This is a genomic window from Rhodococcus sp. Z13_19A (assembly GCF_058133575.1).
In genome coordinates this window covers 1,013,288-1,070,621 of sequence record NZ_JBYUNN010000001.1, presented here as the reverse complement: position 1 = coordinate 1,070,621, position 57,334 = coordinate 1,013,288, and the positions used below count along the sequence as shown (strand labels likewise).

Below are 57,334 nucleotides of genomic sequence, written 5' to 3'. Positions count from 1 at the left end.
GTGAACGACTCGGTCACCAGGGTCTCCCCCAGCGCGTCCATGCTCTCGTAGTGACGGTAGAACGCGGTGGGCACGATCCCGGCGGCCTTGGTCACCTGGCGCAGGCTGACGCTGCTGAACCCCTGCTCCTCGGTGAGCTCCAGAGCCGCGTCCAGCAGGGCCCGGTGAGTGCGCTGCTTGCGGGTCTCGCGAGACTCACGGGGCTCGTCGCCGTGCGGCCCCTCACCGTGATCGACCTCACTGAGCGCACGACTGTTCACTGAGGCCTCCTTCCGCGTAGCGTGTGCTCCGAGCGCACACCTGTACTCCCAGAGTGTGCACCGCCTCCGTGCGGCCCTGCGCAGTGCCCCGAAGGAGCAGCGAATGTCCACACAAGCACCAGCAAACCAGATGCCGACGCCAGCGAACCCGCGCCCGGGGCTCCTGGCCAAGGTAGGGGTCCCGCTGCTCGAGCGGCTCGCGACGCCGCACAGCCCGGACCGCTACCTGGAGATGATCAACCCCACGTGGTCGCTGCGCGAGGTGCGTGGCGTGGTCACCTCGGTGCACCGCTCCGCCCCGGAGAGCATCACCCTGCAGGTGCAGCCCAACAGCAACTGGCGCGGCTTCCAGGCCGGTCAGCACGTGGTGTTCACGCTGATCATCGCCGGGGTGCGGCGCAGCCGCTGCTACTCGGTGACCAGCTCCGAGCACCACCGCGACGGGCTGCTGGAGTTCACCGTGCGCAAGGGCCCCGACGGCCTGGTCTCCGGGTTCCTGCACAGCGACCTGGCCCCGGGCACGGTCGTGCACATCACCCAGGCCCAGGGTGACTTCGTGCTGCCGTCACCCCGGCCGGCGCAGGTGCTGCTGGTCAGCGGCGGCAGCGGGATCACCCCGGTGATGTCGATGCTGCGCACCCTGTGTGACGAGGGGTACACGGGGCGCGTGACGTTCCTGCACTACACCCGGCGGGCCGAGGACGTGCCCTACGACGACGAGCTCACCCGGCTCGCCGCCGAGCACGACAACGTCCGGCTGCTGCGGGTGTGCACCCAGGAGGACAACGACCGCGACGGCATCACCGGGCGGTTCTCCGCCGACCAGCTCGAGCAGCACGTGCCCGGGTGGCGCCAGGCCACCTCCTACGTGTGCGGCTCGGCCCGGCTGGTGGAGGACGTGCGAGCGCTGTGGGCCGAGCACGACCTGGAGCACCAGCTCAAGGCCGAGCAGTTCGACCCGCCGGCGGCCATCGTGCCCACCGACGGCGAGATCACCGGCACCGTCTCGTTCAGCAAGAGCGGCAAGTCCGCCGACAACACCGGGCGCCCCCTGCTTGAGCAGGCCGAGGCGCTCGGGCTCACCCCGGAGTACGGCTGCCGCATGGGCATCTGCTTCTCCTGCACCCGGCGCAAGACCGCCGGAAACGTCCAGCACCTGCACACCGGCGAAGTGACCACCGAGTCCGAAGCCGACATCCAGCTCTGCGTCACCGTGCCCGTCGGCGGCGACGTCACTGTCGATCTCTAGGGAGTACTCATGACTGCCACCACTGATCGCACCATCGGCCGGAACACCACCCAGACCGGCCCCGCCAAGCAGACCTCGACCGACAAAAGCGCGACGGTGCCGGCGGAGCAGAACGGCTCCAGCACCACCCCGTCGGGCAAGAAGTCGGTGTTCGCCGACGGCCTGCCCGAGCACCACCCGATCCTGCCCAAGTCCACCACCTCGCTGCCGCTGCGCCACCCCGGTCACCCCGACCAGGAGGCCGGCCGGCCGGACCTGACGCTGGAGCAGATCGACGCCTTCGGCGCGGAGATGGACGCGCTGCGCAAGCGCATCGTGGAGGACCTGGGCGAGGCCGACGCCAACTACCTGCGCAACGTGGTGGACAAGCAGCGCAAGCTCGAGCTGCTGGGCCGTGGCCTGCTGGCGGTGGGCATCTTCCCGCCCGCGTTCGTCGCCGGCGTGGGCGCGCTCGCGCTGTCGAAGATCATCGACAACATGGAGATCGGCCACAACGTCATGCACGGCCAGTACGACTGGATGCGCGACGAGGCCCTGAACTCCCTGGTCTTCGAGTGGGACACGGTGTGCCCCTCGGAGAACTGGAAGCACTCGCACAACTACATGCACCACACGTACACCAACATCGTGGGCAAGGACCGCGACGTGGGCTACGGCATCCTGCGCATGAGCGAGGCGCAGAAGTGGAACCTCTACTACCTGGGCAACCCGCTGTACGCGGTGGCGCTGGCCACGTTCTTCCAGTGGGGCGTGATGCTGCACGACATGGAGGTGGAGAAGCTCGTCACCGGCGAGAAGCGGTGGGCGGACACCTCCGAGGTCCGCAAGAAGATCGTCCGCAAGTCGATGAAGCAGGTGGGCAAGGACTACGTGCTCTTCCCGCTGCTGTCCGGCCCGTTCGCGCCGATCACCCTGGCGGGCAACGCCTCGGCCAACCTGATCCGCAACCTGTGGACCTTCTCCATCATCTTCTGCGGGCACTTCCCCGACGGCGTGGCCACCTTCACCGAGGAGGAGGCGGAGCAGGAGAGCCGCGGGCAGTGGTACCTGCGCCAGCTGCTGGGCTCGGCCAACATCACCGGCAGCCCGCTGTTCCACGTGCTCACCGGAAACCTGTCCCACCAGATCGAGCACCACCTGTTCCCGGACATCCCGGCCCGGCGCTACGCCGAGATGTCGGCCACGGTCAAGGACGCCTGCGAGCGCTACGGCCTGCCGTACAACACCGGTGGGCTCTCCGCCCAGCTCGGCTCGGTGGCCAAGAAGATCATCAAGCTGGCGCTGCCCTGGACCGGGCGCGGTGACGACAAGACCCCCACCGCGGCCGCCACCCCCCAGGCCGCCTGAGCAGGCACCGCTCTTCAGGACCACAAGGGCCCGGAACGCCCCGGCAGAGCCGGAGAAACGGCGTTCCGGGCCCTTGTGGTCCTCTCGGGGGGTCGCCCTAGCCGCCGGTGATGGCGTCCAGCGGCCGGGTGCGTGCCGCCCGGGACGCCGGCCACAGCGCAGCCAGCACGCCCACCACCGCCGAGCCGACCAGCATGATCACCACCTGGGTCCACGGCACCGCCACCTCGCCGAGGCCGGAGTCGCGCAGGGTCCGCACGAACGCCCAGCCGAAGCCCAGCCCCAGGGCCACCCCGACCAGGGCGCCGAAGATGGCGATGAGCATGGACTCGAGGTAGACGTTGCGCCGCACCTGGGCCCGTTGCATGCCCACCGCCCGCAGCATCCCGATCTCCCGGCGCCGCTCCACCACCGACAGCGCCAGGGTGTTGATGATGCCCAGCACCGCGATCACGATGGCCAGCGCCAGCAGTCCGTAGAGCACCGCCAGCAGGGTGTCGATCTGGCTGGCCAGCGAACCCTTGAACTGCTCGCGGTCCTGCACCTGCACCACCAGCAGCGGGTCGGTGGCCTGCTCCAGCCCGGTGCGCAGCGTGGCCAGGTCGGCGCCAGGTGCAGCCTTCACCAGCACCACCGCGTGCACCTGCTCCTGCGCGGGGGTGACGTCGCGGTACACCTGCTCGGAGACCACCCAGTCGCCGAGCAGCTGGTTGTCCGCGTACACCCCGGTGACCGTGGTGGGCACCGTCCGCCCGTCCGGGCTGGTGAGCGCCACGGTGTCCCCCATCCGCCACCCCTTGCTCTGGGCAGCGGTCTCGGAGACGGCCATGTCGGTCCCGGTCACCGCCACGTCGCCCTGCTGGGCGTCGACGACCATCACCTGCCCGGGGTCACCGTCCACTGCGGCACCGAGCTCGTCGGCCCCGTTGATCTGCACCCGGACGTTCTGCACGGCGACCACCTGGCCCACGCCCGGCACCGGCCGCACCGTGTCGCTGGCCGCGTAGGGCACCCCGATCATGTCCGGGCCGCTCAGGATGTAGTCCGCGGTGACGTCGTTGTCCACCACGCTGTTCAGGCTGGCCTTGGCCGACGCCCCGAACATCCCGATCGCCGAGACCAGCATCAGCCCCAGGGTGAGCGCGAAGGCGGTGGCGGCGGTGCGCCGCGGGTTGCGCACGGCGTTGGTGCGGGCCAGCCGACCCACCGGGCCGCGCAGCGGAGCACCGAGCGCGCCGATCACCGGCTGGGAGAACGCCGGCGCACCGAGCAGCACGGCCACGATCAGCAGCAGCGCGCCCAGCCCCACGAGGCTGGCGGCCCCACCACCGGTGCTGGCCGCGCCGGCCCCCACCGCCGCCACCCCGAGCACCCCGACGACCGCGGCGACGATGGTGCGCCCGCGCAGCGAGGTGCCGGTGGAGGCGAACTCCTCTCGCATCGCCTGCACCGGCGGGATGCGCGAGGCCCGCCGAGCCGGGGCGTAGGCGCTGATCACGGTGACCACCACGCCCACCACCAGCGCCACCACCACGGTGCGCGGGGCCAGCTGCAGAGAACCTTCGGGCAGCCCGAGGTTGAAGCTGTTGAGCAGGCTGCGCAGCCCGTAGGCCAGGCCCACGCCCGCGGCCAGGCCGACCACGCTGCCGACCAGGCCGACCACCACCGCCTCCAGGATCACCGAGCGGCTGAGCTGGCGGCGACTGGCGCCGATGGCCCGCAGCAGCGCCAGCTCGCGCAGCCGCTGGGCCACGATCATGGAGAAGGTGTTGTAGATGATGAAGGTGCCCACCAGCAGGGCGATGGCGCCGAACGCCAGCAGGAAGTAGTTGACGAAGCTCAGCGCCTGGTTCACCTCCGCCTGGGTGTCCGCGCGCACCTGGTCACCGGTCTGCACCTTCAGCCCGGGCAGCGCCTGGGCCACCCGGTCGCGCACCTCCTCCTGGGAGAGCCCGGCACCGGCGACGTCCACCCAGGTGACGTGGTTGCCGTCGGTGAACAGCTGACGCGCCTGGGTGCTGGTGAACAGCGCTCCCACGTAGCCACCGGTGTCCGCCTCGGTGTCGTAGATGCCGGAGATGACGACGTCCACGGTGCCCTGTGCGGGGACGAGCACCTTGGTGCGGTCGCCAGGGGCCAGCCCCGCGTTGTCGGCCGCACCCTGGTTGAGCGCGATCTCCCCAGCAGCAGCCGGTGGGCGGCCGGACAGGAACGGCAGCGGGTCCCCGATGCGCTGGTCGTCAGCGACGTAGGCCTCGCCCATGCTGGGAGCCCCGCCGCCCTGCACCGGGTCGCCCGCGGAGTCCAGCAGCACCACCGGGGTGGACACCGCCACCTGCACGGTGCGCACGCCGGGCACGGCGCGGATCGCCTCGACGTCGGACAGCGGCACCCCGCTGGAGCGGGCCTCCTCGCTCTGCACCCGCACGTCCACGCCCTGGGCGGTGTCCTCGAAGATGCCGTTGAAGGTGCTCTGCAGGGTGTCGGTGAAGATGAAGGAGCCGGCGACGAACGCGGTGCCGAGCACCACCGACAGCACGGTGAGCAGCAGGCGCACCTTGTGCGCGACGAGGTTGCGGAGGGAGACGCGGCGCATGGCGGTGGAGGAGGACATGGCTCAGGCCGCCTCGAAGCGCTTCATCCGGTCGAGCACCCGCTCGGCCGTCGGGTCGGTCATCTCGTCCACGACCTGTCCGTCGGCCAGGAAGACCACCCGGTCGGCCCAGCTGGCGGCCCGGGGGTCGTGGGTGACGATGACGACCGTCTGCCCCAGGGTGTCCACCGAGGTGCGCAAGATGTTCATCACCTCGCCGGAGGAGCGGGAGTCGAGGTTGCCGGTGGGCTCGTCGGCGAAGATGATCTCCGGCTGGCTGGCCAGCGCCCTGGCGCACGCCACCCGCTGCTGCTGACCACCGGAGAGCTCGGAGGGTCGATGACCCAGCCGGTCGCGCAGACCCAGGGTGTCGATCACCTGGTCGAGCCAGGCCCCGTCGGGCTTGCGCCCGGCGATGTCCATCGGCAGCGTGATGTTCTCCAGCGCAGTCAGCGTGGGCACCAGGTTGAAGCTCTGGAACACGAAGCCGATGCGGTCCCGCCGCAGCTGGGTCATCTGCTTGTCCGACAGGGTGCTCAGCTGGGTCTGGCCGATGACCACCTCACCGGAGGTGGCCGAGTCCAGGCCGGCCAGGCAGTGCATCAAGGTGGACTTGCCGGAGCCGGACGGACCCATGATGGCGGTGAACTCGCCCTGGGTGAACTCGGTACAGACCGCGCGCAGCGCCTCCACCCGGGTGTCGCCGCTGCCGTAGGTCTTGGACAGCTCGACCGCTCGGGCGACGATCGAGCCACGGACCTGGTGGGGGGTGGAGGTGTCAACTTCAGTCATGGGGACGATCCTTGGTCACGGTGGCCGCCCGGCGCATCCCCCTGCAGGATGATTGGCCGACCCGCCAACAGGGTGACAACCCGGTGTCCGTGCTCAGGGTGCCGCCCCGGGCGCGTCAGGGTCACCCCCTCCGGTCAGCTGCCGGTGACGACCCGCGCGGCCCCGCCGGGGACGGAGACCACCTCGCCCCCGTGCAGCTGGCGGCCGCGGCGCAGCTCCACCTCGCCGTCCACCTGCACCAGGCCGTCGGCGATGAGCGCCTTGGCCTCCGCCCCGGAGTCCAGCAGGTTGGCGAGCTTCAGGAACTGCCCGAGACGGATGGTGTCGTCACGGATGGGGACGTCGACGGGTTGTGGCACCCCCTGATCATGCACCGGGGTGGCAGGATCGCCCACCACCGGCAAGGCTGGGACCGTGGCCGACACCAGCACCCGCCCCCACCCCGACGACGCCAGCTCCGGTGCCGCAGAACCCATCCTGTTCGTGCTCTACGGCGCGACCGGGGACCTGGCCAGGCGCATGGTGCTGCCGGCGTTCTTCCAGCTGGCCGCCGAGGGCCTGCTCCCGCCGGAGTGGCGGCTGGTCGGCAGCGGTCGGGGCGAGCGCAGCCACGACGAGTTCCGCGCGCACGTGCACGACGTGCTCGCCGAGTTCGGCACCCATCCCGACGACGGACCGTGGGAGGAGTTCAGCGCGCGGCTGCTGTTCGCCGGCGGCGGCTTCAGCGGCGACGACGCCGGTCAGCTGCTGGAGGTGCTGGACCTCGCAGCCAAGGACGTGGGCGCGGCGGATCCCCAGCGAGTGCTGTACCTGGCGGTCCCGCCCACCGCCTTCGCCGGCATCACCGAGGGCATCGGGGCGCACGGGCTGGCCGAGGGATCCCGGGTGGTCTACGAGAAGCCCTTCGGCACCTCCGAGCAGAGCTTCCGCGAGCTCAACGAGATGGTGCACTCGGTGCTGCAGGAGCAGCAGGTGTACCGGATCGACCACTTCCTGGGCAAGGAGGCCACCCAGAACCTGCACGTGCTGCGCTTCGCCAACGGCTTGTTCGCGGGGGCCTGGAACCACCGGCACATCGCCCAGGTGCAGATCGACGTGCCCGAGGAGCTGGGCATCGCCGAGCGCGCGGAGTTCTACGACTCCACCGGTGCGGTGCTGGACATGCTGGTCACCCACCTGTTCCAGGTGGCCGCGGAGGTGGCGATGGAGCCGCCCACGAGCCTGGCCGCCGAGGACCTGCAGAGCGCCCGCGAGGCGGTCATCGACGCCTTCCGCCCGCTGGACCCGGAGGAGGTGGTGCTCGGCCAGTTCGCCGGCTACACCGACACCGAGGGGGTGGCCGCCGACTCCACCACCGACACCTTCGTGGCCGCCCGGATGTGGGTGGACACCGAGCGCTGGCAGGGCGTGCCGTTCCTGCTGCGCACCGGCAAGCAGCTGGCGCTCACCGAGCAGCGGGTCAGCCTGGTGCTGCGCCCGCCCACCTCGGGTCCGTTCAGCGGCGAGCTGCCCACCGACTGCGAGGTGGTGTCGTTCTCCCTGCGCGGCAGCGGCGAGCTGGACCTGTCCATGGTGGTCAAGGCGCCGGGTCCACAGTTCAGCCTCGGGGTGGGCACCTCCACCCTGTCGCTGGGCGAGGTGGCCGGCGGGGAGCCGCTGTCGGCGTACGCGCGGCTGATCCACGACATCCTGCAGGGCGACCGGTCGCTGTTCACCCGTCCCGACGGCCTGGCGCACGTCTGGGAGGTGGCGGAGCCGCTGCTGGCCAACCGCCCCGCGCTGCAGCCCTACGAGCCGGGCAGCATGGGGCCGGCCGCAGCCGACCGGCTCGCCGACCCCGGCCGCTGGCTGATCACGGGCTGAGCGGGGTCGCACCGCGGCCGGGCTACTGTGAACTAGAGCACCCCGCAGGCAGGGAGGCAGACCCGTGAGTGCACCGTTGCCCAGCCCAGCGCCGGACCCGCGGTGACCCGCCGCAGCCAGCCCTGGCCAGAGGGCACTCCCTGCTGGTTCGAGCTGATGGTGCCCGACCTGGACGCGGCCCGGCAGTTCTACGCAGGCATCTTCGGCTGGGACTTCCGCGCCCCGGAGCCGCTGGCCCACCCCACCACCGACACCGCTGGGCCCGACACGTCAGCCCCGCCCTACCTGCTGGCCACCCTGGACGGGGTCCCGGTGGCTGGGCTGGGCGAGCTGCCCAGCGCGCCGGAGAGCCCGGTGCCGGCCTGGACGACGTACCTGGCCGTGGAGAACGTGGACACCACCGCGGCGCGGGTCACCAGCTCCGGCGGCGTGGTGACCACTGCACCCACCGACGTGCCGGGGGGACGGCGGGCGCTGGCCGTCGACCCTGGTGGAGCGCGGTTCGGGCTGTGGCAGGCGGGCAGCCTCATCGGCGCAGAGCTGGTGGGCGAGCCGGGCACGGTGTGCTGGAACGAGGTGATGACCCGCGACTACGCCGAGGTCACCGGCTTCTACCGGCGGGTCTTCGGCTACACCACCCGCGACCTCAGCGACGACGAGTGGGTGTACTGCTCGATCGAGAGCAACGGACGCACCATCAGCGGGGTGGCGCAGCTCGGCGAGGACGTCCCGCTGGAGATCCCGCCGCACTGGATGACCTACTTCTCCGCCGCAGACACCGATGCCACCGTGGCCGGCGCAGCCGAGCTCGGCGCCCGCGTGCTCAACGACCCGGTGGACACCGCTGCCGGCCGGCTGGCCGTGGTGCAGGGTCCTGCCGGGGACGTGTTCTCCGTGGTGACCCTGGTGGGCGAGCCCGACGTCTGAGCCGTTTCGACTCGGGTGCAACGCCTTCGGCACGCGCCCCTGACCTGCGGCGGAGCACCGTCGGCGCTCGTGCGGCGAGGCAACAGATTCCTGCCTAGCGTGACGTGGAGCACATCCCATGGTCGCTCCCCGGGCGACCCACCCGAGGAGGCGCCGATGAGCACAATCCGTTCCGAGCCCACCCCAGCCGTGGCGGCGGAGCCAGGCGTCGCCGACCCCGCCCCGCTGGGCCTGGCCGCCTTCGCCATGACGACGTTCGTGGTCTCGGTGTTCAACGCCGACCTGCTCCCGGCCGACCTCGACGCCGTGGTGCTCCCGCTGGCGCTGTTCTACGGCGGGATCGCCCAGCTGCTGGCTGGGATGTGGGAGTTCCGCAACCGCAACGTCTTCGGCGCGACGGCGTTCACCTCCTACGGGGCGTTCTGGCTGTCCTACGCCGCCTTCGTGCAGTTCTTCCACGACGAGCTGCCCCCGGACACCGCGCACAAGGCCATCGGGGTGTTCCTGCTGGGCTGGGCGATCTTCACCTGCTACATGCTCGTCGCCTCGCTGCGGGTGAGCGCCGCGGTGGCCCTGGTGTTCCTGCTGCTGGCCGCCACCTTCATCCTGCTGTGCACCGGCGAGTACATGGACAGCACGTCGGTGCTGAAGTGGGGCGGCTACGTCGGGCTGGCGACGGCAGCGGCCGCGGCGTACGCCTCCTTCGCCGGGGTCGCCAACGCCACCTGGGGGCGGGTGATCCTGCCGGTGGTGCCGCTGGCCCCGCGGCCGCGCTCGGTGGACGCCCGGTAGCCCGGCTAGAGCACCTCGGCCATCTCCGCCAGCGTCTGCGCGCTGGTGTGCGCCGGCTTCCACTGCAGCTCGTGCTTGGCGCGGCTGGTGTCCATCACCACCGAGGTGCGCAGGATGTGCACCCACTCGGCCATGGCGGGCACCAGCGGCAGCCGGGCCACCACCTCGGCGGTGACCGTGGCCAGCGCCGGCGGCACCGACACCGCGTGCGCCCCCAGCGCGTGCGCCACGTCGGTGAGGGTGATCTCGCCGTCCCCGGCCAGGTTGTAGGCGCCGGGAGCTCCCACGCCCAGCACGGCGGCGACGATGGCCGACGCCACGTCGTCGTGGTGCACCAGCTGCACGGGCACCCCGGGGTCCGGGATCACCGGTGCCACCCCGGGGGCGGCGTCCAGCAGCCGCAGCACGGCGCCGGGCAGCCGGTCGCTCACCTTCTTCCAGGGCATGCTGCGGGCCAGCGCCGTCGCCCGTGGTCCCGCGACGATGCACGGGCGCAGCACGTACACCTGCAGGTCGGACCCGGCGGTGGTCTCGGCCAGCAGCTGCTCGCAGGCGGCCTTCTGCTCGGAGTAGTAGTGCTCCGCCGATCCGCGCACCGGCACGTCCTCGGTGAGCGGCACCGGGTTGTCGCTGTGGTAGCCGTAGGCGGCGACCGAGGAGGTGTAGACCAGCCGCCGCGGCCGGGCGGCGGTGACGGTGGCCTCGAAGACGTTGCGGGTGCCGGCCAGGTTGATCCGCTGGCTCTCCTCGCGCGAGCCCATGATCAGGTACGCCAGGTGCACCACCACGTCGGCCTCGGCCACCAGGTCCCGCACGGCCACGGCGTCGAGGATGTCGCCCTGGCGGTACCGGGTCTTGGTCCAGCCCCGCTCGGCCGGGTCGAAGGGGCGCCGCGCCATCCCCAGCACCGTGCCCACCGCCGGATCCCGCTCCAGCGCCTCCACGGCGGCGGCGCCGATCTCACCGGTGGGCCCGGTGACGGCCACGGTGATCGGCTCGCTGCTGGTCATGAGGTCGCCTTGCCCACGTCTGTCTCCCTGCTGGTCAACGGATCCGTACCGCGCTCGGGGCTGGTGCCCCCGCTGCTGGACCCTGCCACCTGCTCGTCGCCGGTGCCGGCCGGCAGGGCGCGCAGGGCCCGCTGCAGCCCGGCCAGCCCGTAGTGTGACCCCGGTCTCTTCTCGACACACGGCAGGGCGCCCGCCCCGGTGCAGGGCGGGGCGGGCGCCTGGTGGTCGGTCTCTCGGGATCAGCCCGCGGGCTTCACGTCCGGGATCCCGCTGGCCGGCGGGGTGGCCGGCTTGCCGGTGTACTCAGTGATCGGGGCGTCCCCGACGTCGGTCTGCAGCAGCGGGGTCACGGGGACACCGTCGGCCTTGGCGTCGAGCTGCACCACACGCATGCCCCCGATTCCGGCGTGCCGGTCGCTGGAGTAGCGGTAGGGCACCAGGTTGGGCCCCTGGAAGTCCTTGCCCTGCGTCTCGATCGCCTTGACGATGCCCTCCCGGGTGGGGCTGGCGCCGGCAGCCTGCAGCGCCTGCACGAAGGTGAACGCCTCAGACATGCCGTAGATCTTGTAGTTGGTCAGCTCGGTGCCGTCCCCGTGCTCCTTCCAGACCTTCTGCCACAGCTGCACCCAGGGGTCGTCGGCGCTGTCCACACCGGGGATGTACTCGGTGGTGAACACCCCGGCCAGCGGGCTCGGGCCGGTGACCTTGCCCTCGGAGAACCGGTTCAGCAGCGAGCCGACGAGCTTCGGGTCCGACCCCACGTTGGAGTAGAGCCACTTCGGCTTGTAGTTGAGCTTCATCGCGGTCAGCTGGGACACCGCGGTGTAGGAGGGCACGTTGAAGCCGACCACCACGTCCGCCCCGGCCTTCTGCAGGTTGGCCAGCTGCGGGCCGACGTCGGTGTTGCCCGGCACGTACTTGACCTCGGCCACCACCTGGTTGCCGACGAACTGCTTGACACCCTTGGCGCCGTCCGCCCCGAGGTCGTCGTCCTGCAGGAACAGCCCGACCTTGGCGCCCGGCATGTTCTTCTGGATGTACTGGCCGAGGACCTTGCCCTCGCTCTCGTAGTCGGTCTGCCAGCCGAAGGTCATCGGGTCCTCCTGCGGCTGGTCCCACATCAGCGACCCCGAGGAGACCAGCAGGTCGGGCACCTTCTCCGAGTTCAGGAAGTCCACCACCGCGCTGTGCGTCGGGGTGCCCAGCCCACCGACGATGGCGAAGACCTGGTCCTTGAGCACCAGCTGGTTGACCACCTCGCTGGTCTTGGCCGGGTTGTAGCCGTCGTCGAGGTACTTGAACTCGATCTGGCGGCCGTTCACCCCACCCGCCTTGTTCACGAAGTCGTAGTACGCCTTGGCGCCGACCGGGATCTCGCTGTAGCCGGGGGCGGCAACCCCGGTGAGGGGGTAGTGCCCCCCGATCACCACCTTGTCCGCGGTGACGCCCACGTCGGAGGCGTCGCCGCCCTCACCGCTGCCCCCGCCGCCGCAGGCGGACAGGACCAGCGCGGTCGCACTGAGCAGGCCGGCCAGGGCCAGGCCTCGTCTCTTTCGGATGGTCATGCCTTCTCCTTCAGCTGGACCGGGCCCGGTGGGGTGGACCTCGGTTGGGTGGGTTTCTGGGTGGACCTGGTCGACCGGAAGCGCCGGTAGGCCGTGGAGAGGGTGCCGAACAGCCCGGTGGGCGCCAGCAGGATCACCAGCACCAGAACGACGCCGTAGATCAGCGGGGCCAGCTGGGCGGCCTGGGTGCTGTCGAGGCCGCGGGCGGTGGCGAAGTCGGTGACCGTGCCGGGCAGGAACACCAGCACCGCCGATCCCAGCACTGCCCCGCTCATGGAGCCGAGACCGCCGATGACGATGGCGGTGAGCAGACCCAGCGACAGCACCAGCGTGAACGCGCTGGGCGCGGCCAGCCGCACCACCAGCGCCATCACCGCCCCCGCGAGCCCGGCGCACGCCGCGCTGACCACGAACGCCTGCACCCGGGTGCGGCCGAGGTTGATCCCGGCCAGCTCGGCGGCGACGTCGTTGTCGCGCACCGCCCGCCAGTGCCGACCCACGTGGCTGCGGGTGAGGTTGAGCAGCAGGAACAGGGTGATGGCGAAGGCCACCCAGCCGAGGTAGGCGACGTACTTGGTGCCGGTGACCGGGTTGCCGCTGAGCGTGTCGACGAGGTCCTTGAACCACGCCGGGGCCGGCGGGGTGGGCACGGTGAGCCCAGCCTCGCCGCCGAGGGTGTCGCTGAAGTACAGCGCCAGCCCGGGCAGTGCCACAGCGAGCGCCAGGGTGGCCCCGGCGAGGTAGGGCCCGCGCAGCCGGGCCGCGGCCAGGCCCACCACCAGGCCCACCAGCGAGGTGACCAGGATGGCCGTCAGGGCGATCAGCGGGAAGGCCAGCGGCTCGTCGGCCCGCAGCATCAGCGCGGCGGTGTAGGCCCCCACGGCCAGCAGCGCGCCGTGCCCCAGCGAGATCTGCCCGTTCAGCCCGGTCAGCAGGGTCAGCCCCACCGTGGCGATGCAGTAGTAGGACATGGTGGCCAGCTGGGAGTTGCGGAAGGAGCTGGTGGACTCCAGCACCGCCACCGCCACCACCAGCACCACCAGGGCCACGAGCAGCTGGCGCACGAGGTTCGACCGCACCAGGTTGGCGGACACAAGGCTCTGTCGCATCATCACTCCTTGTCAGACCCTGCGGGCGACGGCGCTGGAGAACAGCCCGCTCGGTCTCAGCAGGAGCACCACGATCAGCAGGGCCAGCGCGGAAAGGTTGACCAGCTCGGGAGCCAGGTAGCCGCTGACGCCGGAGAGCACGACCCCCAGCAGGAGCCCTCCGACGACAGCGCCCACCGGGCTGTCCAGGCCACCGATCACGGCGGCGACGAAGCCGAGCACGATGATCGGCTCCATGTAGCCCGGCGAGACCAGGCTGCCGGTGGCGATCAGCATCCCGGCCACCGCGCCGACCAGCCCGGCCAGCGCCCAGCCGAAGGTGAGCAGCCGGGACACCCGCACGCCGAGCAGCCGGGACACCTCGTTGTCGAACGCCGCGGCGCGCATGGTCAGGCCCAGGTTGGTGCGCTGGAAGAGCACGACGATGCCCACCAGGACCACCAGGACCACCCCGTAGACCAGCAGGCCGGTGGGGGTGAGCGCCAGGTTGAAGCTGCCCACCTGGAACCCGGTCAGCCCCACCGGGGAGGGGAAGGACCTGAACGAGGAGCCGAAGAGGATGGCCGCCAGCGCCTGGATGGCCACGAACAGGCCGAGGGTGACGATCACCGCGTTCAGCTCGGCCTTGCCCTCCACCGGGCGCATCACCACCCGCTCGATCAGCCCGCCGAGCACGAAGCCGGCCGCCAGGGCCACGGCGAAGGCCAGCCAGTAGGAGTAGCCGGCGCTGACCACCTCGAGGGCGAGGTAGGTGGTGAACATCGCCATGGAGCCCTGCGCGAAGTTCACGATGCGGGTGGACCGGAAGATGAGGACCAGGGCGAGGGCGAAGGCGGCGATGATCATCCCCAGGCTCAGCCCGTTGAGGAAGACGTTCACGAAGTGCTGCAAGGCGGGCTCCAGGTCGTCGGAGGCAGTCAGCGGCCGGGCGGTCGGTGGCCGGTGGTCAGAAGCCCAGGTAGGAGTGGCGCAGGGCGCTGTCGTCGAGCAGGGCGGCAGCGGAGTCGGTGGCCACCACCCGGCCCAGGTTGAGCACCACGCCGGTGTCGGCGATGGACAGCGCGCTGCGGGCGTTCTGCTCGACCAGCAGCACCGTCAGCCCGGTGGAGTCCACGAGCCGGCGGAGCAGGCCGAAGATCTGCGCGACGATGCGTGGCGCCAGGCCGAGCGAGGGCTCGTCCAGCAGCAGCAACCGCGGCCGCGACAGCAGTGCCCGCGCGATGACCAGCATCTGGCGCTCACCGCCGGAGAGCACGTGCGCCTGGGCGGTGTGGCGCTCCCCGAGGACGGGGAACAGGTTGTAGGCGTCGGCGAGGGTGGTCACCGCCAGGTCGCTGCCGCCGGCCAGGTCGCTGCTGTCGGTGCCGGGAGCCGTCTTGGCGGCACCCAGCATCCCCAGCCGGAGGTTCTCCGCCACCGTGAGCTCGGCGATCACGCCGCGCCCCTCGGGGACGTGCGCCATGCCGCGGCGCACCATCTGCTCCACGGGCGCCGAGGTGATGTCGCTGCCCTCCAGCAGCACCCGGCCGCTGTCCGGGCGGACGAGCCCGCTGATGGTGCGCAGCAGCGAGGTCTTGCCGGCGCCGTTGGCGCCGAGCACCGCGGTGATGCGGCCGGCCTCCAGCTCGAAGCCGACCTTGTCGAGCGCGGTCACCGGGCCGTACCGGGTGACGAGGTCCTGGACCTGCAGCACGTCAGCCCCTTCCGATGGTGAGCTGGTCGGTGGGGTCGACCTCAGCGCCGAGGTAGGCGGCGACGACCGCGGGGTCGTCCCGCACCTGGTCGGGGTTCCCGGCCGCGATGACCTGGCCGAAGTCCAGGACGGTGAGGGTGTCGCAGATGCGCATCACCAAGTCCATGTGGTGCTCCACGAGCATCACGGCCATGTCGCTGGTGAGTGCGGCGATCGTCTCGCCCAGCTCGTGCATCTCCTCCTCCGACAGCCCCGCGGCGGGCTCGTCCAGCAGCAGCAACCGGGGCTCGGCGACGATCGCCCTGGCCAGCGCCACCCGCTTCTGGTCCGGGTAGGGCAGCGTCGAGGGGTAGCGGTGCGCCAGGCCGGTGGCCCCCAACCGCTCCAGCGCCGACCACGCGCGGGCCCGCAGCTCGCGCTCGTCGCGGTCAGACCGCGGCAGGCCCAGTGCGGCGGAGACGAAGCCGGCGCGTCGGCGCGCGGCCAGCCCGGTCGTCACGTTGTCCAGCACGGTGAGGCCGGCGAAGAGGCCGACACCCTGCAGCGTCCGCGCGATGCCGAGGCCGGCCAGCTGGTGGGTGCGGAGCCTGACCAGCTCGCGCCCGTCCCACTCCAGTCGCCCCTGGTCCGGGGCGACGAAGCCGCAGCAGACGTTGAACAGGGTGGTCTTGCCGGCGCCGTTGGGCCCGATCACCCCGTGCACCTGGCCAGGTTCCACCCGGAAGGAGACGTCGTTGAGGGCCACCAGACCGCCGAAGCTGACCGAGACGCCGGAGGCCGCGAAGACTGCCCCCGCAGCCTGGCCGGCCGGCTGCCTGTCCCCGCTCGGAGCGGCTGTGCTGATCTCCGACACTGCGTGCCTCCTGGACCCCCGCTGCAACAAACCGTTATGTTTGTTGCTCTGGCAAGTTGCGTGGATCACACCATGAGACCTTCATCACGTCAAGGACCGGAGACTGATGCCCAAGAACCCTGCACCGCGCCTGCCCAACCCCAGCGTGGGTCGCGTCCTCACGCCCCAGGCACAGACCCTGCGGGTGGCCGGCCGCACGCTCCTGGCGGGTGAGCGCCTGGACATGGCCGCGCTGGCGCAGGACGTCGGCGTCAACCGCACGACGCTGTACCGGTGGTTCGGCTCCCGGGACCAGCTGGTGGCCGACGCGCTGTGGTCGCTGGCTGATCGCACCTTCGACCACCTGGAGCGCGACCTTCCGGACGACGGCCAGGCGGTGGCACCGCGCCTGGTGGCCGAGTACGCCCTGGTCGTCATCGAGCACCCCGGCATCCGGGCCTTCCTCGGCCACGACAGCGCCTACGCGTTCACCCTGCTCACCGGGCGGCGCTTCGGCTACCACTCCCGGCTGGTGGCGCGGATCCTCGGCCTGCTCCGCAAGGACCACGCGGCGGGCCTGCTCACCGTGGGCGGCGACGTGGCGCTGGAGGACCTCGCCTACACCTCCGCACGCATCATCGAGGTGTACGCCCACGCCTTCGAGCTGACCGGTGAGGCCGCCGACGGCGACCGGGCGCGCAGGGTGCTGCGCGCCCTCCTGCGCTGATCAGCGCGCTGCGGGGCGGTGCGCCGGACCGTTGACGGATTCGGTGTCCGGGCAGCAGCATCTACCTATCCGCCAGCCGAGGAGGCCACCGATGTCCGACGAGGAAGCCAGCCGCGAACCACTGGAGAAGGCCGAGCGCGCCATCGGGGAGGCGCACGAGGAGCGCAGCCGGGTGGGCAACCTCATCGAGGACCGTGAGGCCGAGAAGGCGGAGGTGGAGCAGGCCCGGCGCGAGGAGGCGGCTGCAGCGGAGCCGGCAGCAGAGGAGCCACAGGAGCCCACGGAGCCCGCCGAGCCCGAAGACGAGTCCGAGGAGCCCACGGAGCCCGCCGAGCCCGAAGACGAGTCCGAGGAGCCCACGGAGCCCGAAGACGAGTCCGAGGAGCCCACGGAGCCACAGGAGCCCGCGGCGCCCGATGACGAGTCCGAGGAGCCCCAGGAGCCCGAAGAGCCCGAAGAGCCCGAAGAGCCCGCCGATCATCGCCAGCAGGAGGCGGACGACACCACGGACACCACGGGCGCCGGCGACGACAAGGGCGCCAGCGACGGCGACGGCAAGGCTGGCGACGACCACGCGGCCACGGCCCCGCGCGAGGAGCCGAGCACGTAGCTCTGGGCTCCCTGTGGGCCGGAGAACGAGAGAAGCCCCGACCAGTGGTCGGGGCTTCTCTCACTACATCGGTGAGGTGTTAGTGAGATCGGCGTTTGCCGAGGTAGAAGTGGCCAAGGCTGGCAACCGGGTGTCGGCCAAACACACGGGATCCCGCGATCTCACACACGAAGTGCCGCCGCCGAGGTCAGCTGACCTTCGGACCGTCACCCGTATGCGGGTTATCGTGCCGGTGTGACCTCGAGGCCGCTCCTGTCCGCTGATCTGACCATGGTGAAGATCAACGGCGGCCGCGCGTGCTCGGACCTGGTGGACTGGGACGAGGATTCCCACGACCCTGAGGTAGGCGAGTACGTGCTCGTCGGCGACGGCGGGTGCGAGCCGATGGAAGCTGTGATCACCGAGCTCCGAGGCGACGGAACGATCCTGCTTGCGGTCACGGCCTTCCAACGGCAGTGAGTGAGACGCCGGCTGACGAAGGCGCCTGCCTTCATCTGGTCCTCAGGACTCGGGTTCGGCGCTGGCGCCGTCATCGGTGAAGGCAAGCTGGGCACCTGGGGCCGGGGTCGTGGAGTAACTGGGGGCCCGATCCTTGGCCTTGGTCGGCCAGGTGACACCGGCCGCCGTCAGGTCTTCCATGCTCAGCAGGGGGCCAGCCAGGACACGGGTGAGCAGATCAGCCTGAACCGCCTCCAGCTCGACGAGGCGGGTGAGCACCGTGAGCAGGTCGACGAGCTCGGTGGTCCACGCCGGCTCCCAAGTGTCGACGTGCATCGAGTCCAGGGGCGAGGTCTTCTTGCCGCCCGGGACGGCCTTGCGGTAGTTGACCCAGGACTTGATGACGTTGCGATCACCGACGGCGTAGTCCCACACCGCGGGGCTGACGGGTCCGAATTCGCCGCTGCCCAGGACGAGCATCTGCCGTGTGGCGTCGTAGGTGACTTCGGTCGGCATGCCGGTGATCGCCGTGCGGCTCAGGGGCTGCCTGGGGTCGCCCGTCGGGTAACGCACCGACCCGTGCGAGCGCCCCGGTCCCGTAAAGGCCTCGCCGTAGGTGTGCAGCCACACCACTTGCCGGCCCAGCTCCACGGCCTCTGCGAAGAGGTCCGAGTCGGCCGACAAGGGAACGCGGATACCGGGGGTGGTGAGCTCATCAGCGAACCGGCGGGTGAACCCCGAGTGGGCAACAACGGCCGCGACGTAGGCAAGCACGTCAACCGCCGGCTGATTACCCGGTAGGGCCGCAGTCAAGCCGGTGGCGAGGTTTGTGGAACCCGACGGGTGCAAGAGCGGCACAGCCCGCCCGCCCCGGCCGTTGAAGTAATGCATGTCTGGGATGTACGAGCTGAACACCATGCCCGGTCCGTCGCTGATGGGCTGCGCATGCTGCTCAACGGCATACACCTGCCCGGGCGCCCGGGCAGACCACAGTGGCGGGCTCTCGGCGTGCATGAGGCGTGCGTCCGGCACTACCCACTGGCGGTCGAACGCGCGGTAGCCAACGCGGACAGGCGCGGGCGCAGGCCCCTTCTCAGAGCTGAACGGACCCTCGTAGACGTGCACGTCGCGCCCCGGCAGGACCCGCTTGAGCCGTTCGAGATAGGCATCCCGACTCTCCTTGAAGAGCGCCTTCTTCGCCTCGGCGTTCGTCTCGGTGGTCAGCCGCCTCCACCGTTCGGCGAGTACAACGCGAGAGGGGGAGTAAACCCAAGTGCGGTTGGGCTTCACCCCGGGCGCTGTCCACGGCATGAGGTCGTTGAGGGCGGGGTAGTCGTCCCAAGCGGTGTCGGCGGCCGGGGTAAACGGCGCCGTCCACGCCGTGCGGACCGAACGCCAGCCTTCGCCCTCCAGTGTCATCGCGCTCAGGGCCGTAAACTTCTCGGCCTGCTTGCCGTGAACTGCGCGATACCGGATGTCGGCTGGCTTGTCGGTGGTGCCGTCGGGCTTGCGGACGAAGATGCCGATGGCCAGTGGCTGACGCACCCCGGGGAAGACCCGGGTGCGGACGTCAGGGGTCTGACCTTCAGGGGTGAGGTCGATGATCCAGCCTGCCGAGGCGTGTCGGCGCAGGTATTTCCGCATGCCCTTGAACCCGGGCCCTCGCAGGTAGCCGGCGGTGGTGATGAAGCAGACGACACCGGCATCCCCGTCGTCTGCGTCCTGCGGAGTCGACTCCCATACCTTCCAGGTGGCCCAACGCCAGAAGTAGACGTAGAGGTTCTTCAGGACGTACTCGGTGCGGCCGTTGTCCTTGAGCTCGAAGTCCTCGAGGATCGGGTGGGTCGTTCCTTTGTGGAGGTTGGCCAGGGTCCCTGACTCGACCCAGCCGCCCATCCCCTCCGCGCGTTCCCGGTAGGGCGGGTTGCCGATCACGACGGTGACGTTCGCGCTGGCCTTGACCTTGTTAGCCCTGGTGCGCGATGCGGCGATGAGCTGGAGGCCGGAGCCGAGCTCGCTGGCAGCGGCGAAGGGGTCATCGAGGGTGTCGGTCACGTAAGTCTTCATCCCGCCGGGCGGGGTGGTCGCTTTGTGAGAAGCCAGCAGGTCGGCGGCACGGAGCTCGGCGACCGCGTAGGGGCCCATCTGCAGCTCGAAGCCCACCAGCCGCTCCGCGACCTCGGTAACTGCACCTGGAACGGCACCAGGCCCGTCGATGGCCTCGGTCTGCTCCGCGACGCGCTCAAGGATGGTGTGCAGGTAGGTGCCGGTGCCCATGGCAGGGTCGACCGTCAGGACGGCTGGGTCCCGGAAGCCAGCGGCACGGCCGAGCTGGGTGGTGAGCACTTCCTCGGCTAGGCGCACCATCTCCTCCACGACGTCGCGGGGTGTGTAGTAGGACCCGGACTGCTTGCGGAGCTCGTTGTCGTAGGCCTCGAGGAAGCTCTCGTACAGGTGCAGGTAGGTGTCGCGCTTGCCCTTGCGCACCCGTGGCCAGTCGACGGCCCCGACCACCCGGACGAGGAGGTCCAGGGTGACTCGGAAGTCGGCGGTAACGTCGTCTGTCAGCAGCTGCAACGCCTTGCCCATCAGGGAATGGTCGTGCCCGAGCTCGGATCCCACCTCGTGCAGCTTGGTGGTGCCGAGATCGATGTCCGCCGTGCGCGCCAGCAACAGGGCGAAGGTGACGGCCTGGGCGTAACCGTCGGCGAAGGCGGCATCTGCCTTGACCTTGTCGGCCATCGCCGGAGCTGGGAACAGCAGGCGACGCCAGTCACGGGCGAGACCGAGAAACGGCTGCGACGCCTCGTCGGAGCCGCTCTTCACCGCCCGACGCTCGCTCGCGAGTTGGTCCAGCACCTCTCCGCGGAGCAGGCGGGTCAGCGGCGCCACCGCTCGGACGAGGGCGCCCACCGAGGTAATCGGCGCTGGCTTCCACCGCAAGAAGTTAGTCAGCAGCTCCTCGAAGCCGAGCGGCGCTGCCAACGCTGCTCCAGCGGTGTCGAGGGTGCCGCCGCCGAGGGTGACCGGTCCAAGGAGTAGCTCGCCGTCGCGGTAGAGCCGCCACTCCGTGCCGTTGGTGTAGACGAGGTTGGGCAGGTCTCGCTGCCGCTCCCACTGGACCTTGTCGTGTCCGGTGAACCCGGCGGGGTCCACCCCGCGGCCGGGGGCCTTCACCTCGATGTAGCCGGTGATGGCGCCCTGCACCGTGACCCCGTAGTCCGGGCGGACCCGTCGCTCGGTGTCGCTCACCTCGTCGTGGAACACCGCCGGCACGCCGAGCGCGTCACCGGCGGCGCCGAGCAGTGCCTCTAGCGGTGAGCGGATCGCGGCTTCCCGGGCACCCGGCCCCGCCAGCTTCGCCTTGCACGCAACACCAAAGGCGTTGACCGCCTTGCTAACCCACCCGCTCGTCGTCCCCACACCACGACTGTATCCGCGGTCGACCCACCACGGGCAGCCCAACACGGACATCCGCGGACGCTCGCGAACGTGACCTCGAGAAGTTCCCGGCGTCGTCCCATGCGGGCTACGCCGATCTGCCCCGGCTGTCAGCGCGCCGGAACTCGCACCGTGGCGGACCCCGGGCCGAGAGGGCCCCGGGACGCCCCACCCGACGGAGGGCTCGTGCCCACGCACACCACCCCCCCGACGAGGTGTGACTCCCCGCCCTGAGCGCGGTGCATCCAGAGCGGCACAGGTCGGTGGTGCCGCACCCCGTGCGATCAGATCCTTGTCCCCCTTGTGGGCTACACCGCCGCGCCGAGAGGTGGTGCGTGGGTCGCAGTACGCGGCTCCGGCGGATGCCGGGGCACAGGCCCCGGGACGCCCACAGGCCTGGAGGCCTCATGTCCACCCAACCGAGCTCCACCCCGAAGGTCTCGCGTTACGAGACGCTCCTGCTGGAGCGCATCACCGCAGGTGAAACCATGATCGAGTACCTCTGCCACCCCGAGGCGCGCCACCTGGCTTCGGCCGTCTTCCGCCGTATCGAGCGGATGGAGCTGACCTTGGAGCGCTTCCGCCGGTACCCGGTGGACTTCTTCCAGCGGGTGATGCCGGCCGAGGACGCCCGCTGGCACACCCCGCCGGGCACACCCGCCCAGCACCTGACGTCACCGTGCAGCCTGTGCGTGGCACTAGACCAGGCCAGCGGCCTGAACAACACCACGCTCACCGGTCTGCCGGTGGCGGCATGAGTGCCGTCGCGGTCCCCATCAAGGACAGCTTCGCCAGCCTCAGCGGGAACACACTCCTCATCCGGACCTGGCAGACCTCCGACACCGACATCGTGGGCGCGGCTCGTGCCGCGTGCGCCCGTGGTGAGGACCTGGACGGGTGGGTTTCGGCGGTCATCCGCTCCGGTGCGGCAGCGACCACCGTCGCCTCCGCCGGAGCTGACCTCAGCCGCCTCGAGCGGGCAGTGGACAACCTGGGGGAAGCAGTCACCATGCAGGTCACGTCCGCGCTGGGGCAGCTGGAACTCGCCGTAGCCCACGCAGTCGACCCCCACGACGGCCAGATCGCCGCCGCCAGCCAGGCGGCTGTGAGCCGGCTCGCCGAGGGAGTCAGCAGGTTGTTGACCGGGCCTGAGGCGACCGTGCCGGCCCGGGTGCAGCTCGCGGTCAGGGAGGTCACCGACCAGAGCCTCGGAGAGATCCAGAGGGCCCTGGCCGCTCAGGCCTCCAGCGTCCAAACCGCGGTCACCAGCGACCGTGAACGTCTCCACCGGTCCCTGCTGGATACGGTTCATCAGCAGCATCACGAGCTGGTGGAGGCCGTGGGCGAGGTCAGGAACAGCCTCGCACTGCGGGATACGCTCGCCGATGCGGAGAAGAGAAGTTCCCGGAAGGGCTTCACCTTCGAACGGGCCTGCGCGCACCTGCTGGGCGGGATCGCTGCCCAGGCCGGAGACGGGGGCGCGGAGGCGGTGGGCGGCAAGACCGGCACCACCGGAAGGAAAGGTGACGTGCTCGTCGAGCTGACCAGTCTCGGCGCACCCGCCCCGCGGCTGATTGTCGAAGCCAAGGACCGGGCGGGCAACCCCCTCAGCGTCGCCGAGTGGCGCCAGGAGCTGGCCGCTGGCCGCCAGAACCGCGGCGCCGCAGTCGCGCTCGGCATCACCCGACCCGAGCTGATGCCTACCGCAGGGCAACGCATCGTGGTGCTCGACGAGCGCACGATGGTCCTGGGCTGGGACCCCGATGAGGGGGACGAGCTCGCCGTCGCCTGTTACCTCCTCCTGCGCCTCACCGCGGCGGCAAGTACGGCTACCACCACCGCCATCCCAGTGGCAGAGGTCAAGCGGCAGGTCGGTGACGTCCTTCAGTCCCTCACCCGACTGGACACGATCCTGCAGCAGACAGGTACCGCCGAACGGGCACTCGGGCGCATCTCCGATGCTGCAGCGGCCCTGCGTGCAGACCTCGAGCAGCGCGTCTCCTCAGTGCAAGCACTGCTCACGTAGTTCACAGCGAGGCCCCGGCAACCAGCCGGGGCCTCGCCGCGTGTTGCTGTACCCCAGGGGCAATCCAACCGAGACGGATCCGGCACCGACGCCCACAACGGGCCTAGTAGTCCTCGAGTTCCTCTTCAATCCGCTCAGCAGCGGTCGCGATACTCCACACCCGGCGTTCGATCTCATCAGGGTCAATGAGTCCGAACAGCCGCCGCGAGTGGCTGTACGTCCCGAGCAACAGGCGGGCTCCGGGCAACCTCTTCAGCGACGTGTTGCCTGAGCCGCCGGCCGAAGCGTAGTAGTTGCCGAGGTCGGCCTCGTCAAGATGTTCGAGGGCGTTGCGCAGGTCTTTCAGCACAGCGTCCTCCTCTGGTGCAGGAGTTCCCTGCTCTTTGGCGAGTCGTGCTGTCCACCGCTCTACTTGGTGCGCAGCCCACACGAGATGGTTCTGGGCAGCCCACAGTCGCTGCCAGCTGGCGGTCAGCTCATGCTCGGTGACGGCCCACTCCCGGCCCCTGTCGAGCGCGCGGCAGTCCCCTTCATAGGTCTCCCTCAGCTTCCGGACCTCCGGGACCAGGCGACGGACCTCCTCGACCCAAACATCGACTAGGACCCCTGCTGTCTCCGCGGCTGTGATCACACTGTGTGTCTACCTCAGAGGTGTGGTGCACTAGTAAGCAGTTCGAGCCGTGTCGCCGCACATCGCAGCTCGCCACACCGCTACAGGCGATGCTTGCGCCCTGCGCGCTACCCCGGACTGTGCGGGCCATGCCCTCATCACGGACGTCGACCCCCACCGTGGGTTACCTCCTCGACACCTACACCCCCACGAGCCTCAACGAGGCGCAGTGGACGGCCATCGCCGACGAGCTCAAGGCCCTGGTGCGTGCCACCGACCCCGGGTCCTACTGGCGGGCGAAGAGCCTGCTCTCCACTACGACCCGGTTCGTCTCCCTGATCTCGCCGCATGGCGCCGTCATCTCGCTCTCCGAAGCGCTCACGCACCAGCAGCTTGCCCGTCACACGGCGCTCAGCCGGGCCGCTGGCAGCTCGGAGAAGACGCTGGCGAACGAGCGCGGCAGGCTCGTCCGGATCCTGGACGCCCACCTCGGCATTCCCCGGTCAGCGCCCTCCACTCCGAAGACGATGGTTGCCCCGCTACCCCCTGAGCTGTACAGCGCGGTGAAAGCCGCGCTGCAGGGTGACAGCGGCTCGGTGCTGACCCGTGCGGAGGTGCGGGCAGGCGCAGCGAAGGTCCGACCGCAACTACCTGGCGTCCACCCGGCCCGGCTGCAAACCGCTTGGGTGCTGGACGTCCTGAACCAGCCAGGCGCGGTCCGCAATCTCGCCCGGGCCCACCGTCTCACCCGGGACGACCTGGCGCTCGCGCTGCCGCACCTGGGAGCTGTCGACGACCACCACCTCGCTGTCCTACGAGACGGCCAGCCCGTATGACGCAGATCACCACTGGGGTGACTGCGTACGCCGAGCTACCCGGCACCAGTAAGGGGGCACCACACCTTCAACCCTGACCGGAGAGACCCATGGCCCCCACGATCAGCAAGGCCGAGATGCGCCGACGCCGCAAGGCCCTGCTCGACCAGCGCACCGACCCCGCCCCGTTGCCGCCCGACCTGGCCGCGAGACTGGAGGACTACCGTCCACGAGCCACTGAAGCCGAGTGGGCAGCCATCGAGCCGGTCTTCCGCGAGGTCATGCTCCGCAGCAAGGTCACCAGCCCCCGCACCTTCAAGGACACCCTCTCCCACCTGGCGCTGTACATGCTCGACGCGCACCGGTGCCACCGCCCCATCACCGTCGCAGCCCTGATGACCTACACCGGCATCGACACCTACGCCGCCAACCTGTCTTGCCCCAGCACCCAGAGCCGCGCCAGCATTCGCTCCGCACTCCGGTCGCTGGCACGCCGGGTCAACCCCGGGCCCGATGCGCCGCCCAAGCCACCGCCCATCGCCTACCGGGCGGTGCGCCCGCCCTACAGCGCCGACGAGGTCGCCACCATCGTCCGAGTGGCGACGACGCAACCCACCGAAACCTCAGGTCGCCAGCTCTCCGCCCTGGTCGGACTGGGGCTCGGCGCAGGCCTCGACTCCGAAGACTTCCGCGTCCTGCGGCGTCGCGATGTCGACGATCGTGGGGAGGCCGGCGGAATCCTGGTGACTATCACCTCCCGCACGCCGCGGCGGGTAATGGTGCGCCGGTGCTACGAGGACCTGGTCCGCAGCGGAGTCGCAGGCCTCCGTGAGACCGACCTCATCACGGGACGGACGGAGGGCCGCAGGAACGTCGGCAACAAGGTGGTCGAGCGAGCCACCATCCTCGGGGGCGCACCCCAGATCGAGCTCAGCCGCCTCCGCAGCACCTGGCTGACCTGGCTGTTGACCTGCCCTGTCCCGCTCTCGGTGATCATGGCCGCATCCGGACTGCGGTCAGCCCGCACCCTGACCGATCTGCTCGGCTACCTCGCCACCTCTGAAACCAGCACGACCGTGATCACGCGTGACGGCGAGGTCGGCTGATGAGCCTGACCCGCGGAGACCTTGAGCGAGCGCTACACGTCGTCGACTCCTCCGGCGCCGCGACATTGCTGGCGCAGGCGCTGAGGAAGGACCAGAGGGGACCCAAGGGGCAGCTGGCGCTGCACTGTCGGCTGTTTTTCGTCGGCGCCATCCTCAACGGTGGCCGGAAGGGCGACTTCGTCATCTCCCACATCCACAAACTGCTCACCACGGGCCTACCCCTGAACGATCAATACGCCCTCGGGATCGCCACAAAACTTCCCAACGAAGAGGTCAAGATGATCAGCGTCAGCGCCTTCTACAACCTCACACGCAAGATCGACCGCCACCTCGGCTACGGCACTGGTGAGCACCCCGACCTCAGCGCCGACGAGCGAGCACGGCGGCGCGACACGGTGGAATCCATCGCCACCGCCCTGCTCACCGCTACCCGGCTGCCCTTCACCTCCAGCAGCTTCGCGATCGACGGCACAGGAGTCTGGTCCTGGAGCATCGGCGGACCGAAAGCAAGCCCCAATGACGGCGGCCCGGTGGACGATGAGCAGGACCATGCCTACGCCAACCAGCTCGAGAAGGCAGCGCCGACCGCTAACCCCCTCACCCGGAGAGGGCCACAACGGTGCAGGGACGCCACGTGGGGATACAAGACCGCCCGCGTCGGAGGAAGGGAAATCTTCTTCGGCTACCAAATGCACGCGGTCGTCTCCGTCCCCAAGCTCGGCCACGACCGACGACACGTACCCACCGTCATCGCGGACTTCGACATCACCCCGGCCGACGAGGACATCGTCGACGTCAGCCTCGGCATCCTCAGGCGCATGCAGGCACGGGACATCGCCGTGGACGAGCTCCTCGCCGACCGCCACTACAGCTACAAGACCCCCGATCGCTGGGCTCTCCAGCTCGAAGCACTAGGCATCGCACCGGTCCTGGACCTGCACGAGAACGACCAGGGTTGGCGCGAGTACCAGGGCGCCAAGCTCGCCGCAGGAGTGCCGCACTGCCCGACCACCGCCGCTGACCTCGGGCGGCTGCCGAGTCCTTCCCCCACCCAGCCGATAAAGGTGCGCCGACAACACCACGCCGACATCGAGCGCAGGCAGCTGCTCGCCTTCACCCGCAACGGTAGGACCGCGCCCCGCAAGACCGCCTCCGGGGAGACCCTGCCCGGCAAACCGCGGTACATGTGCCCGGCCCGCGCTGGCTCAGTCGGCTGCCCCCTCGTGGCCGGAAGCGAGGCTGTGGCAACCATCACGGGCCTGCCGGTCATCCAGAACCCGCCCACCAACCCTGGCAAGTGCTGCACCCAGACCACCATCACCATGCAGAACGACGCCCAGCGCAAGCTGTGGCAGGAGCACTACTGGGGAGGCGCCACCTGGCGAGCGAGCTACGCCCGGCGCACCTACGTCGAGGGTGTCTTCGGCAACATCAAGAACTCCTCCACCGAGAACCTAGAGCGGGGACACTTCCACATCACCGGGCTCACCATGGTCCGTCTGGCGCTCACCGCTGTCGCGGTCAGCTACAACATCCGCCAGCTCCGCGACTGGCACACGCAGTACCAGACCGGCCCCGCCGAGCACCCGCTGCTCCAGCCCGAGGCAGACAACCATGGCTGGAAGTGGCTCAGCGCCACCGAAGCCGAGGAGGTCGCTCAGCGGCACGCTGCGGGGGATGACGTCCTCGTCGAAGCGGCTGCGTAACAACCTGAAAACCACGAGAAGCCCCGGCCTGAGGCCGGGGCTTCTCGTGCTGTCAACCTACTAACTGTTCGTGATCAACTCACTAACAGCTCTCGGTGGGCGAGGGGGGACTTGAACCCCCACGTCCCGGAGGACACTGGCACCTGAAGCCAGCGCGTCTGCCATTCCGCCACTCGCCCGAGCGACGCGGGGAAGATTAGCACGCTGCCGGGGGGCCGTTTGACGGCCTCCCCATCAGCGATGCCGATACGATCGGCTGACAAGGCACGATCTGGACAACTCAGGAGGAGGGCCGCAGTGGGCATCGTCCAACGCTTCGAGCGCAAGCTCGAGGACGCTGTCGGAGACGCCTTTGCCCGGGTGTTCGGGGGCGGGGTGGTTCCGCAGGAGCTGGAGCAGGCTGTGCGCAGGGAAGCCTCCGACGGCGCCCGCCAGCTTCCCGGTGGCCACTGGCTCGCCCCCAACAGCTATGTCGTGGCACTCAGCACCTCCGACCACACCCGCCTCGCCGGGGACCAGCGCAAGGCTGCGGACATGCTCGCCGGGTTCGCCCGTGACGAGATCGACCAGCACGCCTGGCAGACCTACGGCGGCGTCGCGGTGCGCCTGGAGCCCTCCGACTCCCTGCACACCGGGCAGTTCCGCATCACCTCGAGCGTCGACCCCGACGCGGTGCACGCCATGCCCTACCGCCCGCCCGCACCGAGTTCATCCGAGCACGTGCCGCACCCCCAGCGTGGGTCTGGTGACCTCGCCCACCTCTCAGGAGCAGCCCCCATGAGCCAGGACAACGGCTTCGACCGCCACCCCGAGGGGCAGGGACCAGACTCCGCGCCGCGGGCACCCTGGCAGCCCGTCAGTGCCGCCGAGGACGCGGGACCCGGTGCCGAGCCGGGCGAGCGCTCCGGTGGCTACCCAGCACCCGCCGCACCGGACGCCCCCGCGGCCAGCGGGCCCCAGGGCCCCGCGCCCGCCGCACCGCAGGGCGGGTACCCCTACGGCCCGCCGGCCGGCTACCCCCAGGGCGGCTACGCGGCGGGCGGGCACGGCCAGCCTCCGGGCTACCCGCAGCCGGCCGAGTCCTTCGGGTACCAGGGTCCACCGCAGCAGGGTGGCTACCCGGGCGGGTACTCGCAGCAGGCGGAGCGCCAGCGGCCGCAGGACCAGCCGGGCAACGGTCAGGCTCCGGATCCGCGCGCAGGTTATGCACAGCCCCCCGCACCGGGCTACGGGCAGCCGCCCGCATACCCGCAGCAGCCGGGCTACGCCGACCCCGGGTACGGCCAGCAGCCCGGCTACCAGGGTGGATACCCGCAGCAGGGTGCTTCCTACCCGTCGCAGGGGCACCCCAGCCAGGACTCCGCACCGGCCTACAGCGGCGCCGGATACGCCCCCGCGGGCTACTCGCAGCCGAGCTATCCACAGCAAGGGCCGAGTTATCCACAGCCGGAGAACAACCCGGGCTCAGAGCAGGCCTACCCGCAGTCGGGCGGCTTCGAGACCCAGGTGGGCTACTACGACGAGCGCTACGGCGGCCCGCAGGCCAGCGCGAGCCAGGGCCTGACTGCGTCGCTGCACCTGGACGACGGCAGCGGCCGTACCCACACGCTCAAGAACGGCAGCAACGTGGTCGGCCGCGGGCAGGACGCCGACTTCCGCGTGGCGGACACCGGGGTCTCCCGGCGACACCTGGAGATCACCTGGGACGGCAGCGTGGCCATGCTCACCGATCTCGGCTCCACCAACGGCACCGCCGTCAACGGCTCACCCGTGCAGAACTGGCAGCTCGCCGACGGCGACGTGATCCGCGCCGGCAGCTCGAACGTCGTGGTGCACATCCAGAATTAGCTAGAGTCCTCAGCCAGAGCTTGGGGCGCCGTCACGGGCACCTCCCCACCCGGTACCCGGTACGGCGGTGCCACACTGCAACAGCCACCGGACAACCACGAGGGAGGTGCTCGCAACCGTGCAGGGACTGATCCTCCAGCTCACCCGCGGCGGCTTCCTGATCCTGCTGTGGCTGTTCGTGTTCGCGGCACTGCGGGTGCTGCGCACCGACCTCTACGCCGCGTCCGGGCTGCGGGTGGCGCTGCCCAGCCAGACCAGCACACGCCCGCGGCAGTCCCGGCGCAACCCGAAGGTCGCCCGCCAGCTGGTGGTCACCCACGGCGCGCTGGCCGGCACCCGCATCACCCTGGGCACCCAGCCGGTGCTGCTGGGCCGGGCCGACGACTCCACGCTGGTGCTCACCGACGACTACGCCTCCACCCGTCACGCCAAGCTCTCCCCGCGCGGGACGGACTGGTACGTCGAGGACCTCGGCTCCACCAACGGCACCTACCTCGACCGGGACAAGGTGACCTCACCGGTACGGGTGCCGCTGGGCACCTCGGTGCGCATCGGCAAGACCGTGATCGAGCTGCGCCCATGACCCTGGTTCTGCGATACGCGGCTCGCAGCGACAGGGGATTGGTCCGGTCAAACAACCAGGACTCCGTCTACGCCGGTCCCCGGCTGCTGGCGGTGGCCGACGGGATGGGCGGTCACGCCGCTGGTGAGGTGGCGTCCAAGATCGTCATCGCCGCGCTGGCCCCGTTGGACGACGAGGACCCCCGCCAGGACCTGCTGCTGCAGCTGGAGAACGCCACCCACGCCGGCAACGACGCCATCACCGACCTGGTGGCCAACGAGCCCGAGCTGGACGGCATGGGCACCACCCTCACCGCGATGCTGTTCTCCGGCAAGCGGCTGGGCATGGTGCACGTCGGCGACTCCCGCGCCTACCTGCTCCGCGACGACGTGCTCACCCAGATCACCCACGACGACAGCTTCGTGCAGTCACTGGTGGACGAGGGCCGGCTCACCGCCGACGAGGCGGCCAACCACCCGCAGCGCTCCCTGCTGCTGCAGGCGCTCACCGGCAGCGACGTCGAGCCCAGCCTCACCATCCGCGAGGCGCGCGCCCACGACCGCTACCTGCTCTGCTCCGACGGCCTCACCGGCCCGGTCAGCGACGAGACGCTCAAGGACACGCTCCAGATTCCCGATCCCGAGGACTGCGCCGACCGGCTGATCGACCTGGCCCTGCGCAGCGGCGGACCGGACAACATCACCGTGATCGTCGCCGACGTGGTGGACGTCGAGTACGGCGAGGACCGCCCGATCGTGGCCGGGGCGGTCTCCGGGATCGACGAGGTGCAGGACACCCCCAACACCGCCGCCGGCCGTGCGGCCGCGGTCAACCCGGCACGGGTGGGACCCCAGCAGGTCGGGCCGCCCCCGGAGCCGGCCGGCAAGCCCCGCAAGCGGCTGTGGCGCCGGCTGGTCGCCCTGCTGGTGCTGCTGGTGCTGCTGGTGATCGCCACCCTGGTGGGCCGCGCCCTCATCCAGTCCAACTACTACGTGGGCGTGCGCGACGACAAGGTCGCGGTGTTCCGCGGCGTCAGCGGCAGCATCCTCGGGGTCAACCTGCAGGGTGTCGCCGAGCAGGCCTGCCTGGACACCAGCGGTGAGCTGCGCCTGTCCGATCCTGCCGCCGGCGACGGCTGCACCGCGCTGCGCCTGACCGACCTGCGGCCCTCGGCCCGCTCCCAGGTGAGCGCGGGGCTGCCCGACGGCACCCTGGACCAGGCCCGCCAACAGATCAACCAGCTGGTGCGCACCGAGCTGCTGCCGCTGTGCGGCGAGGAGGCTGCAGCATCGCCGGTGCCCGCGGCCCCGTCCGGGCAGCCGTCCTCCACTCCGCAATCCACTGCGCCGGCCCCCACCACCCCGAGCCTGAGCCCGCTGGACCCCGGGGCGACCGCAGGCAACGAGCCGCGGGGCACCGACCTGCCCGTGCCCAGCCCCGTCGCGGGCCAGGACTGCCGGGGCGCGGGCTGATGCCCAGCAACGGCCCGGCCAGCCCGCCCGCCGGTCTCTCCGTCAGCCCCGAGGCGCGCCCGCGCCGCGGGGCCGAGCTGCTGATGCTCGCCTTCGCCGCCGTCATCACCACCTCCGCCCTGGTCCTGGTCGAGGCCAACCAGGACCAGACGCTCTCCAGCGACCTGCTCGTGGTCGGCGGCGCCTACCTGGGGATCTTCGCCCTGGCGCACCTGGCCGTGCGGCGCTGGGCGACCTACGCCGACCCGCTGATCCTGCCGTGCGTGGCGCTGCTCAACGGCCTGGGCCTGGTGATGATCCACCGCATCGACCTGGCGGGAGCCGCCACGGCGTCGCAGGCCGGGCGAGTGGTTCCCGGCGCAGACGCTCCCGGTCAGCTGCTGTGGACCACGCTGGGCCTGGCCTTGTTCCTGGCCCTGCTGTGGTTCGTCCGCGACCACCGCAGCCTGGCCCGCTACGGCTACACCTTCGGCCTGCTCGGCCTGGTGCTGCTGATCACCCCGGCGGTGCTGCCGGCCCGCTTCAGCGAGGTCAACGGCGGCAAGAGCTGGATCCTGCTGTTCGGCTTCTCCATCCAGCCCGGCGAGTTCGCCAAGATCCTGCTGCTGATCTTCACGGCGGCGTTCCTGGTGGCCAAGCGCGACCTGTTCGACACCGCCGGCAAGCACGTGCTGGGGATGGACCTGCCCCGAGCCCGCGACCTGGCACCGATGCTGCTGGCGTGGGGCGTGTCCATCGCGGTGGTGGTGTTCAACAAGGACCTTGGGTTCGCGCTGCTCATCTTCGGCACGCTGCTGGTGATGCTGTACATGGCCACCGAGCGGGTGAGCTGGCTGCTCATCGGTGGCGGGCTGTTCCTGGCCGGCTGCTTCGTGGCCTACCACCTGTTCTCCCACGTCCAGGTGCGGGTGCAGACCTGGCTGGACCCCTACGAGACCTACGACACCGGCGGCTACCAGATCTCCCAGTCGCTGTTCGGCCTGGGCACCGGCGGGGTGGGGGGCACCGGGCTGGGCGCTGGGCGCCCGGAGACCGTGCCGTTCGCCAAGACCGACTTCATCGTCGCCGCCATCGGCGAGGAGCTGGGCCTCATCGGTGTCGGCGCGGTGCTCATGGTCTTCACGGTGCTGGTCATCCGAGGCATGCGCACGGCCATCGCCGTCCGCGACACCTTCGGCAAGCTGCTGGCCGGCGGGCTGGCGTTCACCCTCGCCTGGCAGGTCTTCGTCGTCGTCGGTGGCGTCACCAAGCTCATCCCGCTCACCGGCCTGACCACGCCGTTCGTGTCCTACGGGGGATCGTCCCTGCTCGCCAACTACATCCTGGTGGCCATCCTGCTCCGCATCTCTGACGCTGCCCGCCGCCCGGCGCAGCCCCGTCGCCCGCGCACGACTCCGTCCACTCCCATCGCGGACGCCCCGACGCAAATGGTGAAGCGCCCGTGAACAAACCACTTCGCCGGGTGGCGTTCGCCGTGATGGTGCTGATCGTGGCGCTGCTGTGCAACATCACCTACATCCAGGTGTTCCAGGCCGACAGCCTGCGCGCCGACCCGCGCAACCAGCGGGTGCTGCTGGACGAGTACTCCCGCCAGCGCGGGCAGATCTCCACCGGTGGCCAGGTGCTCGCGTCGTCGGAGGCCACCTCCGACCGGTTCAAGTTCCTGCGCCAGTACCCGACCAACCCGCGGGTGTACGCCCCGATCACCGGCTACTACTCCATCCAGTACGCCACCACCGGCATCGAGCGGGCCGAGGACTCGGTGCTCAACGGCTCCGACGACCGCCTGTTCGGTCGGCGGCTGTTCGACCTGATCTCCGGGCGCGACCCGCGCGGGGGCAACGTCAACCTGACCATCGACCCCCGGGTGCAGCAGACCGCCTACGACCAGCTCACCTCTCGCGGCTACACCGGCTCGGTGGTGGCCATCCGGCCCAAGACCGGGGAGATCCTGGCCATGGTCAGCACCCCCAGCTACGACCCGAACGCGCTGGCCAGCCACGACGCGAACGTCCGGCAGCAGGCGTGGGCGGCGCTGCAGGACGACCCCGCCTCCCCGCTGACCAACCGGGCCACCTCGGAGACCTACCCGCCCGGCTCCACCTTCAAGGTGGTGACCACGGCGGCCGCCCTCGGCGAGGGGAAGATCACCCCGAACAGCCAGGTGACCGCCGCCCCGCGGGTCACCCTGCCGGGCACCACCACCACGCTGGAGAACTACAACGGCACCACCTGCGGCACGGGCGCCACGGTCACCTTCGCCGAGGCCTTCGCCCGCTCCTGTAACACCGCCTTCGCCGAGCTCGGCGTGGCGGAGGGTGACGCGGCCCTGCGGGCGCAGGCCCGGGCGCTGGGCATCGGCACCCCCGCCCAGGACATCCCGCTGCCGGTGGCCACCTCCGAGCTGGGGCCGATCGACGACGACGCCGCCCTCGCGCAGAGCGCCATCGGCCAGCGCGACGTGCGGGTGACCCCGCTGGAGAACGCCGTCATCGCCGCCACCGTGGCCAACGGCGGTGTGCGCATGCAGCCCTACCTGGTGCAGAGCCTGCAGGGGCCGGACCTGTCCCCCCTCGGTGACGCCACCTCCCCCAAGGCGCTGGACCGGGCCATGTCCCCCCAGACCGCAGCCACCCTCACCCAGCTGATGGTCGGCGCCGAGGCCCGCGCGGGCAGCGGCGGCGAGATCAACGGGGTGCAGATCGCGTCCAAGACGGGAACCGCCGAGCACGGCGCCGATCCCAAGAACACCCCACCGCACACCTGGTACATCGCGTTCGCCCCCGCCAAGGACCCGCAGGTCGCTGTGGCGGTGCTGGTGGAGAACGGCGGCAACCGTGGGCTGGCCGCCCTCGGGTCGTCGGTGGCCGCCCCAGTCGGCCGAGCCGTGATCGCCGCAGCCTTGCAAGGAGTTCCCCGATGAGCCTGAGTGCAGGCGCCGTCCTCGCCGACCGCTACCGACTGTCCGGCCTGATCGCCGTCGGCGGGATGGGCGAGGTGTGGGAGGCCATCGACACCCGGCTCAACCGCCGCGTCGCCGTGAAGGTGCTCAAGCCGGAGTTCTCCTCCGACTCCGAGTTCGTCGACCGCTTCCGAGTGGAGGCGCGCACCGCCGCGGCGCTGAACCACCCGGGCATCGCCGGGGTGTACGACTACGGCGAGACAGCCACCCTCGACGACGGCCAGCGCCACACCGCCTACCTGGTGATGGAGCTGGTCGACGGGGAGCCGCTCTCGGCCGTGCTGGCCCGCGAGGGTGCCCTGGACCTCGAGCAGGCGCTGGACATGCTGGAGCAGACGGCCCGCGCCCTGGCTGCGGCGCACAACCGTGGCATCGTGCACCGCGACGTCAAGCCCGGCAACATCCTCATCACGCCCACCGGCCAGGTGAAGATCACCGACTTCGGCATCGCCAAGGCCACCGACGCCGCCCCGGTCACCCGCACCGGCATGGTGGTGGGCACCGCGCAGTACATCGCCCCCGAGCAGGCGCTCGGGAAGGAGGCCACCCCGGCCAGCGACATCTACGCCCTGGGCGTGGTGGGCCACGAGGCGGTCTCCGGCAGCCGCCCGTTCACCGGCGACAACCCGCTGTCGGTGGCGATGATGCACGTCCGCGACCAGCCGCCCGCACTGCCGCCGCACGTGCCGGCCACCATCCGGGTGCTGCTGGAGTCGGCGATGGCCAAGGACCCCCAGCAGCGCTACGCCACCGGGGGGCAGTTCGCCGACGCCATCGCCGCGGTGCGGGCCGGGCGCTCCCCTGCGCGACCGGCCGGGGCCGCGACCCCACCGCTGCCGGCTCCGCCCCCGCGCACCCAGCGGATGGCTGCCTCTCCCGTGCCACCGGCGGCTCCGACCGGGGCGACGCAGGCCACCGACTACTCCCCGGTCGCCCAGCAGCAGCGCGCCAGCGCCAACAAGGGGCTGCTGGCCATCCTCGCCGTGCTGGTGGTCGCCCTGCTCGGCGTGGGGGGCTGGGCGCTGCTCAGCTCTGCTGGCGGTGACGACGACGGCCCGCCCAGCGTGCCGGTGCCCACCACCACCCAGGCGCCCGCACCGAGCGCGACCACCCAGGTCCCCACCACCACGCGGGCGCCCAGCACCACCCGCGCGACCACCACGACCGAGGCTCCCAGCACCACCGAGGAGCCCACCACGACCACCCCGCCGCCGGCGCCCACCACCACCACGGCTGCGCCGCCGACCACGACGCAGCGCACGACCACGGCGACTGTGCCCCCCACCACCACCAGCGCGCCCGCCCCGACGGTGCCCAGCGCCACCGGCGGACGGGGCACCACCGGCGGTACCGCGCCCACCAGCAACGGGTCCACTGGAAGCGCCGGCGCCACCGGCACACCCACCCCCACGGCCACTTCCGGTGGCGCACCAGGAGCAACGACGGGATGAGCACCCCACGCAGGCTCTCCGACCGCTACGAGCTGGGGGAGACGCTCGGCTTCGGCGGCATGTCCGAGGTGCACCGCGGGGTGGACCTGCGGCTGCACCGCGACGTCGCGGTGAAGGTGCTGCGTGCCGACCTGGCCCGCGAGCCCTCCTTCTACCTGCGCTTCCGCCGAGAGGCCCAGAACGCCGCAGCGCTGAACCACCCGGCCATCGTGGCGGTGTACGACACCGGTGAGGCGCACACCGACGAGGGCCCGCTGCCCTACATCGTGATGGAGTACGTCGACGGGGAGACCCTGCGCGACCTGCTGCGCGCGGAGGGACCGCTGTCTCCCCGTCGGGCCATGGAGATCATGGCTGACGTCTGTGCGGCGCTGGACTTCTCCCACCGCCACGGGATCATTCACCGCGACGTCAAGCCCGCCAACGTGATGATCGACCGGGCCGGCGCGGTGAAGGTGATGGACTTCGGCATCGCCCGCGCCATCGCCGACGGCGCCTCCACGATGACCCAGACCGCCGCCGTGATCGGCACCGCGCAGTACCTCTCGCCCGAGCAGGCCCGCGGCGACCACGTGGACGCCCGCTCCGACGTCTACGCCGCAGGCTGCGTGCTCTACGAGCTGATCACCGGCGAACCGCCCTTCACCGGTGACTCCCCGGTGGCCGTGGCCGTGCAGCACGTCCGCGAGGACCCGCGCCCGCCGTCCACCGTGCACGCCAACGTGCCGGCCACCCTGGACTCCATCGTCCTCAAGGCGATGAGCAAGAACCCGGCCAACCGCTACCAGAGCGCCGGGGAGATGCGTGGCGACCTGGTGCGGGTGCTCGGCGGCAACCGGCCGACGGCCCCCTCGGTGATGACCGACGCCGAGCGCGACACCATCCTCGGGCCCACCGGTGCGCTGAGCGCGGCCTCGCGCCGGGCCCGCGCCGAGGAGGACCTGCGGCTGGACGACAACGGCGCACACCACGACCAGCGTCGGCGCAAGGGGCTGCTGGCCGCCCTCGCCGTGGCGCTGGTGGCCGTGCTCGCGCTGGTCGGGGTGTTCGCCTTCGCCTACCAGAGCGGGCCGGTGAAGACCACCGTGCCGGACGTGCGCAACCAGCCGCTGGCCGTGGCCGAGACCATGCTCAGCAGCGCCGGGTTCAGCGCCAAGCGCGAGTTCATCACCTCCGCCACGGTGGAGAAGAACTCGGTGGTGGACAGCGCGCCCCCGGTGGGCAGCTCGCAGGAGAAGGGCTCGGTGATCATCCTGCGGGTGTCCTCCGGTCCGCCGCAGGCCACGGTGCCGCAGGTCAACGGGTTGTCGCTGCCGGAGGCCACCGCGGCGCTCACCAACGCCGGCTTCACCGTCGCACCCAACCCGGGCCGGGCTGTCTCCAGCGCCCAGCTGCTGGACAAGGTGGTGGACAGCAACCCCCGGTCGGGCACGCAGACCAACGCCAACGGCACCGTCGCCCTGGTGCTGGGCAGCGGACCGCAGCTGGTGCCCGTCCCGCAGGTGGTGGGCCTGGACGTGGGGTCGGCGCAGGGCAACCTCAAGCAGCTGCAGTTCGCCAGCCGGGTGGAGAACGTCGACTCCTCCGCCCCCCAGGGCAAGGTCGTCGCCCAGCAGCCCGCGGCCGGTGGCTCGGTGGCCCAGGGATCGACGGTGACGCTGAGCGTCTCCCGGGGCAACCGGGTGGCCATGCCGGACCTGGTGGGCATCACCACCGCCGCTGCGCAGGCCTCCCTGGAGGCGGCGGGCTGGAAGGGCGGTTCTGCGGGGCTGTCCTCCACCGCGGTGGCGGTGACCGACCAGTCTCAGCAGGGCCTGGTGCAGGGGCAGAGCATCACTGCCGGCACCGACATCGACACGACCACGCCGATCGCCATCACGGTGGGCCGCTTCCAGGCCCCCACCACCACGCCCCCAGCGCCGACCACGCCGCCCGAGGTGGCACCCATCAGGTGCCCGGTGCCTGGCATCGCCCTGCCGCTCGGCTGTGTGCCCTGAGCGGTTCCCTGAGGCGTGCCCTGAGCGGTTCCCTGGGGGCCTAGACCGCCGCGGGGCTGAGCTCGGAGAGGTCCCCGAGGCTGTCGCGCATGTCCTGCTCGAGCTGGGCCACCAGTGACTCCTCCACCGGGAACCCGCACCGGCGCAGCCAGTTGGCCAGCAGCCGGTGCCCACCCTGGGTGAGCACCGACTCGGGGTGGAACTGCACGCCCTCGATGGGCAGCTCGCGGTGGCGCAGCGCCATGATGATGCCGTTGGCGGTGCGCGCGGTCACCTCCAGCTCGGCCGGCACGGTGTCCGGGCGCACGGTCAGCGAGTGGTACCGGGTGGCGACGAACGGCGTCGGCAACCCCGCCAAGATTCCCGCACCCTGGTGCTCCACGATGCTGGTCTTGCCGTGCAGCAGCTCCGGGGCCCGCTCCACGGTGGCACCGAAGCTGGCGCCGATGGCCTGGTGGCCCAGGCACACCCCGAACAGCGGGGTGCGGGAGGCGGCGCAGCTGTGCACCAGCTCCATGCTCCGGCCCGCCCGCTCCGGTGTGCCCGGCCCCGGGCTCAGCAGCACGCCGTCGAAGTCCGCGATGTCGTCGAGCACCGGGTCGTCGTTGCGCACCACCGTGGCGTGCACGCCGAGCTGCCCCAGGTACTGCACCAGGTTGAACACAAAGCTGTCGTAGTTGTCGACAACCAAAATTCGCATGCACTGAGGGTACTCAGCGACTGCCCGCGGCGGTTCCTACCGGGGGACGACGACGGCCGAGGTCAGCGCGACGGAGCCCTCGTAGGCGGGCAGGGACAGCGTGTCGCGGGCCTGCACCTTGTACCCCAGGCCGAAGCGGGCGACGTACTGCTTGTAGATCACCACGCCCCGCTCGGCGGCCAGGGCGTCCTGCAGGCGGTCTGCGTCGCCGATGGCGGAGACGGTGTAGGGCGGGCTGTAGGTGCGCCCGTGCAGCAGCAGGGTGTTGCCGACGCAGCGGGGCGCCGAGGTGCTCACCACCCGCTGGTCCTGGACCATCACCGCCTCGGCCCCGCCGGCCCACAGCGCGTTGAGCACGCTCTGCAGGTCCTGCTGGTGCACCACCAGGTCGTCGGGCTGGGCGTCGGCGGCGTAGGAGCCGGTGGCGGTGCGGGACGCGTCGGTGAGGGTGACGGTGAGACCGGGCCCGGTGACGGCGCTGAGCCCGGCGCCGGGCTGCAGCGCGGCGACGTCGGCGAGCGCGGCGGCCACCGCGTCGTCGGAGGCGGCGGCGCGCTGCTGCAGCTGCTCCGCCTGCAGCCGCAGCCGGGTACGGGTGACCTCTGCGGCGGCCACGTCCTGCTGGGCGCCGCGGACCAGGTCGGACAGCCGGGTGGCACCGGTGCCACGCAGCTCACCGCCCTGGGCGGCCTCCCGCGTGGTGGACAGCAGCAGCCCGGCGAGCAGGCACACCAGCGGCACGGCCACCCGCCAGAGCCGGGGGCGTTGCCGAGCGTCCACAACCACCCCATGACTTGGTAGATCGCCGCTCGCCGCGGCCCCGTTGGCCGCCCGCTACGTTAGCGTGGAAAGCCGAGACGCCAGACCCGCCACCAAGCCGAGGACACCATGCCAAAGTCGAAGGTCCGCAAGAAGTCAGCCCCCATCGGCGCCAGCTCCCCCCGGCGCACGCCGGTGAAGGTCAACGCCGGACCGTCCAACCCGATCTACGTCACGGTGATGCTGGGCCTGATGCTGCTCGGCCTGATCTGGCTGGTGGTCAACTACCTGGCCGTGGACAAGATCAGCTGGATGAGCGAGCTGGGGTCGTGGAACTTCGCGATCGGCTTCGGCCTCATGGTCGTTGGCCTGTTGATGACCATGCGCTGGCGCTGACCTCCGCGCACAGGGGCGGTTGCGCCCCGCTGAGCGCCCAGTCGCCCGCGGTACCGATCCCGGCCTGCTGACCAGGGTCGATACCGCGGAGCGCCCGAGCAATCACAACGGTGTTATTTCATCCCCAGTGTGCACAACTCCTGTGGACAACTTCTGTCCCCGGTTGTGCACAGCTCGTCAGAGCCGCTCGATGATGGTGGCGTTGGCCATGCCGCCGCCCTCGCACATCGTCTGCAGCCCGTAGCGGCCGCCGGTGCGCTGCAGGTAGCTCACCATCGTGGTCATCAGGCGGGCACCAGAACCGCCGAGCGGGTGGCCCAGCGCGATCGCGCCGCCGCAGGGGTTGAGCCGGTCAGCCTTGGCGCCCGTCTCGGCCAGCCACGCCATGGGCACGGACGCGAAGGCCTCGTTCACCTCGAAGGTGTCGATGTCGTCGATGCTCAGGCCCGACTTCTTCAGCACCGCGGCGGTGGCGGGGATGGGACCGGACAGCATCATCACCGGGTCGGAGCCGACCACGGCGGTGGCGTGCACGCGGGCCAGCGGGGTCAGCCCCAGCTCGGCGGCCTTCTCGCTGGTGGTGACCAGCAGTGCCGCGGCGCCGTCGGAGATCTGCGAGGCGTTGCCCGCGGTGATGACGCCGTCCGGCAGGAACGGGGTCTTCAGCTTGGCCAGGGTCTCCACCGACGACCCCCGGCGGATGCCCTCGTCCTGCGAGACGACGGTGCCGTCCACGGTGATCGGGGCGATCTCCTCCAGGAACGCGCCGTCGTCCTGCGCGGCGGCGGCCAGCTCGTGCGAGCGCACGGCGAACTCGTCCACCGCGGTGCGGGACAAGCCCCACTGCCGGGCCATCAGCTCGGCGCCGACGCCCTGGTTGAACATGCCGTTGAAGCCCTCGCCCTGCAGCTGGCTCTCGTACCGGGTGCGGGCCGAGCCGAAGGGGAACCCGGCCCCGGTGCCGACGTTGCTGCCCATCGGGACCCGGGACATCACCTCGACGCCACCGGCGATCACCACGTCCTGCTGCCCGGAGACCACCGACGCGGCCGCGGTGTGCAAGGTCTGCTGGGACGAGCCGCACTGGCGGTCCAGGGTGAAGCCGGGGATGGACTCCGGCCAGCCGGCCGCGAGCACGGCGTTGCGCCCGATGTTGCCGGCCTGCTCCCCGGCCTGCGACACGCAGCCCCAGTGCACGTCGTCGATCACGGACGGATCGATGCCGGTCCGCTCGACCAGGGCCTTCAGTGCGTGGGCCGAGAGGTCCACCGCGTGCACCCCGCTGAGCCCCCCGCCACGCTTGCCCACCGGAGTACGCACTGCCGCACAGATGACTGCGTCACGCATCGTTGTTTCCAGCCCTTCAATCGGATGGTTGTGCCTCATCAGCGATGCTAGAGGGCATGTCCGACTATGGCGCTACAACGCAGGCGTGGGGCCCCAAGCCGGCCGCCCTGATCTACGCGGCGGTGGGAGGCGCGGTGCTGGCGGTGGTGGCGGTGGCCGCCGACGAGCCCGCCGGCCGGCTGCTGATCGGGCTGGCCGCGGCGGGGCTGCTGCTCACCGCGCTCGCCGGGGCTCGGTCGCGTCCCCGGCTGGCGGTGGATGCCGGTGGACTGACCGTCCGCGGACCGTGGGGCGCGCGCCGGGTGGGCTGGACCCAGCTGCGCGGCTGCGAGGTGGTGCAGCACCACCGGCTGGGTCGACGGGTGGGGGTGCTCGAGCTGACCGTCCAGCAGGACGACCGCGAGTCGCTGCTGCTGCTCACCAAGGCGGAGCTGGGCACCGACCCGGAGGACGTGCTGTGGGTGGTGCAGGGCTATCGCCCCGACCGGTTCGGGACCGACGGGTTCGGGGCCGACGGGTTCGGGGCCGACGGGTCTGGGGCCGACGGCCCCGGGGCGTGAGCGCCGGCTACAGCCCCGCCTGGGATCGCAGCGCCAGCACGCGTGCCACGATCACCGCGAGGGCGACCACGCTGAGCACGGCCAGCGCCGACACCTGCACCGGCACGGCGCGACCCCGCGGGGCGTAGACCAGGGCCGCGGTGGCGGCGGCCCCCACCACGAGCCCGCCCAGGTGTCCGGCCATGGAGATGCCCGGCACGCTCAGCCCGATCACCACGTTGATGGCGATGATGCCGAGGGCGGCGGACACGCTGCGGCGCAGGCGCAGCAGCACCACCACCAGCCCACCCATCAGGCCGAAGATGGCGCCGGAGGCCCCCGCGGTGAGGCTGCGCGGGTCGGCGAAGAGCATCACCGCGGCGGAGCCCCCGAGCAGCGACACCAGGTACACCGCGGCGAAGCGCCACCGGCCCAGCAGCACCTCCAGGTCCCGGCCCAGGACGTAGAGGGCGAACATGTTGACCAGCAGGTGCAGCGGGCCGAAGTGCAGGAAGCCGCTGCTCAGCAGCCGCCACCAGTCGCCGAGGGCCACCCCGTAGGGCCACAGGGCCAAGTCACGAAAGATCGTGGAGCGGTTGTTGTCCAGCACCTGGCCGCCGGCGTCGAGCACGGTGACCAGGAAGAAGAGCACGTTGACGCCGATGAGCCCGTAGGTGAGCACCGGCGCGCTGGCAGCCAGTGGGGCTCCGGCCACGGTCGCCGCCTGGCGCTGGTCCCGCTGCCCCTGGGCGAGGCAGTCCACGCAGTGGAAGCCCACCGGGGCCTCGCGCAGGCACTCCGGGCACGCCGACCGGCCGCACCGGCTGCAGCGCAGTCCGGTGGGCCGGTCGGGGTGGCGGAAGCAGGCCTGGGGACCGTCCCCGGCACCAGGGGCCCCGAAGGCACCGGTACCGGGTGGACCCCAGGCGGGGTTGCTCATCGCAGCGTGACCAGAGGTGTCAGTGCGTCGGTCAGACCTGCTCGACGGTGACGCGCTCGATGACCACGGGCTCGACCGGACGGTCGCTGCGGTCCACGGCGGTGGTGCCGATGGCGTCGACGACCTTGCGGGACTCCTCGTCCACGACCTCGCCGAAGATGGTGTGCTTGCGGTTGAGGTGCGGGGTCAGGGCCGTGGTGATGAAGAACTGCGAGCCGTTGGTGCCCGGACCGGCATTGGCCATGGCCAGCAGGTACTTGCGGTCGAACTGCAGCTCCGGGTGGAACTCGTCCTCGAAGCGGTAGCCCGGGCCGCCGCGACCGGTGCCCGTGGGGTCGCCGCCCTGGATCATGAAGTTGTCGATGATGCGGTGGAAGACCGACCCGTCGTAGAACGGCCCGGAGGTCCCGCCCTGGGCGTTCTTCTCCGAGTAGTCCTTGCTGCCGTCGGCCAGCCCGACGAAGTTCGCGACCGTCTTGGGCGCGTGGTTGCCGAACAGCGCGATGCGGATGTCGCCGCGGTTGGTGTGCAGCGTCGCCGTGGCGGTGGCGGGGGCAGCGGTCTTGTTCTCTGAGGAAGTCACCAATCCATCCTGCCATCCTGGGCAATCCGACGTCGCGCCCCGTCCGACCTGGCTGTCGTGGGGCGGGCAGGATGGGCTGCGACCCACCGGACTCAGGCGATCCAGCCTGTGCTGGGCAGGTACCAGCGAGAAGGAGTGACGATGAACGAGGTGACCGTGTTGTCCAAGCTCGGCGAGGAGACCGGCCGAGTGGTCGGCACCGGCGTGCGGGCCGCCCGCCGTGGATCGGTCAAGCTCAGCCAGAGTGGCGCAGTCGCCAGTCTGGGTGCGGCCAAGATGACCGTCAAGGCCGCCCAGGGTGCGGCAGCCAAGCGGGCCGAGCGCCGCCTGCGCCAGACCGGGGAGGCCGGGCGTGAGCTGGTTGCCCGGGTGAGCCTGCCGGAGCTGAGCCTGCCCGAGCTGCTGGACGTGGCCGAGGTGCGCGCCGGTCTGGCCCGCCGCATCGACCCGCCCAAGAAGCGGCGCCGCTGGCCGCTGGTGGCCGTGCTGCTCGTCGGGGGTACCGCTGCCGCCGCCGTGGTGGCCTCCCGCCGGCCGGTGGCGCCGCCGCCGGCAGACGCCCCGCCGAGCGTGCGGACGCTGAACGGCACCACTGCTCCCAGCGCCGCCCCCGCGGGCACGAACGGGGCTCCGGAGGGCGCGGGCCGCACCACCGAGTAGCCCTGGACCGAGCCAGCCCTGGACATGGGACAGGCCCCGCCTCCGCGATCACGCGGGGACGGGGCCTGTGCTGGTGGAGACGAGGGGAATCGAACCCCTAACCCCTGCCTTGCAAAGGCAGTGCTCTGCCAATTGAGCTACGTCCCCGGGTGGGCTGCTGCCTAGCTTCCCGCGGGGGGTTCTGGTGCTGCGTGCCTGCCCGAGGACGGCTGCGCCGACACTGCCGGCTCGGTCGCCTCGTGCCATGGATCCGTCGAGCGCTGCCGGGCTCGGGCCCGGGCGAACCCGGCCGCCGCGGCGGCCAGGGCTGCGACCAGGAGCATCCTCATGCCGACTGACACTCCTTCGATCAACGGATCTCGTGGGCCTAGGTGGACTTGAACCACCGACCTCTTCCTTATCAGGGAAGCGCTCTAACCGTCTGAGCTATAGGCCCCGATGCCGGACCGAGGTTACCGTACCGGCCCGGGTCGTACCAAAACGCCCGTACGGCAGCGGTCGGGAACGCTGCCGCACGGACGCTCAGTCGCGCTCGGTGAGAGTGACCTCCACGCCGCCGACCAGGTCGGACGTGAGGTTGTAGATGAACGAGCTGATGGTGGCCAGTGCGGTCAGCAGCACGATGTTGATCGCACCGACGATGGCGGCCACGCCGAACACCCGGCCCGGCCCGATGAGCGGTGAGCTCTCGGCGTTGGGGTCGTTGACCGAGACGAAGTCGGTGAAGGTGGTGTTCAGCCGGTCCCAGACGCCCATGCCGTCCAGCACCAGGTACAGCACCCCCACCGCCACCATCCACACCAGGAACAGCGCGAAGGACAGCACCAGCGACAGCTTCAGCACCGACCACGGGTCGAAGTGCTTGACCTGCAGGCTCGCGCGGCGCGGACCCTTGCGGCCGCGCTGCACGGTGGCCGTGGCCCGCCGCTCGCCCTCGGCCCGCCGCTCGCCCTCGGCCGGCCGCCGGTCGCGTGCCCGCGGGTCGGTGGCCGGGCGGGCGGTGCCACCCTGGCCGTTGCCCGGCCGGGCCTCCCCGCGCCGGGCAGGCGCCGGGTTGCCCGCCGGTGGACGGCCCCCGCTGGTGCGGGGCACCGAGGAGAGGTCCGGCATCTCCTGGGACAGGTCCGGGCGCCTCATCTGCGTGGTGGGGGCGTCCAGCCCCGGCGCGCCGCCCCGGCCGGTACCACCGCGCTGCCAGGGTGCCGGCTCGGAGCGGCGGGGCTCGCCGGAGGAGCCGTTGCCGCCCCGGGCGGCGGGACGCTCACCGCCGCGCTGCTCCGGCCGCGGGGCACCCTGATCAGACCCGCCGGGGCGGGGAGGAGTGCTCATGAGTGCTCCTTAACGGTGTTGGGCTGGTCGTCGCCGGGCTGGCCCGCCTCGTCCGCGTTGCGGGCGATCGCGATCAGCTCGACACCCTCGCCGAGGTTCATCAGCCGCACGCCCTTGGTCTGGCGACCTGCCTTGCGCACCTCCTTGGCGGTGGTCCGGATGACCCCGCCGCCAGAGGTGATGGCGTACAGCTCGTCGTCGATGTCCACGATGAGTGCGCCGACCAGAGTGCCACGGCGACGGTCGTACTGAATGGTCAGCACGCCCTTGCCGCCGCGACCCTGCACCGGGTAGTCGTCCATCGGGGTGCGCTTGGCGTAGCCACCGGCGGTGGCCACCAGCAGGTAGGTGCCCTCCCGGACCACGTTCAGCGACAGCAGCTCGTCGTCACCGTTGAAGCGCATGCCCAGCACGCCGGAGGTGGCCCGACCCATCGGTCGCAGCGCGTCGTCGGTGGCGGAGAAGCGGATCGACTGGCCGAGCGCGGAGACCAGCAGCAGGTCGTCCTCGGCGGAGCACAGCGTGGCCCCCACCAGCTCGTCGCCCTCGCGCAGGTTGATCGCCACCACGCCGCCGGAGCGGTTGGAGTCGAAGTCGCTGAGCCGGGTCTTCTTGACCAGGCCGCCCTTGGTGGCCAGCACCAGGTACGGCATCACCTGGTAGTCCTTGATCTGGATGACCTGGGCGATCTTCTCGTCCGGCTGGAACGCCAGCAGGTTGGCCACGTGCTGTCCGCGCGCGGTGCGGTTGGCCTCGGGCAGCTCGTAGGCCTTCGCGCGGTACACCCGGCCCTTGGTGGTGAAGAACAAGATCCAGTCGTGGGTGGAGCAGACGAAGAACTTGCTCACGATGTCGTCCTGGCGCAGCCCGGCGCCCTGCACCCCCTTGCCGCCGCGCTTCTGGGCGCGGTACAGGTCGGTCTTGGTGCGCTTGGCGTAGCCGGTCTCGGTGATGGTGACCACCACGTCCTCGCGGGCGATGAGGTCCTCCATGGACACGTCACCGTCGGCGGGCACGATCCGCGTGCGGCGGTCGTCGCCGTACTTGTCCACGATCTCCATGAGCTCGTCACGGACGATCTGCCGCTGGCGCTCGGGCCGGTCCAGGATGTCCTGCAGGTCGGCGATGGTGCGCTCGATCTCGGCCAGCTCGTCGATGATGCGCTGGCGCTCCAGGGCGGCCAGCCGGCGCAGCTGCATGTCCAGGATGGCCTGGGCCTGCAGCTCGTCGACGTCGAGCAGCTCCATCAACCCGGTGCGGGCGACGTCGGCGGAGGCGGAGGCCCGGATCAGGGCGATCACCTCGTCCAGAGCGTCCAGCGCCTTGACCAGTCCACGCAGGATGTGGGCGCGCTCCTCGGCCTTGCGCAACCGGTAGCGGGTGCGCCGCACGATGACGTCGAGCTGGTGGGTGACGTACAGCCGGATCATCTGGTCCAGCCGCAGGGTGCGCGGCACCCCGTCGACGATGGACAGCATGTTGCAGCCGAAGCTGGTCTGCAGCTGGGTGTGCTTGTAGAGGTTGGCCAGCACCACCTTGGCCACGGCGTCCCGCTTGAGGGTGAGCACGATGCGCATGCCCACCCGGTCGGAGGACTCGTCGTGGATGTCGGAGATCCCGGCGATCTTCCCGTCCCGCAGCTGCTCGGCGATGCTGGTGACCAGGTTGTCGGGGTTCACCTGGTACGGCAGCTCGGTGGCCACGATGGTGGTGCGCCCGCGGGCGTCCTCCTCCACCTCGACCACGCCGCGCATCCGGACGGAACCGCGACCGGTGGTGTAGGCCTCGTTGATGCCGTCGGAGCCCACGATCAGTCCGGAGGTGGGGAAGTCGGGGCCCTTCACCCGCTCCATGCAGGCCGCCAGGGTGGTCTCCTCGTCGGCCTCGTAGTTCTCCAGCGCCCAGATCACCGCGTCGGCGACCTCCCGCAGGTTGTGCGGCGGGATGTTGGTGGCCATGCCGACCGCGATGCCGCCGGAGCCGTTGACCAGCAGGTTCGGGAACCGGCTGGGCAGCACGTCGGGCTCGCTGGTGCGGCCGTCGTAGTTGGGCGAGAACTCGACGGTGTCCTCGTCGATGTCGCGCAGCATCTCCATGGCCAGCGGGGTCAGCCGCGACTCGGTGTACCGCATGGCCGCCGCGGGGTCGTTGCCGGCGGAGCCGAAGTTGCCCTGGCCGTCGATCAGCGGGTAGCGCATCGACCAGGGCTGGGCGAGACGGACCATGGTGTCGTAGATCGAGGAGTCACCGTGCGGGTGGTAGTTGCCCATCACCTCGCCGACGACGCGGGAGGACTTCACGTAGCCACGGTCGGGACGGAAGCCGGAGTCGTACATCGCGTAGAGCACGCGGCGGTGCACCGGCTTGAGTCCGTCACGAACTTCCGGCAGGGCGCGGCCGACGATCACGCTCATGGCGTAGTCGATGTAGCTGCGCTGCATCTCCTGCTGGAGGTCGACCGGCTCGACCCGGTCGCGGATGACACCCTCGATGCCGACCGGGCCGTCCTCGGGGGGCAGCGGCGTGTCGGTCATGTGGTGCTCCTTCGGGGATTCTGGTGGGGTGCCGACAGGGTGTTCAGGTGGCTCGCGCCCGCGGTGTCGGCGCTGCGCACGGGCCGGGCTCCGCAGCGGGGGGTGGCGCGGCCGGGGGCGGCCGCCAGCGGGTCAGACATCCAGGAACCGGACGTCCTTGGCGTTGCGCGTGATGAAGCTGCGCCGCGCCTCCACGTCCTCGCCCATGAGCACGCTGAACAGCTCGTCCGCGGTGGCGGCGTCGTCCAGCGTCACCTGGCGCAGGATGCGGTGGTCGGGGTCCATGGTGGTCTCCCACAGCTCCTTGGCGTTCATCTCGCCGAGGCCCTTGTAGCGCTGCACGCCGTCGTCCTTGTTGATCTTGCGGCCGGTCTCCACGCCCGCCTTGAGCAGCGCGTCGCGCTCGCGGTCGGAGTAGACGAAGTCCGGCTTGCCCTTGCTCCACTTGATCTTGTACAGCGGCGGGGCGGCCAGGTAGACGTGGCCGTGCTCCACCAGCGGACGCATGAAGCGGAACAGCAGGGTGAGCAGCAGGGTGGAGATGTGCTGGCCGTCCACGTCGGCGTCGGCCATCAGGATGATCTTGTGGTAGCGCAGCTTGGACAGGTCGAACTCGTCGTGGATGCCGGTGCCCAGGGCGGTGATGATGGCCTGGACCTCGGTGTTCTTCAGCACCCGGTCGATGCGGGCCTTCTCCACGTTGATGATCTTGCCGCGCAGCGGGAGGATCGCCTGGAACATCGAGTCGCGGCCGGACTTGGCCGAGCCGCCGGCGGAGTCACCCTCCACCACGTAGATCTCGGACAGGCTCGGGTCGTTGGAGCGGCAGTCGCTGAGCTTGCCGGGCAGCCCGCCGATGTCGGTGGCGCTCTTGCGGCGCACCAGCTCGCGGGCCTTGCGGGCCGCCATCCGGGCGTGCGAGGAGGAGATCGCCTTGTTGATGATGATCTTGGCGTCGGAGGGGTGCTCCTCGAACCAGCTGTTCAGGTGCTCGTTGCAGGTCTTCTGCACGAACGAGCGCACCTCGGTGTTGCCCAGCTTGGTCTTGGTCTGACCCTCGAACTGCGGCTCGCCCACCCGGACGCTGATGATCGCCGCCAGGCCCTCGCGGATGTCGTCCCCGGTGAGGTTGGGGTCCTTCTCCTTGAGGAGCTTCTTCTCCTTGGCGTAGCGGTTGACCACCGAGGTCAGCGCGGAGCGGAAGCCCTCCTCGTGCGTGCCACCCTCGATGGTGTTGATGGTGTTGGCGAAGGTGTGCACCGACTCGGAGTAGCCGGAGTTCCACTGCATGGCCACCTCGACCTCGTGGCCGGTGCCGCTGGCGGTGAACCCGACGATCGAGGTGTGGATGGGCTGCTTGGACTTGTTCAGGTGCGCGACGTAGTCCTCGAGCCCACCGGGGTAGTGGTAGGTGCGCTTGACCACGGCCGCCGGCTTGGGCGCGGTGGTGTCCAGCGCGGCGCTCTCCGGCGCGGCGTCCACCTCGGCCTCGTTCTGGGTGACGCGCTCGTCGGTGAGGGTGATGGTGAGTCCCTTGTTCAGGAACGCCATCTCCTGCAGGCGGCGCGCGACCGTCTCGAAGCTGTAGGTGGTGGTCTCCTCGAAGACCTCCGGGTCGGCCCAGAAGGTGACGGTGGTGCCGGTGCGGTCGGAGGCGCCCACCTCGACCAGCTCACCGGGCTTGGCGTACAGGTACTCCTGGGTGAAGTTCTTGCCCTCGCGGTGGATGTCCACCTCGAGGCGCCGCGACAGCGCGTTCACCACGCTGACGCCCACGCCGTGCAGACCACCGGAGACCGCGTAGGAGTCGGAGTCGAACTTTCCACCGGCGTGCAGCACGGTGAGCACGACCTCGATGGTGGGCCGCTTCTCCACCGGGTGCATGTCCACCGGGATGCCGCGTCCGTCGTCGGTGACGCGCACGCCGCCGTCGGCGAGCAGGGTCACGTCCACCCGGGTGGCGTAGCCGGCCATCGCCTCGTCCACGGAGTTGTCCACAACCTCCCAGATGAGGTGGTGGAGCCCGCGCTCGCCCGTCGAGCCGATGTACATGCCCGGGCGCTTGCGGACGGCCTCCAGACCCTCGAGGACGGTGATGGACGACGCACCGTAGGAAGCATTCTTGTCAGCCACGTGTCTTCGGTGTCTCCTCAAGCCTGGGCCGGCCAGAGTGGTCAGCCAGAAGTGGTACCTAACCAGTCTACTGCCCCTGGCGGACCAAACTGGCCCTGCAACACCCCTCAGAGCCACGTGGAGGGCATTTCACACCCTTCCAAGGGTCGGTTCGCCCACCGCGGGGGCGCGTCAGCCGTAGGTGTCTCTGGGGCCCCGGCCGCGCACGTGCCGCTCTCCGCGCCGCCAGCTGGGGGCGCTCGGGCCGTGGAAGGTGATCCGGGTGACCACGCCGTCACCGACCGCAGCGGCGATGGTGGCCAGCAGCTGGCGCTGCATGGTGCGCAGCTGGGTGGCCCAGGCTGTGGATTCCGCCTGGACCGTCAGCTCACCGTTCTGCAGCGACACCGGCTTGGCGTGCGAGGCGATGTCCGGCCCGACCAGGTTGTCCCACCGGCCGAGCACCGAGCCGGCCGAGACCTCCTCCGACCAGCCGCGCGCCTGCACCAGCTTGTTGGTGAGGTGGCCCAGCAGCTGGGGGTCGCGGTCGTCCGATCCCGGCCCTGACCAGCGACGACGCCGTGCGGATCCGGACTTGATGCCGCCGCGACGCACTGGCACGCGCCGGGCGTGGATGCCCACGCCGCGCTCCTTGGCCTGCGCCCGCGCCTCCTCCAGCGCGCGGCGCGCGAGGTCCACGCCGCGCCCCTCCTCCACCGGCGCGGCCGGCTGCTCCGGCTCTCCCGCAGCGGCTCCGGGAGAAGTTGTCGACAGGTTGTCCCCAGTGTTGTCCACAACCGGGGGATAACCCTCATCTTCAGGTCGACCCATGCGCTGCCTCCTCCACCTCGATGGTGCTGGTGCGGGTGGCGCCGTCGCGTCCGGCGTCAGCATCCACCCGGTAGCGAGTGCCTGCCAGCTCGGCGGGGACGTCCGCACCCACCGCCGCGGTGATCAGCACCTGCTCGGCGCCGGCGGCCACGTGCGCCAGCGCGGCGCGGCGGCGGCGGTCCAGCTCGGCGAACACGTCGTCGAGCACCAGCACGGGGTCGGTGCCGTCGGTTCGCTGCAGGGAGAAGCTGCCCAGCCGCAGCGCCAGCGCGTAGGACCACGACTCGCCGTGGCTGGCGTAGCCCTTCGCCGGTTGCGCGCCCAGCTGCAGGTCCACGTCGTCGCGGTGCGGGCCCACCAGGCACACCCCGCGCTCGATCTCTGACCGGCGCACTCGCGCCAGCTCGCTGAGCAGGCACGCCTCGAGCAGCTCCGCGTCCGCCCGCTCCGCGCCCGGCTCGCCGTAGCCCGGCCCGGCCGTCGGGCTGGGGAAGGCGTCGCCCAGGCTGCTGCGGTAGTGCAGCCGCGCCGGCCGCGACTCCGGGGCCAGCGCGGCGTAGGAGTCGCTGACGTGCGGGGCGAGCTCGGTCAGCAGGTCCAGCCGGCCGGCGAGCAGCTGTGACCCGAGCTCGGCGAGGTGGCCATCCCACACGTCCAGGGTAGCGGCGGCGTCACCGGCGGAACCGCTGCGGCGCAGCGCCGCCCCGGCGGTCTTGAGCAGGGCCGACCGCTGGCGCAGCACGCGGTCGTAGTCGGCCCGCACCCCAGCCAGCCGGGGCGCCCGGCTCACCATCAGCTCGTCCAGGAAGCGGCGGCGCTCACCCGGGTCACCCCGCACCAGGGCCAGGTCCTCCGGGGCGAACAGCACGGTGCGCAGGATGCCCAGCACCTCGCGCGCGCGGCGGACCGGAGAGCGGTTGATCCGAGCGCGGTTGGCCTTACCGGGCGTGATCTCCACCTCAACCAGCAGCTCACGCTGCTGGTTGACCACCGCGGCGCGGGCGATCGCCCGGTCGGCGCCGGCGCGGACCAGGGGCCCGTCGGAGGAGACCCGGTGCGAGGACAAGGTCGCCAGGTAGCCCAGCGCCTCCACCAGGTTGGTCTTGCCGTTGCCGTTGGCGCCGAGCAGCACGGTGACGCCTGGGGTGAGAGTCAGCTCCGCGCTGCTCCAGGAGCGGAAGTCGGTGACTCCGAGGTGACGGACGTACACCTCAGTCCGCGCTGCCCGGCGTGCCGGGGGCGGATCCGGGGGCGTCGGGGCCGGTGGAGCTGGAGCTGCGGCTGGCGTGCCCGCCGAACTGGTTGCGCAGCGCGGACACCGCCTTCATCGCAGGGGACTCCTCCTGCCGGGAGGCGAAGCGGGCGAAGAGCGCGGCCGAGATCACCGGCAGCGGGACGGCGTGGTCGATCGCCTCCAGCACCGTCCAGCGGCCCTCGCCGGAGTCAGCGGTCCAGCCAGAGATCGCGTCCAGGCCGGGATCCTCCTGCAGCGCCCTGACCAGCAGGTCCAGCAGCCAGGAGCGCACGACCGTCCCCTCCGACCAGCCCTGCAGCACTGCGGGGACGTTCTCCACCAGCTGGGAGGCCTTGAGCAGCTCGTAGCCCTCCGCGTAGGCCTGCATCAGTCCGTACTCGATGCCGTTGTGCACCATCTTGGCGTAGTGCCCGGCACCCACCGGCCCGGCGTGGGAGAACCCGTTCTCCCGCGGGCCGGTCGGGCGCAGCGCGTCGAAGACCGGCATGGCCATCTCCACGTGCGCGACGTCGCCCCCGACCATCAGTCCGTAGCCGTTCTCCAGCCCCCAGATTCCACCGGACACCCCGCAGTCGAGGTAGCCGATGCCCAGCTGGCCCAGCTCGGCGGCGTGCGGCTGGTCGTCGGTGTACTGGGAGTTGCCCCCGTCGATCACCAGGTCACCCGGGGAGAGCACCTGCCCCAGGGCGGTGATGGTGTCCCGGGTGATGGCGCCGGAGGGCACCATCACCCACACCACCCGGGGGGCGGGCAACGCCTCGGCCAGCGCGGCCAGGGTGGGGACGTCGCTGACCTCCGGCCGCGGGTCGTAGCCCACCACGCCGATGCCCGCACCCCGCAACCGCTCGCGCATGTTGAAGCCCATCTTGCCGAGCCCGATGAGTCCGATCTCCATGTCTGCGCCTTCCTGCCCGCGGTGGTGTCCAGGGTGCCGGGTCAGCCCGGCAGCCGCACCGGCATCAGCAGGTAGGTGTACTCGCTGTCCGGCGCCGGGAACGGGCCCGGGCCCTCGAGCGCGGGAGCGTCCGGGTCGGTGGGCCGCAGCACGGCGGGCCGGCTCGCGGTGGTGAATCCCATGGACACCCGCTCGCTGTGCAGCACCGAGAGGCCGTCGAGCAGGTACCCGGGGTTGAACGCGATGACCAGGGGCTCGCCGGTGAACTCGGCCGGCAGCTCCTCCTCGGCCTTGCCCTCGTCGTCCCCGCCGGCGGTCAGGCGCAGGCCTTCCTCGCTGAACTCCATCCGCACCTGCGCGCCACGCTCGGCCATCAGGGAGACCCGCTTGATCGCCTCGACCAGCGGGGCGACGGCCACGTCGGCCACTGCCGCGTGCTCGGCGGGCAGGAGCTGGCGGAACTTGGGGAAGTCGGCGTCGAGCAGCCGGGTGGTGGTGCGCCGGCCGGCACCGGCCAGGCCGAGCAGGCCCTCGCCGCCAGCGCCGGTGGTGCCCAGGGCCAGCTGCACCTCGCCGGAACCGCTGGTCAGCGTCTTCGCCGACTCGGCCAGGGTCTTCGCCGGCACCAGCACCGCCAGGGACACCTCGTCGGCGTCGGGCTTCCACTCGAAGGTGCGCACGGCCAGCCGGAAGCGGTCGGTGGCGGCGAGGACCACCCGGGCCCCCTCGATCTCCACCCGCACGCCGGTGAGCATCGGCAGGGTGTCGTCGCGCCCGGCGGCCACCGCCACCTGCGCCACGGCCTCGGCGAAGACGTCGGCCGGCAGCGATCCGGTGCCCGCAGGCATCGATGGCATCTGCGGGTAGTCCTCGACCGGCATGGTCGGCAGCGAGAAGCGGGCACTGCCGCAGAGGATGTTCACCCGGCTCCCGTCGACGGTCACGTCGACGGGCCGGTTGGGCAGCGAACGGGTGATGTCGGCCAGGAGCCGACCGGAGACCAGCACGCGACCGCCGTCGGCGACCTCGGCGGAGACCCCCACCTGTGCCGACACCTCGTAGTCGAAGCCGGAGACGGTCAGCCCGTCGGCCTCCGCGCCGTCAGCACCCTCGACGCTGCCGGTGGACAGCAGCACGCCGCCCAGGACAGGTACCGGTGGACGCGAGGGAAGGCTGCGCGCAACCCAGGCCACTGCGTCGGCGAACTCATCCCGCGCCACCCGGAACTTCATCGGTAGGACTCCATGCTCTCCGGGCTCCCTCTCACGATCTGGCTCCTGCTCCGGACCCACCCACCTGGTGAGCCCGGCCTGCTGCACCCCGCAGAGGCAGCCGCCCAACCGTAGAGCGTTCCGGCCCGTGCTGGGAACCCGGTGCTCTGCTGGGCACGAGCAGCGCGAGGTGCCCAGCAGGGCTGTTCACGGAGGTTGTGCACATTCCTGCTCTAGAAAGAGATCCCTCTAGAGAGAGAACAGGAACAGCAGTAGGGGGTGTGCACGCTGTGGACTGAGCACCTCGTGCGCTGATCGGACGGCGTGGCGGGCTGGGGAGCCAGCAGGGGGTGAAAGGTGCACCGCCGTCCCCAGATCTGCTGCGTGCACATCCATGCACCGCTCGGTCCCCAGATGAATCGAGTTACCCCCAGGCTTGTCCACAGGTGTGGGTTAATCGTCCACCAGGCGTGCTGAGTGGGCACGGACACACATCCAGCAGGGGTCCGAGCGGGCCAGCAAGGCCCGAGGAGGGTCGCGAGATGGGTCGCCAGAGGGCGCTGAGGGGGGTCAACAGGGCGCGTCCTGAGACGCACGACGACGGCCTCTCCGGCCGTCGGGCAGGCCGGGACATCGGCCGGTAGAGCTAGCTGCGCGAGCGCTGCTTGATCCGGGCGGTGAGCTCCTGGACCTGTTCGTAGGTACGACGGCGCTCGGCCATCTCCTTGCGAATCTTCTTGTTGGCGTGCATCACCGTGGTGTGGTCCCGGCCGCCGAAGGTCTGCCCGATCTTGGGCAGCGACAGGTCGGTGAGCTCCCGGCAGAGGTACATCGCGACCTGCCTGGCCTGGGCCACCGCCCGGGTCTTGCCCGGTCCGCGCAGCTCGTCCAGGGAGTTGCCGAAGTACTCGGCGGTGACGGCCATGATCGTGGCGGCGCTGATCTCCAGCGAGGACGCGTCCGGGATCAGGTCGCGCAGCACGATCTCCGCCAGCGCCAGGTCCACCACCTGCTGGTTGAGGGAGGCGAACGCGGTGACGCGGATCAGCGCCCCCTCCAGCTCACGAATGTTGCGCTCGATCCGGCTGGCGATGAACTCCAGCACCTCGTCGGGCACCGCGAGCCCGTCCATCTGCGCCTTCTTGCGCAGGATGGCGATGCGGGTCTCCAGCTCAGGTGGCTGGACGTCGGTGATCAGGCCCCACTCGAAGCGGGTGCGCAACCGGTCCTCCAGGGTCACCAGCTGCTTGGGTGGCCGGTCGGAGGAGACCACGATCTGCTTGTTCGCGTTGTGCAGCGTGTTGAAGGTGTGGAAGAACTCCTCCTGGGTGCCTTCCTTGCCCTCCAGGAACTGGATGTCGTCCACCAGCAGCACGTCGATGTCGCGGTAGCGGCGCTGGAACGCCACCTTCCGGTCGTCGCGCAGGCTGTTGATGAAGTCGTTGGTGAACTCCTCGGTGGAGATGTAGCGCACCTGGATGCCAGGGAAGAGGCGCTGGGTGTAGTGGCCGACCGCGTGCAGCAGGTGGGTCTTGCCCAGCCCGGACTCGCCCCAGATGAAGAGCGGGTTGTACGCGCGGGCCGGTGCCTCGGCCACCGCGACTGCGGCGGAGTGCGGGAACCGGTTGGAGCTGCCGATGACGAACGTGTCGAAGGTGTACTTCGCGTTCAGTCGTGTCTGCGCCGGCCCGGCGGGCGCCTTGCGCACGGTCGAGTAGCTCGGCCAGATCTCGTTGATCGTCTCCAGCGCGTCTTTTTCCTCGTCGACCTCGTCGAGGTCGTCCACGCCGGTGAAGCCCCCGGCGGAGCCGCCGTGGTCGGCGCCGTCAGTGGAGGCGCCGTGCTCGCCCCGGGGCGCCACGCCGTCGGCGGCGGCACCCTCGTGCACCGCGGACGCCTCGTCCACGCGGACGGCGAGAATCACCTCGCTGCCGAGGTGGCGGCTGAGCGCGTCGGTGATCGGGGTGCGCAGCACCCGCTCGATGGCTTCCTTGGCGAACGCGCTGGGCGCGGCGAGCAGCGCGAAGCCGTTGACGAATCCCACGGGGCGGGTCAGGCGCAGCCATGCCCGTTGCTGAGCGGAGAGCGGGCGACCAGTGGCATCGGTGTACGAGGCGAGCTCGGCCACCACCTCGGCCCACACGGAGCGCAGCTCACGTGTGTCCTCTGCCACTGACGGTCCTCCCCTGGATGCGTGAAGTACCGATCACGTCGCACGGCGTGCTCGATCGGCCTGGGCATCATGTCCTACCGTCCACAGAGTTGTCCACAACTGTGCACGGAGTTACGCGGGTCGCACCGCAGCCCGTGGGGCTCGGTGTGGCGTGGTGGGCAACGGCTTCCGGACGTGCCAGCTGCACGGACGCTGACCGCCGGATCTCCCCCCTGTGGCACTCATCACCAGAGCGAGTGCCCGGGGAAAAGTAACAACAACACACACCCCTGACAAGGGGTGTGTCCCGCACCAGCCGGAATTGGTCGGGCCGCCCCCGGCAGCCGAGGTTACGGGTCGCTGGCCTTGGTCCCTGCGGCGGCCGGGGCAGACGACCGCGGCCCAGGTGGCCGGGCGCGACCACCCGACGGGCAGCCTGCTGACGGTGCTCGTGCGCTCTGCGGGTGCCCCCGGCGACGGCTACTGTCGGGCAAGCACGTTTGACCGCCCGATTTGGGCTGCCGTAGTCTCGTGCAGTCACTGCACACAGGTGGCGATATCGTGCTGTTTCCACCCACGCCTTGCGTGGCGGGCCCGCACGGAGGTCGCCTACGTGGTGGTCGTCCCTGAGGGACGTAGAGACATCGTTGATTCATCGAAGTGCAGGGAGTTCAAGTCGTGGCCAAGGGTAAGCGGACGTTTCAGCCGAACAACCGGCGTCGCGCACGGGTTCACGGCTTCCGGCTGCGCATGCGCACCCGCGCCGGCCGGGCCATCGTGTCTGCGCGCCGACGCAAGGGTCGCGACGAGCTCACTGCCTGAGCCGCGGCCTCTTCATGCTCCCGGCCGCCCACCGACTGTCCCATCGCAGCGACTTCTCCGCCGTGATGCGTGGCGGTCGGCGCGCGGGCCGGTCCCGGCTGGTCGTCCACGCCTTGCGGCGGGACGGCGAGTCGGCGGAGCTGCCCAGCCGAGTGGGCCTGGTGGTGAGCAAGGCGGTCGGCGGCTCGGTGGTTCGCCATCGCATCTCCCGGAAGCTGCGCCACGTGATGCGTCCCGTGGTCGCATCGCTGCCGCCGGGCACGGACGTGGTGCTGCGTGCACACCCGGCCGCGGCCACGGCCAGCTCCGGCGAGCTCGACGCCGACGTTCGCTCTGGCCTGCGGAAGCTGGGTTTCACGCTCGAGCCGATCCCCGCGTGAGCGTGCAGGCGCCGGTACGGCGCTCGCTGATCGCCCGGGGAATGGTCTTCCTGGTGCGGCTGTACCAGACCTGGGTGTCGCCGTTG

Annotated in this window: 51 protein-coding genes and 3 tRNA genes (2 of these 54 cut by a window edge); 26 read left to right on the top strand and 28 right to left on the bottom strand. The window is 70.9% G+C overall.

Translation table 11 applies throughout. The features are described 5' to 3' along the window. Window positions 1–260, bottom strand: partial view of a TetR family transcriptional regulator gene (locus AC3YNX_RS04960; protein WP_127781612.1) — the beginning only. 406 nt of this gene lie to the left of the window's left edge; 260 of the gene's 666 nt are visible here — the first part of the coding sequence; the start codon lies at window positions 258–260; the stop codon falls past the left edge of the window. A 103-nt stretch (window positions 261–363) separates the two neighbouring features. Here AC3YNX_RS04960 and AC3YNX_RS04955 point away from each other — a divergent pair, with 103 nt between their 5' ends. Then, entirely contained in the window at window positions 364–1,509 is a 1,146-nt protein-coding gene (locus AC3YNX_RS04955) for a ferredoxin reductase (RefSeq protein WP_489994773.1), read from the top strand. Window positions 1,510–1,689: 180 nt separating this feature from the next. Further along, complete coding sequence (locus AC3YNX_RS04950; RefSeq protein ID WP_489982579.1) at window positions 1,690–2,856, top strand: fatty acid desaturase family protein; 1,167 nt, start codon at window positions 1,690–1,692, stop codon at window positions 2,854–2,856. A gap of 97 nt (window positions 2,857–2,953) precedes the next feature. Here AC3YNX_RS04950 and AC3YNX_RS04945 read toward each other — a convergent pair whose 3' ends face one another. The 3 genes from AC3YNX_RS04945 to AC3YNX_RS04935 all read right to left on the bottom strand — a co-directional run bounded on the left by AC3YNX_RS04945 (window position 2,954) and on the right by AC3YNX_RS04935 (window position 6,600). Further along, window positions 2,954–5,452 carry an ABC transporter permease gene (locus AC3YNX_RS04945; protein ID WP_489994983.1) on the bottom strand — a complete coding sequence of 833 codons (2,499 nt, stop codon included), beginning with the start codon at window positions 5,450–5,452 and terminating at the stop codon, window positions 2,954–2,956. Between the two features lie 21 nt (window positions 5,453–5,473). After that, window positions 5,474–6,241, bottom strand: a complete 768-nt coding sequence (locus AC3YNX_RS04940; RefSeq protein WP_489994772.1) for an ABC transporter ATP-binding protein — start codon at window positions 6,239–6,241, stop codon at window positions 5,474–5,476. 134 nt (window positions 6,242–6,375) lie between these two features. Beyond that, entirely contained in the window at window positions 6,376–6,600 is a 225-nt protein-coding gene (locus AC3YNX_RS04935) for an RNA-binding S4 domain-containing protein (RefSeq protein ID WP_489982309.1), read from the bottom strand. Between the two features lie 115 nt (window positions 6,601–6,715). On the opposite strand from AC3YNX_RS04935, the gene AC3YNX_RS04930 reads away from it, so the two are divergent. From AC3YNX_RS04930 to AC3YNX_RS04920, 3 genes are all read left to right on the top strand, one after another. Next, complete coding sequence (locus tag AC3YNX_RS04930) at window positions 6,716–8,104, top strand: glucose-6-phosphate dehydrogenase (RefSeq protein ID WP_489994982.1); 1,389 nt, start codon at window positions 6,716–6,718, stop codon at window positions 8,102–8,104. A gap of 102 nt (window positions 8,105–8,206) precedes the next feature. Continuing rightward, window positions 8,207–9,031, top strand: coding sequence for a VOC family protein (locus AC3YNX_RS04925; protein WP_489994771.1), 825 nt, complete (start codon window positions 8,207–8,209; stop codon window positions 9,029–9,031). Between the two features lie 156 nt (window positions 9,032–9,187). Then, window positions 9,188–9,823: an acetate uptake transporter gene (locus tag AC3YNX_RS04920; RefSeq protein ID WP_127781608.1), complete on the top strand. Its 636-nt coding sequence runs from the start codon at window positions 9,188–9,190 to the stop codon at window positions 9,821–9,823. 5 nt (window positions 9,824–9,828) lie between these two features. Here AC3YNX_RS04920 and AC3YNX_RS04915 read toward each other — a convergent pair whose 3' ends face one another. The 6 genes from AC3YNX_RS04915 to AC3YNX_RS04890 form a co-directional block, all read right to left on the bottom strand. Further along, window positions 9,829–10,833, bottom strand: a complete 1,005-nt coding sequence (locus AC3YNX_RS04915; protein WP_489994770.1) for an NAD-dependent epimerase/dehydratase family protein — start codon at window positions 10,831–10,833, stop codon at window positions 9,829–9,831. A 239-nt stretch (window positions 10,834–11,072) separates the two neighbouring features. Next, a complete protein-coding gene (locus AC3YNX_RS04910; protein WP_489994769.1) occupies window positions 11,073–12,398 on the bottom strand; it encodes an ABC transporter substrate-binding protein in 1,326 nt (441 codons plus the stop codon). Further along, window positions 12,395–13,507, bottom strand: a complete 1,113-nt coding sequence (locus tag AC3YNX_RS04905) for a branched-chain amino acid ABC transporter permease (protein ID WP_489994768.1) — start codon at window positions 13,505–13,507, stop codon at window positions 12,395–12,397. The genes AC3YNX_RS04910 and AC3YNX_RS04905 overlap by 4 nt, the downstream gene beginning before the upstream one ends. A 12-nt stretch (window positions 13,508–13,519) precedes the next feature. Further along, window positions 13,520–14,398, bottom strand: a complete 879-nt coding sequence (locus tag AC3YNX_RS04900) for a branched-chain amino acid ABC transporter permease (protein ID WP_489994767.1) — start codon at window positions 14,396–14,398, stop codon at window positions 13,520–13,522. Window positions 14,399–14,453: 55 nt separating this feature from the next. Next, on the bottom strand, window positions 14,454–15,200 hold the full coding sequence (locus AC3YNX_RS04895) for an ABC transporter ATP-binding protein (protein ID WP_489994766.1): 747 nt from the start codon (window positions 15,198–15,200) through the stop codon (window positions 14,454–14,456). Between the two features lies 1 nt (window position 15,201). Then, window positions 15,202–16,053: an ABC transporter ATP-binding protein gene (locus tag AC3YNX_RS04890; protein ID WP_489994765.1), complete on the bottom strand. Its 852-nt coding sequence runs from the start codon at window positions 16,051–16,053 to the stop codon at window positions 15,202–15,204. Between the two features lie 106 nt (window positions 16,054–16,159). On the opposite strand from AC3YNX_RS04890, the gene AC3YNX_RS04885 reads away from it, so the two are divergent. The 3 genes from AC3YNX_RS04885 (at window position 16,160) to AC3YNX_RS04875 (ending at window position 17,828) form a co-directional block, all read left to right on the top strand. Further along, complete coding sequence (locus tag AC3YNX_RS04885; RefSeq protein WP_489994764.1) at window positions 16,160–16,759, top strand: QsdR family transcriptional regulator; 600 nt, start codon at window positions 16,160–16,162, stop codon at window positions 16,757–16,759. Window positions 16,760–16,850: 91 nt separating this feature from the next. Then, complete coding sequence (locus AC3YNX_RS04880) at window positions 16,851–17,369, top strand: hypothetical protein (protein WP_489994763.1); 519 nt, start codon at window positions 16,851–16,853, stop codon at window positions 17,367–17,369. A 234-nt stretch (window positions 17,370–17,603) separates the two neighbouring features. Continuing rightward, on the top strand, window positions 17,604–17,828 hold the full coding sequence (locus AC3YNX_RS04875; RefSeq protein ID WP_489994762.1) for a hypothetical protein: 225 nt from the start codon (window positions 17,604–17,606) through the stop codon (window positions 17,826–17,828). Window positions 17,829–17,870: 42 nt separating this feature from the next. On the opposite strand, the gene AC3YNX_RS04870 is transcribed toward AC3YNX_RS04875, so the two are convergent. After that, the gene (locus AC3YNX_RS04870) at window positions 17,871–21,230 is read right to left on the bottom strand and encodes a type ISP restriction/modification enzyme (RefSeq protein WP_489994761.1); all 3,360 of its coding nucleotides are present in this window, start codon (window positions 21,228–21,230) and stop codon (window positions 17,871–17,873) included. 425 nt (window positions 21,231–21,655) lie between these two features. Here AC3YNX_RS04870 and AC3YNX_RS04865 point away from each other — a divergent pair, with 425 nt between their 5' ends. Beyond that, entirely contained in the window at window positions 21,656–22,006 is a 351-nt protein-coding gene (locus AC3YNX_RS04865; protein ID WP_489994760.1) for a hypothetical protein, read from the top strand. Then, window positions 22,003–23,274, top strand: coding sequence for a hypothetical protein (locus AC3YNX_RS04860; RefSeq protein WP_489994759.1), 1,272 nt, complete (start codon window positions 22,003–22,005; stop codon window positions 23,272–23,274). Before AC3YNX_RS04865 ends, AC3YNX_RS04860 begins: the two co-directional genes overlap by 4 nt. A gap of 103 nt (window positions 23,275–23,377) precedes the next feature. Here AC3YNX_RS04860 and AC3YNX_RS04855 read toward each other — a convergent pair whose 3' ends face one another. Continuing rightward, window positions 23,378–23,905 (bottom strand): hypothetical protein, encoded by a 528-nt coding sequence (locus AC3YNX_RS04855; RefSeq protein WP_489994758.1) that lies wholly within the window; start codon window positions 23,903–23,905, stop codon window positions 23,378–23,380. A 158-nt stretch (window positions 23,906–24,063) separates the two neighbouring features. On the opposite strand from AC3YNX_RS04855, the gene AC3YNX_RS04850 reads away from it, so the two are divergent. The 3 genes from AC3YNX_RS04850 to AC3YNX_RS04840 all read left to right on the top strand — a co-directional run bounded on the left by AC3YNX_RS04850 (window position 24,064) and on the right by AC3YNX_RS04840 (window position 27,511). Further along, a complete protein-coding gene (locus AC3YNX_RS04850; RefSeq protein ID WP_489994757.1) occupies window positions 24,064–24,720 on the top strand; it encodes a hypothetical protein in 657 nt (218 codons plus the stop codon). Window positions 24,721–24,809: 89 nt separating this feature from the next. Then, a complete protein-coding gene (locus AC3YNX_RS04845; protein ID WP_489994756.1) occupies window positions 24,810–25,805 on the top strand; it encodes a hypothetical protein in 996 nt (331 codons plus the stop codon). Further along, window positions 25,805–27,511, top strand: a complete 1,707-nt coding sequence (locus tag AC3YNX_RS04840) for a transposase (RefSeq protein WP_489994755.1) — start codon at window positions 25,805–25,807, stop codon at window positions 27,509–27,511. The genes AC3YNX_RS04845 and AC3YNX_RS04840 overlap by 1 nt, the downstream gene beginning before the upstream one ends. A gap of 96 nt (window positions 27,512–27,607) precedes the next feature. Here AC3YNX_RS04840 and AC3YNX_RS04835 read toward each other — a convergent pair. Continuing rightward, window positions 27,608–27,690 (bottom strand) — tRNA-Leu (locus AC3YNX_RS04835). Window positions 27,691–27,808: 118 nt separating this feature from the next. Between AC3YNX_RS04835 and AC3YNX_RS04830 the strand changes: the two genes are divergently transcribed. From AC3YNX_RS04830 to pknB, 7 genes are all read left to right on the top strand, one after another. Then, window positions 27,809–29,359 carry an FHA domain-containing protein gene (locus tag AC3YNX_RS04830; RefSeq protein ID WP_489994754.1) on the top strand — a complete coding sequence of 517 codons (1,551 nt, stop codon included), beginning with the start codon at window positions 27,809–27,811 and terminating at the stop codon, window positions 29,357–29,359. Between the two features lie 118 nt (window positions 29,360–29,477). Beyond that, the gene (locus tag AC3YNX_RS04825) at window positions 29,478–29,942 is read left to right on the top strand and encodes an FHA domain-containing protein FhaB/FipA (RefSeq protein WP_127781592.1); all 465 of its coding nucleotides are present in this window, start codon (window positions 29,478–29,480) and stop codon (window positions 29,940–29,942) included. Next, window positions 29,939–31,393, top strand: coding sequence for a PP2C family protein-serine/threonine phosphatase (locus AC3YNX_RS04820; RefSeq protein WP_489994753.1), 1,455 nt, complete (start codon window positions 29,939–29,941; stop codon window positions 31,391–31,393). Before AC3YNX_RS04825 ends, AC3YNX_RS04820 begins: the two co-directional genes overlap by 4 nt. After that, entirely contained in the window at window positions 31,393–32,838 is a 1,446-nt protein-coding gene (locus AC3YNX_RS04815; RefSeq protein WP_127781589.1) for an FtsW/RodA/SpoVE family cell cycle protein, read from the top strand. Before AC3YNX_RS04820 ends, AC3YNX_RS04815 begins: the two co-directional genes overlap by 1 nt. Beyond that, window positions 32,835–34,316 carry a peptidoglycan D,D-transpeptidase FtsI family protein gene (locus AC3YNX_RS04810; protein ID WP_127781587.1) on the top strand — a complete coding sequence of 494 codons (1,482 nt, stop codon included), beginning with the start codon at window positions 32,835–32,837 and terminating at the stop codon, window positions 34,314–34,316. Before AC3YNX_RS04815 ends, AC3YNX_RS04810 begins: the two co-directional genes overlap by 4 nt. Further along, a complete protein-coding gene (locus AC3YNX_RS04805; RefSeq protein ID WP_489994752.1) occupies window positions 34,313–35,806 on the top strand; it encodes a serine/threonine-protein kinase in 1,494 nt (497 codons plus the stop codon). Before AC3YNX_RS04810 ends, AC3YNX_RS04805 begins: the two co-directional genes overlap by 4 nt. Beyond that, entirely contained in the window at window positions 35,803–37,803 is a 2,001-nt protein-coding gene (gene pknB, locus AC3YNX_RS04800) for a Stk1 family PASTA domain-containing Ser/Thr kinase (protein WP_127781583.1), read from the top strand. Before AC3YNX_RS04805 ends, pknB begins: the two co-directional genes overlap by 4 nt. Before the next feature lie 40 nt (window positions 37,804–37,843). Here the strand turns inward: pknB and AC3YNX_RS04795 are convergent, their stop codons facing one another. Then, window positions 37,844–38,503: an aminodeoxychorismate/anthranilate synthase component II gene (locus tag AC3YNX_RS04795; protein WP_489982297.1), complete on the bottom strand. Its 660-nt coding sequence runs from the start codon at window positions 38,501–38,503 to the stop codon at window positions 37,844–37,846. Between the two features lie 36 nt (window positions 38,504–38,539). Next, entirely contained in the window at window positions 38,540–39,289 is a 750-nt protein-coding gene (locus AC3YNX_RS04790; RefSeq protein ID WP_489982296.1) for a DUF881 domain-containing protein, read from the bottom strand. A gap of 102 nt (window positions 39,290–39,391) precedes the next feature. On the opposite strand from AC3YNX_RS04790, the gene crgA reads away from it, so the two are divergent. Beyond that, entirely contained in the window at window positions 39,392–39,658 is a 267-nt protein-coding gene (crgA, locus tag AC3YNX_RS04785; protein WP_489994751.1) for a cell division protein CrgA, read from the top strand. 177 nt (window positions 39,659–39,835) lie between these two features. Here crgA and AC3YNX_RS04780 read toward each other — a convergent pair whose 3' ends face one another. Next, complete coding sequence (locus tag AC3YNX_RS04780) at window positions 39,836–41,005, bottom strand: thiolase family protein (RefSeq protein WP_127781577.1); 1,170 nt, start codon at window positions 41,003–41,005, stop codon at window positions 39,836–39,838. Window positions 41,006–41,061: 56 nt separating this feature from the next. On the opposite strand from AC3YNX_RS04780, the gene AC3YNX_RS04775 reads away from it, so the two are divergent. Beyond that, window positions 41,062–41,565, top strand: a complete 504-nt coding sequence (locus AC3YNX_RS04775) for a PH domain-containing protein (RefSeq protein ID WP_489994750.1) — start codon at window positions 41,062–41,064, stop codon at window positions 41,563–41,565. A 7-nt stretch (window positions 41,566–41,572) separates the two neighbouring features. On the opposite strand, the gene AC3YNX_RS04770 is transcribed toward AC3YNX_RS04775, so the two are convergent. Both AC3YNX_RS04770 and AC3YNX_RS04765 read right to left on the bottom strand, forming a co-directional pair. Further along, entirely contained in the window at window positions 41,573–42,484 is a 912-nt protein-coding gene (locus tag AC3YNX_RS04770) for a rhomboid family intramembrane serine protease (RefSeq protein WP_489994749.1), read from the bottom strand. A 31-nt stretch (window positions 42,485–42,515) separates the two neighbouring features. After that, window positions 42,516–43,067, bottom strand: coding sequence for a peptidylprolyl isomerase (locus tag AC3YNX_RS04765; RefSeq protein WP_127781572.1), 552 nt, complete (start codon window positions 43,065–43,067; stop codon window positions 42,516–42,518). A 141-nt stretch (window positions 43,068–43,208) separates the two neighbouring features. On the opposite strand from AC3YNX_RS04765, the gene AC3YNX_RS04760 reads away from it, so the two are divergent. Then, window positions 43,209–43,727 carry a hypothetical protein gene (locus AC3YNX_RS04760; RefSeq protein ID WP_489994748.1) on the top strand — a complete coding sequence of 173 codons (519 nt, stop codon included), beginning with the start codon at window positions 43,209–43,211 and terminating at the stop codon, window positions 43,725–43,727. Between the two features lie 71 nt (window positions 43,728–43,798). Here AC3YNX_RS04760 and AC3YNX_RS04755 read toward each other — a convergent pair. The 10 genes from AC3YNX_RS04755 to dnaA all read right to left on the bottom strand — a co-directional run bounded on the left by AC3YNX_RS04755 (window position 43,799) and on the right by dnaA (window position 56,067). Beyond that, window positions 43,799–43,874, bottom strand: a tRNA-Ala gene (locus AC3YNX_RS04755). Window positions 43,875–44,089: 215 nt separating this feature from the next. Next, window positions 44,090–44,163 (bottom strand) — tRNA-Ile (locus tag AC3YNX_RS04750). 86 nt (window positions 44,164–44,249) lie between these two features. Next, window positions 44,250–45,056, bottom strand: a complete 807-nt coding sequence (locus AC3YNX_RS04745; protein ID WP_489994747.1) for a DUF3566 domain-containing protein — start codon at window positions 45,054–45,056, stop codon at window positions 44,250–44,252. Further along, window positions 45,053–47,590: a DNA gyrase subunit A gene (gene gyrA, locus AC3YNX_RS04740; protein WP_127781568.1), complete on the bottom strand. Its 2,538-nt coding sequence runs from the start codon at window positions 47,588–47,590 to the stop codon at window positions 45,053–45,055. Before gyrA ends, AC3YNX_RS04745 begins: the two co-directional genes overlap by 4 nt. Before the next feature lie 132 nt (window positions 47,591–47,722). After that, on the bottom strand, window positions 47,723–49,723 hold the full coding sequence (gyrB, locus tag AC3YNX_RS04735; RefSeq protein ID WP_241249449.1) for a DNA topoisomerase (ATP-hydrolyzing) subunit B: 2,001 nt from the start codon (window positions 49,721–49,723) through the stop codon (window positions 47,723–47,725). Between the two features lie 171 nt (window positions 49,724–49,894). After that, the gene (locus AC3YNX_RS04730; RefSeq protein WP_127781564.1) at window positions 49,895–50,533 is read right to left on the bottom strand and encodes a DciA family protein; all 639 of its coding nucleotides are present in this window, start codon (window positions 50,531–50,533) and stop codon (window positions 49,895–49,897) included. Further along, window positions 50,520–51,743, bottom strand: a complete 1,224-nt coding sequence (gene recF / locus AC3YNX_RS04725; protein ID WP_127781562.1) for a DNA replication/repair protein RecF — start codon at window positions 51,741–51,743, stop codon at window positions 50,520–50,522. The genes AC3YNX_RS04730 and recF overlap by 14 nt, the downstream gene beginning before the upstream one ends. 1 nt (window position 51,744) lies before the next feature. Beyond that, window positions 51,745–52,728, bottom strand: a complete 984-nt coding sequence (gnd, locus tag AC3YNX_RS04720) for a phosphogluconate dehydrogenase (NAD(+)-dependent, decarboxylating) (RefSeq protein WP_489982576.1) — start codon at window positions 52,726–52,728, stop codon at window positions 51,745–51,747. Beyond that, the gene (gene dnaN / locus AC3YNX_RS04715) at window positions 52,725–53,915 is read right to left on the bottom strand and encodes a DNA polymerase III subunit beta (RefSeq protein WP_489994746.1); all 1,191 of its coding nucleotides are present in this window, start codon (window positions 53,913–53,915) and stop codon (window positions 52,725–52,727) included. Before dnaN ends, gnd begins: the two co-directional genes overlap by 4 nt. A 625-nt stretch (window positions 53,916–54,540) precedes the next feature. Continuing rightward, complete coding sequence (dnaA, locus tag AC3YNX_RS04710) at window positions 54,541–56,067, bottom strand: chromosomal replication initiator protein DnaA (RefSeq protein ID WP_489994745.1); 1,527 nt, start codon at window positions 56,065–56,067, stop codon at window positions 54,541–54,543. A gap of 657 nt (window positions 56,068–56,724) precedes the next feature. Between dnaA and rpmH the strand changes: the two genes are divergently transcribed. The 3 genes in view from rpmH to yidD are tightly spaced (at most 41 nt apart) and all read left to right on the top strand, a layout consistent with a single transcriptional unit that may run on beyond the window. Further along, window positions 56,725–56,868, top strand: coding sequence for a 50S ribosomal protein L34 (gene rpmH, locus AC3YNX_RS04705; protein WP_127784541.1), 144 nt, complete (start codon window positions 56,725–56,727; stop codon window positions 56,866–56,868). A 14-nt stretch (window positions 56,869–56,882) separates the two neighbouring features. Continuing rightward, window positions 56,883–57,248: a ribonuclease P protein component gene (gene rnpA / locus AC3YNX_RS04700; RefSeq protein WP_489994744.1), complete on the top strand. Its 366-nt coding sequence runs from the start codon at window positions 56,883–56,885 to the stop codon at window positions 57,246–57,248. Between the two features lie 41 nt (window positions 57,249–57,289). After that, window positions 57,290–57,334: the 5' portion of a membrane protein insertion efficiency factor YidD gene (gene yidD / locus AC3YNX_RS04695; RefSeq protein ID WP_127785014.1), read on the top strand. Its footprint extends 198 nt past the window's final position; the window shows 45 of its 243 coding nt (coding positions 1–45); its start codon is at window positions 57,290–57,292; the stop codon falls past the right edge of the window.

Coding starts and splice junctions, on each gene's coding strand:
- AC3YNX_RS04940 (WP_489994772.1), bottom strand. CDS start 6,241: ATGACTGAAGTTGACACCTCCACCCCCCACCAGGTCCGTGGCTCGATC.
- gyrA (WP_127781568.1), bottom strand. CDS start 47,590: ATGACCGACACGCCGCTGCCCCCCGAGGACGGCCCGGTCGGCATCGAG.
- AC3YNX_RS04730 (WP_127781564.1), bottom strand. CDS start 50,533: ATGGGTCGACCTGAAGATGAGGGTTATCCCCCGGTTGTGGACAACACT.
- AC3YNX_RS04915 (WP_489994770.1), bottom strand. CDS start 10,833: ATGACCAGCAGCGAGCCGATCACCGTGGCCGTCACCGGGCCCACCGGT.
- AC3YNX_RS04780 (WP_127781577.1), bottom strand. CDS start 41,005: ATGCGTGACGCAGTCATCTGTGCGGCAGTGCGTACTCCGGTGGGCAAG.
- pknB (WP_127781583.1), top strand. CDS start 35,803: ATGAGCACCCCACGCAGGCTCTCCGACCGCTACGAGCTGGGGGAGACG.
- dnaN (WP_489994746.1), bottom strand. CDS start 53,915: ATGAAGTTCCGGGTGGCGCGGGATGAGTTCGCCGACGCAGTGGCCTGG.
- AC3YNX_RS04795 (WP_489982297.1), bottom strand. CDS start 38,503: ATGCGAATTTTGGTTGTCGACAACTACGACAGCTTTGTGTTCAACCTG.
- AC3YNX_RS04815 (WP_127781589.1), top strand. CDS start 31,393: ATGCCCAGCAACGGCCCGGCCAGCCCGCCCGCCGGTCTCTCCGTCAGC.
- AC3YNX_RS04865 (WP_489994760.1), top strand. CDS start 21,656: ATGTCCACCCAACCGAGCTCCACCCCGAAGGTCTCGCGTTACGAGACG.
- AC3YNX_RS04840 (WP_489994755.1), top strand. CDS start 25,805: ATGAGCCTGACCCGCGGAGACCTTGAGCGAGCGCTACACGTCGTCGAC.
- AC3YNX_RS04770 (WP_489994749.1), bottom strand. CDS start 42,484: ATGAGCAACCCCGCCTGGGGTCCACCCGGTACCGGTGCCTTCGGGGCC.
- AC3YNX_RS04885 (WP_489994764.1), top strand. CDS start 16,160: ATGCCCAAGAACCCTGCACCGCGCCTGCCCAACCCCAGCGTGGGTCGC.
- AC3YNX_RS04860 (WP_489994759.1), top strand. CDS start 22,003: ATGAGTGCCGTCGCGGTCCCCATCAAGGACAGCTTCGCCAGCCTCAGC.
- AC3YNX_RS04820 (WP_489994753.1), top strand. CDS start 29,939: ATGACCCTGGTTCTGCGATACGCGGCTCGCAGCGACAGGGGATTGGTC.
- AC3YNX_RS04955 (WP_489994773.1), top strand. CDS start 364: ATGTCCACACAAGCACCAGCAAACCAGATGCCGACGCCAGCGAACCCG.
- AC3YNX_RS04745 (WP_489994747.1), bottom strand. CDS start 45,056: ATGAGCACTCCTCCCCGCCCCGGCGGGTCTGATCAGGGTGCCCCGCGG.
- AC3YNX_RS04760 (WP_489994748.1), top strand. CDS start 43,209: ATGAACGAGGTGACCGTGTTGTCCAAGCTCGGCGAGGAGACCGGCCGA.
- AC3YNX_RS04880 (WP_489994763.1), top strand. CDS start 16,851: ATGTCCGACGAGGAAGCCAGCCGCGAACCACTGGAGAAGGCCGAGCGC.
- crgA (WP_489994751.1), top strand. CDS start 39,392: ATGCCAAAGTCGAAGGTCCGCAAGAAGTCAGCCCCCATCGGCGCCAGC.
- AC3YNX_RS04945 (WP_489994983.1), bottom strand. CDS start 5,452: ATGCGCCGCGTCTCCCTCCGCAACCTCGTCGCGCACAAGGTGCGCCTG.
- AC3YNX_RS04920 (WP_127781608.1), top strand. CDS start 9,188: ATGAGCACAATCCGTTCCGAGCCCACCCCAGCCGTGGCGGCGGAGCCA.
- AC3YNX_RS04845 (WP_489994756.1), top strand. CDS start 24,810: ATGGCCCCCACGATCAGCAAGGCCGAGATGCGCCGACGCCGCAAGGCC.
- AC3YNX_RS04775 (WP_489994750.1), top strand. CDS start 41,062: ATGTCCGACTATGGCGCTACAACGCAGGCGTGGGGCCCCAAGCCGGCC.
- rnpA (WP_489994744.1), top strand. CDS start 56,883: ATGCTCCCGGCCGCCCACCGACTGTCCCATCGCAGCGACTTCTCCGCC.
- AC3YNX_RS04905 (WP_489994768.1), bottom strand. CDS start 13,507: ATGCGACAGAGCCTTGTGTCCGCCAACCTGGTGCGGTCGAACCTCGTG.
- AC3YNX_RS04910 (WP_489994769.1), bottom strand. CDS start 12,398: ATGACCATCCGAAAGAGACGAGGCCTGGCCCTGGCCGGCCTGCTCAGT.
- AC3YNX_RS04805 (WP_489994752.1), top strand. CDS start 34,313: ATGAGCCTGAGTGCAGGCGCCGTCCTCGCCGACCGCTACCGACTGTCC.